Source organism: Kitasatospora misakiensis (assembly GCF_042656005.1).
GTDB classification, from domain to species: domain Bacteria; phylum Actinomycetota; class Actinomycetes; order Streptomycetales; family Streptomycetaceae; genus Kitasatospora; species Kitasatospora misakiensis.
This window is the reverse complement of record NZ_JBHSOF010000018.1, coordinates 57,055-109,274: the sequence shown is the minus strand read 5'-3', so window position 1 is coordinate 109,274 and position 52,220 is coordinate 57,055. Positions and strand designations below refer to the sequence as shown.

At 72.3% G+C, this 52,220-nt stretch carries 60 protein-coding genes and 2 pseudogenes (2 of these 62 only partly in view); 30 read left to right on the top strand and 32 right to left on the bottom strand.

The window, feature by feature from the left end; genetic code table 11:
• Nucleotides 1-145, top strand: partial view of a ribosomal protein L7/L12 gene (locus tag ACFP3U_RS16430; protein WP_380226263.1) — the 3' portion only. 362 nt of this gene lie to the left of the window's left edge; 145 of the gene's 507 nt are visible here — the last part of the coding sequence; its start codon lies off the left edge, out of view; its stop codon occupies nt 143-145.
• A gap of 177 nt (nt 146-322) precedes the next feature.
• Here the strand turns inward: ACFP3U_RS16430 and ACFP3U_RS16425 are convergent, their stop codons facing one another.
• The gene (locus ACFP3U_RS16425) at nt 323-754 is read right to left on the bottom strand and encodes a DUF5958 family protein (protein WP_380226262.1); all 432 of its coding nucleotides are present in this window, start codon (nt 752-754) and stop codon (nt 323-325) included.
• Between the two features lie 335 nt (nt 755-1,089).
• Here ACFP3U_RS16425 and ACFP3U_RS16420 point away from each other — a divergent pair, with 335 nt between their 5' ends.
• On the top strand, nt 1,090-1,812 hold the full coding sequence (locus ACFP3U_RS16420; RefSeq protein WP_380226261.1) for a GNAT family N-acetyltransferase: 723 nt from the start codon (nt 1,090-1,092) through the stop codon (nt 1,810-1,812).
• 202 nt (nt 1,813-2,014) lie between these two features.
• Here the strand turns inward: ACFP3U_RS16420 and ACFP3U_RS16415 are convergent, their stop codons facing one another.
• From ACFP3U_RS16415 to ACFP3U_RS16405, 3 genes are all read right to left on the bottom strand, one after another.
• The gene (locus ACFP3U_RS16415; RefSeq protein WP_380226260.1) at nt 2,015-2,197 is read right to left on the bottom strand and encodes a hypothetical protein; all 183 of its coding nucleotides are present in this window, start codon (nt 2,195-2,197) and stop codon (nt 2,015-2,017) included.
• A complete protein-coding gene (locus tag ACFP3U_RS16410) occupies nt 2,191-2,355 on the bottom strand; it encodes a hypothetical protein (protein WP_380226259.1) in 165 nt (54 codons plus the stop codon). Before ACFP3U_RS16410 ends, ACFP3U_RS16415 begins: the two co-directional genes overlap by 7 nt.
• A 73-nt stretch (nt 2,356-2,428) precedes the next feature.
• Complete coding sequence (locus ACFP3U_RS16405; RefSeq protein ID WP_380226257.1) at nt 2,429-3,097, bottom strand: hypothetical protein; 669 nt, start codon at nt 3,095-3,097, stop codon at nt 2,429-2,431.
• A gap of 248 nt (nt 3,098-3,345) precedes the next feature.
• Here ACFP3U_RS16405 and ACFP3U_RS16400 point away from each other — a divergent pair, with 248 nt between their 5' ends.
• Nucleotides 3,346-3,567 (top strand): hypothetical protein, encoded by a 222-nt coding sequence (locus ACFP3U_RS16400; protein ID WP_380226256.1) that lies wholly within the window; start codon nt 3,346-3,348, stop codon nt 3,565-3,567.
• Here ACFP3U_RS16400 and ACFP3U_RS16395 read toward each other — a convergent pair.
• Complete coding sequence (locus ACFP3U_RS16395; RefSeq protein WP_380226255.1) at nt 3,550-3,687, bottom strand: hypothetical protein; 138 nt, start codon at nt 3,685-3,687, stop codon at nt 3,550-3,552. The two genes, ACFP3U_RS16400 and ACFP3U_RS16395, sit on opposite strands and share 18 nt — an antisense overlap.
• A gap of 102 nt (nt 3,688-3,789) precedes the next feature.
• On the opposite strand from ACFP3U_RS16395, the gene ACFP3U_RS16390 reads away from it, so the two are divergent.
• On the top strand, nt 3,790-4,209 hold the full coding sequence (locus tag ACFP3U_RS16390) for a hypothetical protein (protein WP_380226254.1): 420 nt from the start codon (nt 3,790-3,792) through the stop codon (nt 4,207-4,209).
• 1,133 nt (nt 4,210-5,342) lie between these two features.
• Here the strand turns inward: ACFP3U_RS16390 and ACFP3U_RS16385 are convergent.
• Nucleotides 5,343-5,702, bottom strand: a complete 360-nt coding sequence (locus tag ACFP3U_RS16385; RefSeq protein ID WP_380226253.1) for a MerR family transcriptional regulator — start codon at nt 5,700-5,702, stop codon at nt 5,343-5,345.
• A 58-nt stretch (nt 5,703-5,760) separates the two neighbouring features.
• Between ACFP3U_RS16385 and ACFP3U_RS16380 the strand changes: the two genes are divergently transcribed.
• Nucleotides 5,761-6,078 (top strand): putative quinol monooxygenase, encoded by a 318-nt coding sequence (locus ACFP3U_RS16380; protein ID WP_380226252.1) that lies wholly within the window; start codon nt 5,761-5,763, stop codon nt 6,076-6,078.
• Nucleotides 6,079-6,301: 223 nt separating this feature from the next.
• Nucleotides 6,302-7,570 carry a TolB family protein gene (locus tag ACFP3U_RS16375; RefSeq protein WP_380226251.1) on the top strand — a complete coding sequence of 423 codons (1,269 nt, stop codon included), beginning with the start codon at nt 6,302-6,304 and terminating at the stop codon, nt 7,568-7,570.
• A gap of 25 nt (nt 7,571-7,595) precedes the next feature.
• Here the strand turns inward: ACFP3U_RS16375 and ACFP3U_RS16370 are convergent, their stop codons facing one another.
• Complete coding sequence (locus tag ACFP3U_RS16370) at nt 7,596-7,949, bottom strand: hypothetical protein (protein ID WP_380226250.1); 354 nt, start codon at nt 7,947-7,949, stop codon at nt 7,596-7,598.
• A 313-nt stretch (nt 7,950-8,262) separates the two neighbouring features.
• On the opposite strand from ACFP3U_RS16370, the gene ACFP3U_RS16365 reads away from it, so the two are divergent.
• Complete coding sequence (locus ACFP3U_RS16365) at nt 8,263-8,913, top strand: tetratricopeptide repeat protein (protein ID WP_380226249.1); 651 nt, start codon at nt 8,263-8,265, stop codon at nt 8,911-8,913.
• A gap of 12 nt (nt 8,914-8,925) precedes the next feature.
• On the opposite strand, the gene ACFP3U_RS16360 is transcribed toward ACFP3U_RS16365, so the two are convergent.
• A complete protein-coding gene (locus ACFP3U_RS16360; protein WP_380226248.1) occupies nt 8,926-13,161 on the bottom strand; it encodes a CHAT domain-containing protein in 4,236 nt (1,411 codons plus the stop codon).
• A gap of 153 nt (nt 13,162-13,314) precedes the next feature.
• On the opposite strand from ACFP3U_RS16360, the gene ACFP3U_RS16355 reads away from it, so the two are divergent.
• Both ACFP3U_RS16355 and ACFP3U_RS16350 read left to right on the top strand, forming a co-directional pair.
• Nucleotides 13,315-13,833 carry a hypothetical protein gene (locus tag ACFP3U_RS16355; RefSeq protein WP_380226247.1) on the top strand — a complete coding sequence of 173 codons (519 nt, stop codon included), beginning with the start codon at nt 13,315-13,317 and terminating at the stop codon, nt 13,831-13,833.
• Nucleotides 13,823-14,359: a 2'-5' RNA ligase family protein gene (locus ACFP3U_RS16350; RefSeq protein ID WP_380226246.1), complete on the top strand. Its 537-nt coding sequence runs from the start codon at nt 13,823-13,825 to the stop codon at nt 14,357-14,359. The genes ACFP3U_RS16355 and ACFP3U_RS16350 overlap by 11 nt, the downstream gene beginning before the upstream one ends.
• 72 nt (nt 14,360-14,431) lie before the next feature.
• Here ACFP3U_RS16350 and ACFP3U_RS16345 read toward each other — a convergent pair whose 3' ends face one another.
• Genes ACFP3U_RS16345 through ACFP3U_RS16335 form a run of 3 tightly spaced genes read right to left on the bottom strand, consistent with a single transcriptional unit; the run spans nt 14,432 to nt 18,758 of the window.
• Nucleotides 14,432-15,007 (bottom strand): DUF6262 family protein, encoded by a 576-nt coding sequence (locus tag ACFP3U_RS16345; protein ID WP_380226245.1) that lies wholly within the window; start codon nt 15,005-15,007, stop codon nt 14,432-14,434.
• On the bottom strand, nt 15,004-17,601 hold the full coding sequence (locus ACFP3U_RS16340) for a tyrosine-type recombinase/integrase (RefSeq protein WP_380226244.1): 2,598 nt from the start codon (nt 17,599-17,601) through the stop codon (nt 15,004-15,006). Before ACFP3U_RS16340 ends, ACFP3U_RS16345 begins: the two co-directional genes overlap by 4 nt.
• Nucleotides 17,598-18,758, bottom strand: coding sequence for a site-specific integrase (locus ACFP3U_RS16335; RefSeq protein ID WP_380226243.1), 1,161 nt, complete (start codon nt 18,756-18,758; stop codon nt 17,598-17,600). Before ACFP3U_RS16335 ends, ACFP3U_RS16340 begins: the two co-directional genes overlap by 4 nt.
• Nucleotides 18,759-18,920: 162 nt before the next feature.
• On the opposite strand from ACFP3U_RS16335, the pseudogene ACFP3U_RS16330 reads away from it, so the two are divergent.
• Nucleotides 18,921-19,106: pseudogene (locus tag ACFP3U_RS16330) on the top strand (hypothetical protein); the annotation flags it as partial.
• 66 nt (nt 19,107-19,172) lie between these two features.
• On the opposite strand, the gene ACFP3U_RS16325 reads toward ACFP3U_RS16330, so the two are convergent.
• The gene (locus ACFP3U_RS16325) at nt 19,173-20,015 is read right to left on the bottom strand and encodes a protein kinase domain-containing protein (RefSeq protein ID WP_380226242.1); all 843 of its coding nucleotides are present in this window, start codon (nt 20,013-20,015) and stop codon (nt 19,173-19,175) included.
• An 852-nt stretch (nt 20,016-20,867) separates the two neighbouring features.
• On the opposite strand from ACFP3U_RS16325, the gene ACFP3U_RS16320 reads away from it, so the two are divergent.
• A complete protein-coding gene (locus ACFP3U_RS16320; RefSeq protein WP_380226281.1) occupies nt 20,868-21,242 on the top strand; it encodes a hypothetical protein in 375 nt (124 codons plus the stop codon).
• 165 nt (nt 21,243-21,407) lie between these two features.
• On the opposite strand, the gene ACFP3U_RS16315 is transcribed toward ACFP3U_RS16320, so the two are convergent.
• Complete coding sequence (locus tag ACFP3U_RS16315; protein ID WP_380226241.1) at nt 21,408-21,854, bottom strand: hypothetical protein; 447 nt, start codon at nt 21,852-21,854, stop codon at nt 21,408-21,410.
• A 181-nt stretch (nt 21,855-22,035) separates the two neighbouring features.
• Between ACFP3U_RS16315 and ACFP3U_RS16310 the strand changes: the two genes are divergently transcribed.
• The 4 genes from ACFP3U_RS16310 (at nt 22,036) to ACFP3U_RS16295 (ending at nt 25,364) form a co-directional block, all read left to right on the top strand.
• Nucleotides 22,036-22,188, top strand: coding sequence for a hypothetical protein (locus tag ACFP3U_RS16310; RefSeq protein ID WP_380226240.1), 153 nt, complete (start codon nt 22,036-22,038; stop codon nt 22,186-22,188).
• A gap of 128 nt (nt 22,189-22,316) precedes the next feature.
• Entirely contained in the window at nt 22,317-23,528 is a 1,212-nt protein-coding gene (locus ACFP3U_RS16305) for a serine hydrolase domain-containing protein (RefSeq protein WP_380226239.1), read from the top strand.
• Nucleotides 23,529-23,608: 80 nt separating this feature from the next.
• The gene (locus ACFP3U_RS16300) at nt 23,609-24,586 is read left to right on the top strand and encodes an alpha/beta hydrolase (RefSeq protein WP_380226238.1); all 978 of its coding nucleotides are present in this window, start codon (nt 23,609-23,611) and stop codon (nt 24,584-24,586) included.
• A gap of 40 nt (nt 24,587-24,626) precedes the next feature.
• The gene (locus tag ACFP3U_RS16295) at nt 24,627-25,364 is read left to right on the top strand and encodes a VOC family protein (protein WP_380226237.1); all 738 of its coding nucleotides are present in this window, start codon (nt 24,627-24,629) and stop codon (nt 25,362-25,364) included.
• A gap of 47 nt (nt 25,365-25,411) precedes the next feature.
• Here ACFP3U_RS16295 and ACFP3U_RS16290 read toward each other — a convergent pair whose 3' ends face one another.
• Nucleotides 25,412-25,753: an ArsR/SmtB family transcription factor gene (locus ACFP3U_RS16290; RefSeq protein ID WP_380226280.1), complete on the bottom strand. Its 342-nt coding sequence runs from the start codon at nt 25,751-25,753 to the stop codon at nt 25,412-25,414.
• A gap of 100 nt (nt 25,754-25,853) precedes the next feature.
• Between ACFP3U_RS16290 and ACFP3U_RS16285 the strand changes: the two genes are divergently transcribed.
• Nucleotides 25,854-26,264 carry a tautomerase family protein gene (locus ACFP3U_RS16285; RefSeq protein WP_380226236.1) on the top strand — a complete coding sequence of 137 codons (411 nt, stop codon included), beginning with the start codon at nt 25,854-25,856 and terminating at the stop codon, nt 26,262-26,264.
• A gap of 47 nt (nt 26,265-26,311) precedes the next feature.
• Here ACFP3U_RS16285 and ACFP3U_RS16280 read toward each other — a convergent pair whose 3' ends face one another.
• Nucleotides 26,312-27,379, bottom strand: coding sequence for a polyprenyl synthetase family protein (locus tag ACFP3U_RS16280; RefSeq protein ID WP_380226279.1), 1,068 nt, complete (start codon nt 27,377-27,379; stop codon nt 26,312-26,314).
• A gap of 167 nt (nt 27,380-27,546) precedes the next feature.
• Nucleotides 27,547-27,987, bottom strand: a complete 441-nt coding sequence (locus ACFP3U_RS16275) for a nuclear transport factor 2 family protein (RefSeq protein WP_380226235.1) — start codon at nt 27,985-27,987, stop codon at nt 27,547-27,549.
• Between the two features lie 155 nt (nt 27,988-28,142).
• On the opposite strand from ACFP3U_RS16275, the gene ACFP3U_RS16270 reads away from it, so the two are divergent.
• On the top strand, nt 28,143-28,715 hold the full coding sequence (locus tag ACFP3U_RS16270; RefSeq protein WP_380226234.1) for a TetR/AcrR family transcriptional regulator: 573 nt from the start codon (nt 28,143-28,145) through the stop codon (nt 28,713-28,715).
• Between the two features lie 24 nt (nt 28,716-28,739).
• Here the strand turns inward: ACFP3U_RS16270 and ACFP3U_RS16265 are convergent, their stop codons facing one another.
• From ACFP3U_RS16265 to ACFP3U_RS16245, 5 genes are read right to left on the bottom strand one after another with little or no spacing between them, the layout of a single operon-like run.
• On the bottom strand, nt 28,740-31,970 hold the full coding sequence (locus ACFP3U_RS16265) for a protein kinase domain-containing protein (protein ID WP_380226233.1): 3,231 nt from the start codon (nt 31,968-31,970) through the stop codon (nt 28,740-28,742).
• Between the two features lie 29 nt (nt 31,971-31,999).
• On the bottom strand, nt 32,000-32,641 hold the full coding sequence (locus ACFP3U_RS16260) for an FHA domain-containing protein (protein ID WP_380226232.1): 642 nt from the start codon (nt 32,639-32,641) through the stop codon (nt 32,000-32,002).
• Nucleotides 32,629-33,357, bottom strand: a complete 729-nt coding sequence (locus ACFP3U_RS16255) for a 4Fe-4S cluster-binding domain-containing protein (protein ID WP_380226231.1) — start codon at nt 33,355-33,357, stop codon at nt 32,629-32,631. The genes ACFP3U_RS16260 and ACFP3U_RS16255 overlap by 13 nt, the downstream gene beginning before the upstream one ends.
• Nucleotides 33,345-35,546, bottom strand: coding sequence for an AAA family ATPase (locus tag ACFP3U_RS16250; protein WP_380226230.1), 2,202 nt, complete (start codon nt 35,544-35,546; stop codon nt 33,345-33,347). The genes ACFP3U_RS16255 and ACFP3U_RS16250 overlap by 13 nt, the downstream gene beginning before the upstream one ends.
• Entirely contained in the window at nt 35,536-36,975 is a 1,440-nt protein-coding gene (locus ACFP3U_RS16245) for a hypothetical protein (RefSeq protein ID WP_380226229.1), read from the bottom strand. Before ACFP3U_RS16245 ends, ACFP3U_RS16250 begins: the two co-directional genes overlap by 11 nt.
• Nucleotides 36,976-37,281: 306 nt before the next feature.
• On the opposite strand from ACFP3U_RS16245, the gene ACFP3U_RS16240 reads away from it, so the two are divergent.
• From ACFP3U_RS16240 to ACFP3U_RS16230, 3 genes are read left to right on the top strand one after another with little or no spacing between them, the layout of a single operon-like run.
• The gene (locus tag ACFP3U_RS16240; protein WP_380226228.1) at nt 37,282-37,974 is read left to right on the top strand and encodes a DUF3168 domain-containing protein; all 693 of its coding nucleotides are present in this window, start codon (nt 37,282-37,284) and stop codon (nt 37,972-37,974) included.
• Between the two features lie 4 nt (nt 37,975-37,978).
• Nucleotides 37,979-38,644, top strand: a complete 666-nt coding sequence (locus tag ACFP3U_RS16235; RefSeq protein ID WP_380226227.1) for an RES family NAD+ phosphorylase — start codon at nt 37,979-37,981, stop codon at nt 38,642-38,644.
• 51 nt (nt 38,645-38,695) lie between these two features.
• Nucleotides 38,696-38,989 (top strand): hypothetical protein, encoded by a 294-nt coding sequence (locus ACFP3U_RS16230; protein WP_380226226.1) that lies wholly within the window; start codon nt 38,696-38,698, stop codon nt 38,987-38,989.
• Nucleotides 38,990-38,997: 8 nt separating this feature from the next.
• Here ACFP3U_RS16230 and ACFP3U_RS16225 read toward each other — a convergent pair whose 3' ends face one another.
• The 4 genes from ACFP3U_RS16225 to ACFP3U_RS16210 all read right to left on the bottom strand — a co-directional run bounded on the left by ACFP3U_RS16225 (nt 38,998) and on the right by ACFP3U_RS16210 (nt 40,938).
• Nucleotides 38,998-39,798 (bottom strand): siderophore-interacting protein, encoded by an 801-nt coding sequence (locus ACFP3U_RS16225; RefSeq protein ID WP_380226225.1) that lies wholly within the window; start codon nt 39,796-39,798, stop codon nt 38,998-39,000.
• A gap of 138 nt (nt 39,799-39,936) precedes the next feature.
• A complete protein-coding gene (locus ACFP3U_RS16220; protein ID WP_380226224.1) occupies nt 39,937-40,434 on the bottom strand; it encodes an NUDIX domain-containing protein in 498 nt (165 codons plus the stop codon).
• Nucleotides 40,435-40,441: 7 nt separating this feature from the next.
• A complete protein-coding gene (locus tag ACFP3U_RS16215; protein WP_380226223.1) occupies nt 40,442-40,732 on the bottom strand; it encodes a hypothetical protein in 291 nt (96 codons plus the stop codon).
• Entirely contained in the window at nt 40,732-40,938 is a 207-nt protein-coding gene (locus ACFP3U_RS16210) for a hypothetical protein (protein WP_380226222.1), read from the bottom strand. Before ACFP3U_RS16210 ends, ACFP3U_RS16215 begins: the two co-directional genes overlap by 1 nt.
• A gap of 115 nt (nt 40,939-41,053) precedes the next feature.
• On the opposite strand from ACFP3U_RS16210, the gene ACFP3U_RS16205 reads away from it, so the two are divergent.
• The 4 genes from ACFP3U_RS16205 (at nt 41,054) to ACFP3U_RS16190 (ending at nt 42,639) form a co-directional block, all read left to right on the top strand.
• A complete protein-coding gene (locus ACFP3U_RS16205; protein ID WP_380226221.1) occupies nt 41,054-41,893 on the top strand; it encodes a helix-turn-helix domain-containing protein in 840 nt (279 codons plus the stop codon).
• The gene (locus ACFP3U_RS16200) at nt 41,878-42,084 is read left to right on the top strand and encodes a DUF397 domain-containing protein (protein WP_380226220.1); all 207 of its coding nucleotides are present in this window, start codon (nt 41,878-41,880) and stop codon (nt 42,082-42,084) included. The genes ACFP3U_RS16205 and ACFP3U_RS16200 overlap by 16 nt, the downstream gene beginning before the upstream one ends.
• A 73-nt stretch (nt 42,085-42,157) precedes the next feature.
• Nucleotides 42,158-42,364: a DUF397 domain-containing protein gene (locus ACFP3U_RS16195; protein ID WP_380226219.1), complete on the top strand. Its 207-nt coding sequence runs from the start codon at nt 42,158-42,160 to the stop codon at nt 42,362-42,364.
• Nucleotides 42,365-42,432: 68 nt separating this feature from the next.
• Entirely contained in the window at nt 42,433-42,639 is a 207-nt protein-coding gene (locus ACFP3U_RS16190; protein WP_380226218.1) for a DUF397 domain-containing protein, read from the top strand.
• A 67-nt stretch (nt 42,640-42,706) separates the two neighbouring features.
• Here the strand turns inward: ACFP3U_RS16190 and ACFP3U_RS16185 are convergent, their stop codons facing one another.
• Nucleotides 42,707-43,822: an erythromycin esterase family protein gene (locus ACFP3U_RS16185; RefSeq protein WP_380226217.1), complete on the bottom strand. Its 1,116-nt coding sequence runs from the start codon at nt 43,820-43,822 to the stop codon at nt 42,707-42,709.
• Nucleotides 43,823-43,900: 78 nt separating this feature from the next.
• On the opposite strand from ACFP3U_RS16185, the gene ACFP3U_RS16180 reads away from it, so the two are divergent.
• On the top strand, nt 43,901-44,647 hold the full coding sequence (locus ACFP3U_RS16180; RefSeq protein WP_380226216.1) for a TioE family transcriptional regulator: 747 nt from the start codon (nt 43,901-43,903) through the stop codon (nt 44,645-44,647).
• On the opposite strand, the pseudogene ACFP3U_RS16175 reads toward ACFP3U_RS16180, so the two are convergent.
• Nucleotides 44,647-44,862, bottom strand: a pseudogene (locus tag ACFP3U_RS16175) (MFS transporter); the annotation flags it as partial. The gene ACFP3U_RS16180 and the pseudogene ACFP3U_RS16175 overlap by 1 nt on opposite strands.
• Before the next feature lie 188 nt (nt 44,863-45,050).
• Between ACFP3U_RS16175 and ACFP3U_RS16170 the strand changes: the two are divergent.
• Nucleotides 45,051-45,827: an ATP-grasp domain-containing protein gene (locus ACFP3U_RS16170; RefSeq protein WP_380226215.1), complete on the top strand. Its 777-nt coding sequence runs from the start codon at nt 45,051-45,053 to the stop codon at nt 45,825-45,827.
• Nucleotides 45,828-45,865: 38 nt separating this feature from the next.
• On the opposite strand, the gene ACFP3U_RS16165 is transcribed toward ACFP3U_RS16170, so the two are convergent.
• Nucleotides 45,866-46,408, bottom strand: a complete 543-nt coding sequence (locus ACFP3U_RS16165) for an MOSC domain-containing protein (RefSeq protein WP_380226278.1) — start codon at nt 46,406-46,408, stop codon at nt 45,866-45,868.
• Nucleotides 46,409-46,619: 211 nt separating this feature from the next.
• Here ACFP3U_RS16165 and ACFP3U_RS16160 point away from each other — a divergent pair, with 211 nt between their 5' ends.
• Nucleotides 46,620-47,462, top strand: coding sequence for an alpha/beta fold hydrolase (locus ACFP3U_RS16160; RefSeq protein WP_380226214.1), 843 nt, complete (start codon nt 46,620-46,622; stop codon nt 47,460-47,462).
• Nucleotides 47,463-47,526: 64 nt separating this feature from the next.
• Here ACFP3U_RS16160 and ACFP3U_RS16155 read toward each other — a convergent pair whose 3' ends face one another.
• Nucleotides 47,527-48,057 (bottom strand): MarR family winged helix-turn-helix transcriptional regulator, encoded by a 531-nt coding sequence (locus ACFP3U_RS16155; RefSeq protein ID WP_380226213.1) that lies wholly within the window; start codon nt 48,055-48,057, stop codon nt 47,527-47,529.
• A 97-nt stretch (nt 48,058-48,154) separates the two neighbouring features.
• On the opposite strand from ACFP3U_RS16155, the gene ACFP3U_RS16150 reads away from it, so the two are divergent.
• Nucleotides 48,155-49,066 carry an NAD-dependent epimerase/dehydratase family protein gene (locus tag ACFP3U_RS16150; protein WP_380226212.1) on the top strand — a complete coding sequence of 304 codons (912 nt, stop codon included), beginning with the start codon at nt 48,155-48,157 and terminating at the stop codon, nt 49,064-49,066.
• Nucleotides 49,067-49,146: 80 nt separating this feature from the next.
• On the opposite strand, the gene ACFP3U_RS16145 is transcribed toward ACFP3U_RS16150, so the two are convergent.
• On the bottom strand, nt 49,147-49,686 hold the full coding sequence (locus ACFP3U_RS16145; RefSeq protein ID WP_380226211.1) for a GNAT family N-acetyltransferase: 540 nt from the start codon (nt 49,684-49,686) through the stop codon (nt 49,147-49,149).
• 271 nt (nt 49,687-49,957) lie between these two features.
• On the opposite strand from ACFP3U_RS16145, the gene ACFP3U_RS16140 reads away from it, so the two are divergent.
• The gene (locus tag ACFP3U_RS16140; RefSeq protein WP_380226210.1) at nt 49,958-50,362 is read left to right on the top strand and encodes a hypothetical protein; all 405 of its coding nucleotides are present in this window, start codon (nt 49,958-49,960) and stop codon (nt 50,360-50,362) included.
• A 37-nt stretch (nt 50,363-50,399) separates the two neighbouring features.
• On the top strand, nt 50,400-50,834 hold the full coding sequence (locus ACFP3U_RS16135) for a pyridoxamine 5'-phosphate oxidase family protein (protein WP_380226209.1): 435 nt from the start codon (nt 50,400-50,402) through the stop codon (nt 50,832-50,834).
• Between the two features lie 111 nt (nt 50,835-50,945).
• Here ACFP3U_RS16135 and ACFP3U_RS16130 read toward each other — a convergent pair whose 3' ends face one another.
• Together ACFP3U_RS16130 and ACFP3U_RS16125 are read right to left on the bottom strand one after the other, a co-directional pair.
• The gene (locus tag ACFP3U_RS16130; protein ID WP_380226208.1) at nt 50,946-51,653 is read right to left on the bottom strand and encodes an NmrA family NAD(P)-binding protein; all 708 of its coding nucleotides are present in this window, start codon (nt 51,651-51,653) and stop codon (nt 50,946-50,948) included.
• Nucleotides 51,654-51,891: 238 nt separating this feature from the next.
• Nucleotides 51,892-52,220, bottom strand: partial view of a dynamin family protein gene (locus ACFP3U_RS16125; RefSeq protein WP_380226207.1) — the 3' portion only. Its footprint extends 1,480 nt past the window's final position; 329 of the gene's 1,809 nt are visible here — the last part of the coding sequence; its start codon lies off the right edge, out of view; the stop codon is at nt 51,892-51,894.

The window sequence follows — 52,220 nt, the reverse complement described above, 5'->3', positions numbered from 1 at the left end:
CCGCGCTGTCCTGCTTTGCGGATGGTGCGACCGCCGCATTCCCAGCGGGGCCTTCGGAGTGGACCCGGGTCCGTGCGAATCCCCGTACTGGCCCACTGAGAGCTGCCGGGCAGGTTCTCCACCGACGGATCAGACCAGAGAATGATCAACTTGAACTGTCCGCATAAAACTCCGCCATCGTATTCTGCCTGCTCACCCTGGCCGCGTTCGCCTACGGCAACGGGCGGCTGGGACCGAGATGCGTCGGTGGAGTCGGCCGAACAGCCAGTCCGCACCACCGCCCCCCTCGACCGCGGAAAAGCACTCAGCTCCCGACGTCTCCCTACGACCTCTCGCCCGGGGCGGGCAGGTTGTGCCACCCGTGCCCGCAGATTCCCTTGCAGTACGTCTGCCTGCGCCGGGTGTCAGCGACGGAAAAGGCCGAGACGAGGACACGGAACGCGTTGACATGCTCCTCGGCGGGGAGGACCGCGAACCCGTAGCGAGGCGGATCCATACAGATCATCACGGAAGCATTGGCCGTGGACTTCACGCCGGACCGAGCCACTCCCGCCCTCCCGTCCGCGGCCGTGATGTGCGCCTGCATCGCGTAGCCGGCGACTTCCTGTAGGACAGCCTTCCGCTCCACCTGGGAAAGGAGTGAGAACCAGGCTGTCCCGTTCTCCAACGTGCGGAGTCCTTGGGCGACTTCGTTGACGACCCGTTCTGTGGCGCCCCTCATGCCGCACCAGTCCTCACTGCTGATCCCCAACATCTCCTGACCCTCTCATACTCTTCCGGATCGACATGCTCGGCCTCCCCGCGCCCCGGGAGCGACCCCTGTACGCGGATCTCCGCACCTTCGGCTGCGCCTCAGAACACCGCGTACGCGGTCTCCGCCACCACGAGCGGGGCCCCGGCCGGCCCCTTGATCCAGGGGATGCGACCCATGTGCGGTTCTCACCAGGCCGACCACGAGCCGAGGCGGCCAGACTCGGGCCCTTCGGCGTAGGCCTCCTCGGCGCCGCTGTCGTCTGATCAACTGGGTGACGGCCTCGTTGGCTTTATTCCGCAGGTCCGTCGGACACTCGGGCTGGCAGGATCGGTTCCATGTCGATAGATCCCTTGCTGGCCAGAGCCCGTGGGCTGTGGGAGGAACTCGCTTCGGTGCCCGTGTCGTTCGCGCCGTCGGGAGGTGTGAGCGTGGTGGTGTCGACCGAGTCGAGGATGTGCCCCTCGGGTTGGGTGGGCGTGGTAGTGCTGGGCGATTCGGCGATCGTGACCACGCCCAGCGAGGACACCGCCAAGACGGTGCGCGACGCGCTGGCCGACCTTCCGGTAGGGGCCCTCGCCGACGCTCCTTCGGTTCGTGGAGTGCTGCCGGTGGCCCGGATCCTCGGCCCCGCGGCGCTGGCCTATGTGTCCGACGACGGGTTCCGGCCGGTGGCGGCTCGCGGGCTGACGGTGGAACAGGTGCCGGGAGGACATCCTGATCTGCGGAAGCTGGAGAACGTGGCGGGTGCGGACGACTCGGACGAGTCCGGGCTGGGCGAGATCACCTCACCCGCGTTCGTGATTCGTGAGGGTGGCGAGGTCGTCGCCGCTGCCGGATATCGGTCCTGGCCCAGCCGGACCGCCCACGTCAGCGTGCTGACCTCCCCTCAGCGGCGGGGACGGGGCCTTGCCCGGACGGCGGGCTCCGAGGCGGTGGCGCACGCACTCGCGGCCGGGTTGCTCCCGCAGTGGCGGGCTCGGGTGCCCGCATCCCGGCGGGTCGCGCTCGCGCTGGGCTTCCGCGAGCTGGGCGCCCAGCTCAGCGTGGAGCTCGCATAGGAAGCGGGTCGGAGCCCGGCCCGAGGGCGCCCTTGGCCGGAAGCACCTGGGCGGGTGCCGCAACCAACGACACCCGCCCCGCCGCGGCATGCCGGCGTATCAGGTCAGCACGACCTCTTCGGGGCCGTGACGGTCCTGCTCCCCGCACCCGCGGGGCTGATCCCGGCGTTCCCTTCTCGATCTTCTCTGCACCAAGGTCGGGTCAGGACAGTTCAACGAAACGGTGCACGCGGAAGGAGGTGAGATCGTCGGGCTCGATGCTTGCCGAGTCCACCCGGTAACGGCCGGCGCAGAGTTCGAGGACAGTGCTTTCCGCGAGTGTTCCGACCTCGGTGCCGAAGTAGGCGGCGTCGAACATGACCAGCTCGCCGGTGGCATTCAGCACGGGCGCTTCCTCCACTCGGCGGTGGAAATTCCGGCAACGAGTTCCAGCACCCCGCAGGCCCAGTCGTAGTCCCCGTCCGTTCCCGACCAGAGCGACAGAGCATCGCGTGGAACCACGATGAACGGGCCGTCCTCCGTCTCCAGCCACGTCAACGACACGCCGCCTCCAGCTCCAAGATCTCTCCGGCCGCGCCAGCGTACGCGCCGACTCGCTCCCCGCACGTCTTGGCGGTCAGAGCTCCGATGTGTCCGGGGCACTGCAGCCCAGCCTGCGAGCATGCTCGGCGACGACATCGAAGTCCGCGGAGGAGGAAAGCGACGCCACCGTTCGACGGGTGAGCGGGAAGCCTTCCAGGACCGCCACCACCGCGTCACGGTCGACCGCGCGCTCGAAGTAGTCCTCGGCGAAGCTCACGTACGCGTCCGGGCGTCCGTCAACGAGCAGGCCGAACAGCCGGTCGGCACCGTCCGACTCGTCAGGGGCGAACTCCACCGGCCCGCATCGCCACTCGGTCGAGCCGTTCTCACGCCACGCGCACACCGTAGCGTCGAAGAACCCGTCGAACTGGAACTCCGGTGTCTCCGCGTAGTGAGCGAGCGAGGCGGGCAAACCGTCGAGCAGGCCGGGCCAGTGCGCGCGGTCCTCCTCCCGCCACGGACTGGCGTCACTCTCGTGATCGAACCCGTAGAGGAACACCCCGGCCGGATCGAACACGATCGCGTACTGGTCACCGGAGCCGTTGTCCATGAACGCCAGATCCACACCTTCGCGCCAGTCACGCACGAACGAATGAGTGGGAGCGTGGGCATCGAGGATGCCGTCGAGCAGCGCAACCGCCCGGCAGCGAGCGAGCAGCGCGGCGGGGTCGGGCAGCAAGGACACCAGTTCGCGAACGGTCATGGCGCACATTCAACAGCGCACCACCGACATCCCCTCGACCGCGGCAAAACCCTCAGCTCCCGACGTCTCAACAGGCTGGCGCGGATCGCGATGTCCGACAGGCTGGTTCACGAATCGCAAAGCCGTGAGATCGGCCGCAGAGGGCGGCCGAACTCGGGCAAGCTGAGGACCTGTCCGGGGCCCGACCACGTCAGCGCCGCCCCACAATCGACTTCGGCCGGGCAGGGGCGGGTCTTACGATCAAGCCCATGACGAGCACGCCGGAGTACTGGACCATTCACCACTTCTCGCAGGCCAACCCTGCAGGTCCGGGCTGCGACAGCATGCCGGCACTCCTGCGGAGGCTGGCCGATTCGATCGAAGCGTTGGGCCCGGTTGAAATCCAGGATGTTGTCATCGAGTCAGAGATGACCGAGCACGGACCTTGGCGGTCGGGGACGGTCTACTTCCACCTACCTGAAGACGACTGAGCAACGGATGCTGGGCGGCAGCACGGCGTCGTAGGCCAGCGCGGCTTCGACCTCGGCGAGCGGGGCGGGCCGCGCGAGCGCGTCGGCCCGGTACGCGTTGATCGCATGCCGGACGGTCAATAGGTCAGACGCGGGGACGGGCCTGGAGGAGACGGTGACATCATGCCCTCCGACTGCCGCGTTCGCCGCAACGAGGTTCATGCCGGAGGACGGGCGTGCATCGTGGTCGAGTACGACAGCCCCGATCCGCTCGGAGACGTCAACCGGGCCTGGTTCGCCCAGGCGACCCGCTTCGGACTATTCGGAGACACCGGTGAGTTCCTGCTCTGGGTGGATATCCACGACGAGCCCTACGGCGGCGATCTGCGCTGGGCCCGAGTACGGCTCGGGCCGAACTGGAACATCGCGGGCGACAGGCCCACGACGATCAACGGGCCCACCAGGGACGGACTCATCACCATGTCCGTTCATGGTGATGTCATCGTCGAAGGATCGACGGGGCAGCACAACATGGAGGTGCTCGCGGTCCCGAACCCGCACAAGGCGAGCGCCATCCGGCACTACGTCGAGTTCATGCTCCGGGACGGCGAACTCTCCGGCGTCGAAGCGGAGAACGTAAGAAACTGGCTCGGCCGGGAATAGCACCGCCCCGAAACCACCGGCCCGCCGGATCGCCCGGCGGGCCGGCGCCAGTTGTTCAGCCAGTTCGGTGTCTCGTAACCCAGCCACGAGACGACCGCCAAGCCATCGCCGTCGGCTTCGTCCTCAGCTGCCTTCTGCAGGCGCCGGATGTGCTCCATCTGTCCCGGCACTCCGGTGAGTGGCCCGGCCGTTGTGCGCATCGGGGCCGATTCCCAGGAGGAACACCTGGTACTTCTCGGGGTTGCCGTCGGACGCCTGGCAGTTTCCTTCTGATTTCCTCCAGGCTGTTGATCCTCGCCTCGTACTCGTCTTCCTCAATGCCGAAGTCGCCGCCGGGCTTTCCAGTTCGATGATGGAAGACGTGCAGTGGCTCCGGCTGTTCAGGCGCACTTCCTGCCGCAAGACGCACTTCACCCCCCACTCCGTAGCTGACCGGTGACGTTCGGCAAGAACGTAGCCGGCCCCACTGACAACCGATCCCAAAACAGCCGACTGCGCCGGCCGTTGGCCCTCGCACCACTCCGGCTCGCAGCAGCGTCAACGGATCGGAAACCCTCCGTCATCGGCACGGCCCTCGCAAGCGCGATAGTCAGCCGGAGGACCCGGACTCCTCCGGTTGGCTAAGGTGGGCTGTGTTCCTAGATTGCTTGCAGGGGTGACCCGATATGCCCGGATCTACGGAAGTTGCAGAAACCCAGCCCCTCGCCGGATAGACCCACAGCTCATTGAGTCTGCTCCCCGCACCCGCGGGGGTGATCCCATGAGTACGTGAGCAAGGGGGAGCCAGTGACCCTGCTCCCCGCACCCGCGGGGGTGATCCCATGCAGCAATACTCGCCCGCCGTCCCGGGCCTCTGCTCCCCGCACCCGCGGGGGTGATCCCTCGTCCAGCAGCAAGCCCACTTGACCCATGCCCTGCTCCCCGTACCCGCGGGGGTGCTCCCCGGCGCGAGCGGGCGATCCGCGAGGCGCTGCGCTGCTCCCCGCACCTGCGGGGCAATCCACCCGGGTGTCCGGGCGTCTTCCGCCACGACGTTCAGAGGGCTTCCCCCCGCGCGTCGTTCCGCCATACCCGCCGACCCGCCTCCGGGTCGGCGGGTCGACGCTGTGTCCGCCCGGATGCCGGCGGCGGGCTTAGGCGAGGGCGGGGGCGTGGGTCTGGGTGGCGGTGATGAGGCGGGACAGGGAGGTGCGGGTTTCCGAGAGGGCGGAGATGCGGTCGTCCAGGCCCTGGAGGTGGGTCTGGAGGGTTTCCAGTTGGCATTCGGCGAGTGTGCCGTCCTGGCGGACGCACGGCAGGAGGTCGCGGATGACCCGGGTCGGGAGTCCGGCCTCCAGGAGGGCGCGGATGCGGCGGACCACGGCGGGGGTGTCGTCGTCGTAGCGGCGGTGGCCGCTGTCGAGGCGGTGGGAGGCCAGGAGGCCCTGTTCCTCGTAATAGCGCAGGAGCCGGACGGAGGTGTCCGTCGCGGCGGCGAGCTCGCCGATCTTCATGTGGCGCTCCTCACAGCCTCTTGAATCTCACATTGATGTGAGATCTTAACCTGAGGTCATGACGAACACTCATCACCCCATCGCCCTCTACGGTTTCCTCCGCCCCAGGCCGCAGCACGCGGACGAGGTCCGGCGTACCCTCTCCTCCTTCGTGGAACCCACCCGGCAGGAGCCCGGCAACCTGCAGTACCACCTCCACGAGCAGGAGGACGGCCGCTTCTTCCTGTACGAGGTGTGGCGCTCGCAGGAGGACCTGGACCGGCACAACGCGACGCCCCCGCTGCGCGCGTTCCTGGAGAACCTGTCGACCTTTCTGGAGGCGGCCCCCGAGGGCTACTTCAACACCATGATCAGCCCGTATCCCGAGGCCGTGTGACGGACCCGGTGGGTCGGGCCGGGTGGGCGGGATGGAGCGGATGCTCGCGCGCATCCCGGCAGACCGAGGACGGCGGGATGTGTCGTCAAAGGCTCCCCCGGGCCATTGACGGCATCCCGCCCGAGCCGGTTGGCTCGACCCCGAGCCGGCCGCCGGGGGGCGGGCCGCGCGGCGACGGCGAGGGCCGGGCGCGCGGCGAGGGCGCGACGCAGGGAGACACCTCATGAGCAGCACCACCGCACGCACCACCGCACGTACCGCCGGGGCCGCCGCCCTGCTGGTCGCCGGCCTCCTGGCCGGTACAGCCGGCACCGCCGACGCCGCACCCGCCCGGGCCGCCGGCACCGCCAGGGTCAGCACCGGCGTGAACGGCGCCCAGCCCGACGGCGCGTCCTGGGCCAACGGCCTGAGCGCCGACGGCCGGTACGCCGTCCTCGGCTCCGACGCCACCAACCTGGTGCCCGGCGACACCAACGGCGCGACCGACGTGTTCGTCCGCGACCTCCACACCGGCCGCACCGAACGGGTCAGCCTCACCGCCGCCGGCGCCCAGGCCGACGGCTCCTCGTACGACGGCTCGATCAGCGCCGACGGCCGCTACGTCGTCTTCACCTCCACCGCCGCGCTGGTACCCGGCGACACCAACACCGCCGAGGACATCTACCTCCGCGACCGCTGGACCGGCCACACCGAACGCCTCACCATCGGGGACCCGAAGCGCGAACAGCCCGCCCGTGACTCCTACCTGGCGTCGATCAGCTGGGACGGCCGGTACGTCGCCTTCGCGTCCAGCCGGACGGACCTGGTGCCCGGCGAGGTCAACCCGCTCGCCAACGTCTACCTGCTCGACCGGTGGAGCGGCACCACCCGGCTGGTCACCCGGGGCGTCGACGGCGCGCCCGCCGACCGCCCGTCCGCCGCGCCGGTGATCAGCGGCGACGGCAGCAAGGTCGGCTTCACCTCCAAGGCCACCAACCTGCTCCCGGCCGGGGAAATCGGCACGGCCGCCTCCCCCACCGACGACCACGTGTCCGGACGGCCCGCCCGCCCCGGCTCCTCCCCCGCCGGGGGCGCCACCGGGGCCCGCGCGGAGCTCACCAAGCCGCGCCACTACCCGTTCTACGTCCACGACGTCGCCACCGGACGGCTCACGGGCGGCAGCATCGACGAGACCGGCGAACTGCTCGGCGCCTCCACCGGCGCGTTCAGCCCCGACGGCCGCTACGCGCTGTTCGCCGTGCCCGTGCCGAACACCCCCGACAGCACCGGCTGGGAGCGCCACTTCGAGGTCCTCGTGCGCGACCTGCGGCAGGGCACCGTCCGCCGTCTCCCGGCCGGCCTGCCGGGCACCGTGACGACCGGCTCCTCCTACAGCGCCGTGATGGCGGCCGGCAACCGCTGGGTCTACTTCACCTCCGAGGCCGAGAACCTCGTCCCCGGCGACACCAACACCGCCACCGACGCCTTCACCCGCCGCCTCCCCCTCTTCTGACCCTCACCCACGCCGCTGCCCCGCGTCAGTGGAGCGGAGCTGCGTAGAACTGAGGAGCCGGCTGAGCGGGGGCGGTGAGGGCCCCGGCCACGATCAGGGCGAGGCCGATCAGGTGGAACGGGACCGTGATCGCCGAGAGCAGGGTCATCGCCATCAACGGCTCCAGGCCCGAGAACACGGTGTCGAGGCCGAAGGCCGACCCCAGGACGAAGACGAGCGGCCCCGGGGCCGTCACCAGGCAACCGATCATCGCCAGCCGGGCGTTGCGCCCCCGCCGCCGGATGAAGGTACCCGCCACCACGGCCCCGATCAACGGCACGAGCACCGAGACGGCGGTGATGAACAGGTTGATGAAGCCGACGGTCCGGTAGTCGGTCATGGGACTCCAAGCGTGCACGGGGACGGGCTGTACCGGGACACCCCCGATCACGCGCCGACCGGCACCCGCGGTTCCCGCACCCGAGTTCCGACGGCGGTCGTCAGGGGTCCGTCCGGCGTGTCGGGGTTGGGCAGTTGTGGAAGTCGCCCGGCAGTCCCACGGCGTTCAGAACCGGTTCCGTGCCGTCGAGGATCTCGAAGACGAAGCTCGCCCGGCTGGGCAGGGCCGTGAGCGCGGACTGGTCGCCGCAGGCTCGGCCTGCGGGCCGTCCAGGGGGCGGCGCGGGCAGGGCCGGAGCGCCTAGGATCGGTGCATGACCAGGGACATACGCATCGAGCAGGCGGAACTCCGGTACGAGACGGCCGTGTTCGGCGGGGACGGTAGTGGGTTGGCGGGGGCGGAGCGGGGGTTGGACGGGGTTGAGGCGGAGCTCGCGTTGGCGCGGGGGCGGGTGTTGCACGCGCGGTTTCTCGCGGAGCGGGTTGAGGATCCGCGGGAGTTGGAGGTGTTCGAGCGGGCCGCGGTGCTGTACCGGGGGCTCGGGGACGGGCGGGGGGAGGGTGAGGCGCTGTTCTGGGTCGGGGCGTTCCACCAGGTCGTCCGGGGCGACGCGGCCGCCGCGCTGCCCGCGCTGGAGCGCGCGCTCGACCTCGCCACCCGTGCCGGGGACCTGCTCACCATGAGTTACGCGCTGCGGCACCTCGGCATCGCCGCCCACATCGCCGGGGAACTGGCGGAGGCGCGCGAGCGGTTGGAGGAGTCCACCCGGTTGCGGTGGGAGCTCGGTTTCCTGCCCGGGGTGGCGGCCAACCTGGTCGGCCTCGCCCACCTCGCCGCCCAGCAGGACCGGCGGGCGGACGCCGCCGCGCTGCTCGCCGAGGCGACCGGGCTGGCGGAGACGGCCGAGGCGCACGGCATCCTGGGCCAGGTCGCCGAGGCCCGTAAGGAACTCGCCCTTCCGTAGGGTCGGGTCCGGTCAGCTGCCCTGGTAGGCGAAGGCCGCCCAGACGTCGAGGGCGTCCGGGGAGCGGCGGGCCAGCGAGACGAGTTCGGGCGGTGCGCCGGGCGGCAGGGCGCGGTCGGGGTCGAGGGCCCACAGTTGGGTGCGGCGCAGCGCCTCGGCGGGCGGGTCGCCGGCGGCGAGGCGGCCGTGGAAGACGTACATCAGGACGCACACCATCTCGTCCACCACCTCCCAGCGGGAGCCGACCGTGCCCGTCGCCCCGGCGGCGAGGAAGGCGCTGGAGAGGGTGAGCGCCTCGTCGAGGTCGCCGCCGGTGTGGTCGCTGACGCAGGCGTCGAGGACGACCAGACCGCCCGGGGAGCCCGGTGGGCGGCCGAGGGCCTGGCGGAGGATGTCGCCGACCGGCAGTCGGCCGTGCCGGTCCCCGGCGGCCGGGTCGGGGGCGAGGGCGAGGTAGGCGTCGAGCGGCGACTGCCCGGACGGCAGCGCGTGGCAGGCCAGGTGGAGGACGGACGCCCCGGCCCGGCCGGGCGCGGGCAGGGCGGCCAGCACCTCGGCCGGGGTGCCCGCCCCCACCGCGTCCTCGACGTAGCCGAGCAGGGTGCCGTGCGGGTAGTGGTCGGCGTGCAGGTACTCGGCCTCGACCTCGGCGTACATCAGCTCCCGGGTCGGGTCGCCGACGATCACCGGCCGTTCGGCGAGCGGCAGTCGGGGCCGCCGGACCACCTCGCAGAACTGCCGGGCGGAGGCCGCGTACGAGATCACCGCCCGTTCCACGGCCCGGACCGGCCGTCCGCCGTCGCGCAGCCCGCTGCTGAGCAGCCCCGCGTGCCAGGGCACGCCGCCGAACGCGCCGAACGGCACCAGCACCAGCCGGGGCGGCCGGCCGGGCGGCCGGTGGCCGGCGGCCGCGCGCAGGGCCGGGTGGCGCAGCAGCGGGCGCATCACGTGGGTGCCGGCCCAGTCGCAGAGTTCGGCGAGGGTGGCCTGCCAGCGGCGCCGGGCGGCGACCCGCTCCGGGTGACGGGGCGGCAGGTCGTCGTCGAGGGTCGCCTGGCGGTCGCGGTGGGCCTGGCGGTAGGCGTCCAGCGGGCCGAGCCCGTTGGTGCTGACCAGGGTGAGCGGCAGCAGGTCGACGGCGCCGCCGTGCTCGTCGCCGGTGATCAGCAGCGCCCCGCCGCAGCGTCCGCCGGAGGGCGGCAGCAGGTAGACCAGGGCGTCGGCGTCGGCCGCGTGCAGGCTCCGGGCGATCTCCTCGACCGACGGCATGGACATCAGCGCCGTGCCGGTCGGGGAGGCGGCGAGGGCGGTGAGCGCGCGGCGGCGCAGGTCGTCGGGCATGGGGATGTCGGCGCCGTCGGGCAGGGAGGCGAGCAGGGTGCCGGGCATGCCGAGCAGGGCGTCGAAGTCGACGGGGCCGACGACGGGGCCGCGCTCGGCGCCGTCCGTGGGACCGTCCGCGGTTCCGTCGCCGGTGAGCCAGGCGTCGGCGAGGTTCTGGTGCCCGGCGAGCCGCAGCAGGTCGGGGACGTCGGTGGTGGCGGTGGAGGCGTGCAGCACCAGGCCGCGGCCCAGCTCCAGCGCCTCGACGACGGACCGCAGGTACGGCTCATCGGTGGTGACGGGGGAGCCGGCGGCCGCCTCCTGTGCCGCGTGGTCCCGGTCGGCGAGGCACCAGTCGGCGATCCGCAGCGCCTCGGACGCGGCGTCCCGGGCCAGCAGCAGGGCCGGTCCGGCCGACGCCTGGAGCAGGGTCGCGGCGGCGAGTTCGCGCAGCCCGGCCAGCCCGATCTCCCGGCCGAGCCGCCGGTCCTCCGGCCCGAGCCGCTCCCGGTGGGCGGCGGCGATGATCCCGCTCACCTTCGCGAGCACCCGGGTCGGCGTCCCGTGCCGCATCCACGCGCGGACGGCCCCGGCGGCGGCCAGTGCCTCGGCGACGTCGGCGGGCCGGCGCGCGTGGCGGTAGCGCTCCAGCAGCAGGGCCGCCCGCATCACCATGCCGCGGGACCCCTCCAGGGTGGTGGCGTCGGTCTCGGCGAGGAAGTCGTCGAGGTAGCGGAGGGCGCCCGCCGCGTGGTGCTCGTTGAACGGCCGCTGCACGGCGAGCAGGACGAGCGCGCCGGCGGCCCGCATGGTCAGGATTCCCTTGTGCAGGTGCCCGGCCGGCGTCCGGTCCGCCGCGTCCGTCATCAGGCCGACGGCCTCCACCAGCCGTTCCGCCGACGAGGACGTGTACACGGTGTGGATGAACATCGCCGCCCCGAGGTCGCCCTGCGCCAACAGCCGCAGCGGGTCGTCCTCGGGCACCGCCGCGACCAGCGGCTCCAGTTCGGCCACCGCCCGGCCCATCCACGCGGTGTCCTGGGCCGCCTGGGCCGTCTGGAACTCCAGCATCAGCCGGATCCGTTCGAGCATCGGCCGCTGCCGGCCGAGCAGCCGCCCAGCGCCCGGGTACTCGCTGGAGGTTGGGCTGGAGGTTTCGCTGGAGTTTTCGCTGGCGGTGAGGAAGGTCAGCACCTCGCCGGCGTAGCGGCGGGAGAGCTCCAGGTCCTGGTGGTCGCCGCCGAGGAGGTGGCGCTGGTAGAGGCTGACGGACAGGTTCTCCAGGTGGACGACCCGGTTGACGTCGTCCGGCCCGGCCCGGCGGAACGCGGCGCGCTCGTGCCGGATCGCCGCGTCCAGGTCGGCGGCGGAGTTGGTGAGCGCGAACCGTTTGCTCATCACCGCGGCGAGGGAGCCGTCCAGGTGCGCCTCCGCCCAGAGGGTGCCCGAGGGCCGGGTCCGGGCGTCGTCGAGCAGGCCGATCACCCGGTCCAGTTCGGCCCGGTCGGTGGAGAACTCGCTCCGCGCGATGGAGGCGTGGGCGAGCTGCTGGAGGACGTCGCCGCGCTGGATGCCGTGGTCCTCGTCGCGCATGGTGTCGACGGCCCGGGTGAGGTGGTGGACGGCCTCGTCCAGCTGGTACGCCTCCGGATCGTGCTCGCGCAGGGCGTTGACCATGGTCCCGAGCACCGCGTGCGAGGGCGGCCGCACCGGGTCGTCCTCGGCCATCCCGGCGAGGCCCTCGCGCAGCACCTCGACCGACTCCCGGGCCTCGTCGGTGGCGATGTACCGGTCGAGGCGGGCGAGGCCGCCGAGCGTGCTCCCGAGCAGCCAGCGCGCGAGGCCGCCCGCCGGGTGGTCGGGCGGGAGCAGCCGGCGCAGGTCGCGCAGCCGGGCGAGACGGTGGGCGGCGTCCTCGGGGCGGACGGCGTCGCCGCCGCGGGCCGCGTACTGGTCGACCAGGCGGAGGCCGGCGCGCAGCCGGGCGGGCTCGTCCGGCTCGGTAGTGGCGGCGATCCACTCCAGGTGGGCGACGGCCCGGTCGACCGTCCCGGCGTCCCCGCCGCCGTCCTCCGCCGGGCCGAGCAGCAGCCTGACGAGGCGTTCGCGGGCGAGCAGCTCCACCGGTTCGGCGAGGTCGGCCGGCCCCGGCTCGGCGTCCGGGGCGGGCCGGGGCGGTGCGGCGCCCGGCTCGTGCCGGGGCTGCGGGCGGAGCCGGTCGAGGAGGCCCTCCAGGACGGCGTCGGCGGCGGTGCGGTCGGCGGTGGTGGCGTCGCGCTCGTGGCGGTCGGCGAGCGCGCAGCCGAGGGTCGCGAGGACGCCGGGGTCCTGGTCGTCGTACGCGTCCGGCGCCACCGGGGCCGGGCCGCCGACGCCGGTGCCGGTGCCGGTGCCGGTGCCGACGCCGACGCCCAGCGCATGCCAGGGCCCGAGCGGCACCGGGAGAGGGCAGGCGAGGCGCAGCGCCTCGATCGCCCGGTCCAGGTCGTCCGGGCGGGCCGCGGCGTCGGCCGTCGCGCCGTCCTCGTACCGCGCGTGCAGCAGCAGCCCGAGCCGAGCCGCGACCTCCGTCCGTTCCGCCGCGGCCGGGTCGAGCACGGCCGCGGTGAGCGTCAACAGCTCTACGGCGGAGGCCCGTTCGGCCAGCACGGCGGCGCGGATCGCCTCGTCCTCGGCGAACTCCGGCTGCTCGACGCCCTGCCAGTAGCGCACCGAGAGCGTCAGCCCGAGCAGGTACCGCACCTCGGCGAGCGCCCCGGCCGGCGCGTCCGGCCCGGCGTCCTCCAACAGCCCGCGCGCCGCCCCGAACGCGGTCAACGCCCCCGACAGCGCCAGCGCGGCCCGCCGCGGATCCGTCGCCGCGTCGTGCTCGTCCAGCAGCCACCGCCCCCGCCCGACCAGCCCCGCGACCTCGTCCCCCACCACCGGACCTCCCCTCCCCCACGACTCGAAGCCCCGAAGCCCCGCACGGCAGACAATCGCACCGCCCTCCCCGCGTCAAACGCCTCCGCCGGAAATTCGGTGGGCGCAGCGGCGGTTGGCGGGTACGGTGCGGGGACGATTCCTGGAGGTGGGACGATGCGACCCCTGCTGTTGGTGGACGTCGACGGGCCGCTGAATCCGTACGCGGCGAAGCCGTACCGGCGGCCCGAGGGGTATCTGACACACCGGTTGCTGACCCCGCGCTGGGAGGCGGCGGAGCGACGGCGGCTGCGCGCGTACGGGCTGCCCAACAAGCCGGTCAAGCCACTGCGGGTCTGGCTGAACCCCGACCACGGACCGGCACTCGCCACACTGCCGTTCGATCTTGTCTGGGCAACGACCTGGGAGGCGGAAGCAAACGACTTCGTCGCGCCGCTGCTGGGGCTGCCGGAGCTGCCCGTCATCAACTGGCGCGATCCTCGGCCGGAGCCGGCGGACGGGGTGTTCTGGAAGACGCCCGAGATCGTCGCGTGGGCGCATTTACCGACCTTCGTGCTGTCCGGATCGTCTGTGACCTGCATCGGGGCGTCGAGTGGGCGTTCGGGACGGCATGGCCGTGTTAATCGGGTCGCCACCGGTTGGGCCTCGCTGATAGACAGAAGCGATGGTGGATGACGACGCGCGAGGATTCCAGGCAGGACAGTCGGGGCTGATCGTGAGGGTTCCGGAGGCGGAGCCTTTGGTGCGTGCATGGCGTGACCGGCTTGACCCCTCGGCCCGTGCCGGTGTTCCGGCGCATGTCACCGTGCTTTTCCCGTTTCTCGACGCGAGCCGCATTGATGAGGGTGTCTGCGCCGCGATCGGCGAGGTACTTGGTCGGCACGAGTCCTTCGAGGCCCGGTTCGACCATTGCGGCCGGTTCCCTGGAGTGCTGTATCTCGCCCCTGAACCGGACACTGGCTTCAGGCGTCTCACCGAGGCGATCGTGGAGCGGTGGCCGGAAAATCCGCCGTTCGGCGGGCAGTTCGACGATGTTGTGCCGCATCTGACCGTCGCCCAGGGCCAGGACGAGGCTGTCGTGGAGAAGGCCGAGGCCGACCTGCTCACCGGTCTCCCCGTCTTCGCGCAGGTCTCGTCGGTCGACTTGCTGGTCCACGACGGGACACGGTGGCGGCAGAGGGCCTCCTTCCCGCTGGGGTAGCCGCGGTTACGTTGGTCGGTCAGCCGTTGGGGGAAGCGGCCTGGTCGCGGTCCAGGTGGATCGGTTCGGCGGTCATGACAGGTCCCGTTCGATGAGTTGGGCTTCGAGGTCAGCGATGCGTTTCTCGGCGAACCGGAGGTTGGAGCGGGCTCCTTCAAGCCGCTCCTGGAGCTTGCGGTGCTCCTGGGTGAGCTGGTGGACGCGGTGCTTGAGGGTGGTGTTCTCGGTGGTCAGCTGCTGGACGGACTCGCCGGGGACCATCTGGTCGAAGTCGCGGAGTTGTCCCATGAGTTCGCCGATCCGCTGGCGCTGGGCGAAGACCTCTTTCTGGGTGCGGGTCAGCTCGGCCTCGGCGTTCAGGGCTCGCTCCCGCCAGGACGCCTCGATCTGGTCGTGCTGTTCCTGTCCGAGTCGGTCATGCCGACTGCGACTGTCGGCGACAGCGGATTTCACGAGGGTGCGGGCGTCTGCGTTCTCGTAGAGGAACGTGGCGGACACCCCGGCTCGTTCGGCGATGGTCCGGACCGTCAGGCGTCCGCGTTCGCGGCGGAGCTGGCCGATGGCCTTCTCGACCTGGGCGAGCTTGTCCTGGGTCTGCTGTCGGCGGGCTGCGATGGCGGCCCTGGTGGATTCAGGCCCGGAGCTCATGCGGCCTCCCCGGTGTTGTCTTCGCGAGCGAGTTCCTGGGCCCGGAAGGCGGTGCTCCAGACGCGGCCGAAGTAGTCCTGGGGCCGCCGCAGGTCGAGTGCGAGGGCTTCATCGAGGAGGCCGACGGCTTCCAGTGCTCTTTCCAGGCCGGTGATTGCGCGAGCGGTGGGCTCGAAGATCTCGTGCAGGTAGTCGGCGGTTGTGCTGTCCGGGGCCCGCTCGGCAAGCATCCGCCACTGTTCTCGCTTGCGGTGCCAGTAGACGAGGTCGGCGCCGGTCATGACGAACTTGTCGCAGTTGTGGCAGTTGAGTTTCCAAGGGCAGGCATTGCCGTCGACGACGGGCTGGAAGGTGCAGAACCCTCCTTCAGCAGGTGTTGACTTGCGGGTGAGATCGACCAGCATGGCTTCGGCTTCTTCCCTGGTCATCGGCTCGCCGGTGGTCAGCAACGTCCCGGGTTCGGCGGAGCCCGGACCGGCGACCCAGATGGCGTTGAGCGCGTCGTTTAGCCGGGGGTCGGTGTGGGCGAGGTGGACGTAGTGCTCTGCCATGCGCTCGGACACCTGGCCGAGGTAGCGCTTGACGTGCGTGAGGTCCGCGCCGTTGCGCAGGAGCTGCGTGGCCAGAGTGTGCCGCGTCTGATGGGGGACGCAGTGCCCGATGTCAAGGGTGATCACCCACATGCGGAAGAGGCGGTGGAACCATCCGTAGCTCACGCCCTTCAGGCACTCGCGGTTGGCGGTCCGCCGTGGGAAGAGCGCGATCTGTGACCTCTCCTCGGCGCTTGGCTCGCGCCCCTGCCGCTGGACGAACCGGGCGATCGTGGTGGCCTGCCGTCGCTCGATGGTCTGGTAGAGGCGTTCGGGGATGCGGATCGCGGCGTCGAGGTTGCCGACCTTCGTCTGGTCGTGCCAGAACAGCGGGACTCCGTTGTGGCGGCTGATGCAGTTCAAGCGGGCGTTGAGGACTTCCTTGCAACGCCGGCCGGTGAAGACGAGCATCTCCCAGGCATCCCGCAGGCCTCTGTCGCCCGGGTCGCCGGTCGCCAGGCGGGCCAGGTTGTCGGGGTGGGCGAGGGCGCGGGCGACATCGTCGGGGAAGGGACGCCGACGCCCGGATTTGATGCCGCTGGCGGGGAGCGCGACGATGAACGTGCGGTGCAGTCCCGCGCGTTCGGCTTCGCCCGACTCGAGTGCCTCTCGCAGGAGCTGGCGGAGGCCGTTGAGGAGCCCGCCGACGGACATCTTCGTCATCCTGGTCGTCTTCCGGCCGCCTCTTTGGGTGGGAAAGGCCAGCGAGGGCAGTCCATGTTCGGCGCGGTGGCGCTGGTCGGTGAGGAAGTCGATCATGTGGTCCGCATTCAGCAGTGTGGGGTCGTGACCGCCCTCCGGTGCCTGCGCTTCAAGGTAGGCACTCAGTTCCATGCAGCCGCGGCGTCTGGTCTCAAGGGGGTTCCGGCTGCGGGGAGGAGCCTTGACCAGACGGTCCGCCAGAGACTCCCAGAGCAGGTCACGCAGCCAGCGCTGCGAGATGCCGCCGAGGTCGAAGAGGCCGTCGCATTCCTCGATCCGGACTCCGAAGTGTCCCAGATCGATGAAGCCCGCGTCCTTGGTGTCCTGCCGGGTGAAGTAGATCAGGCGCAGGTAGCGCAGCATCGTTTTCACGATCTTGCGTGAGACCTGCCGGCAGCGTCCGAGGTCGAGATCGGCCAGCGAGTCGGCCCCCTGCCGACGGCAGTCCTCCGCGACGTGCTGGAGCCACTGGACAGGCCACGGGTTGCCTTCCACGGGCATCTGCGTGTGCTGGAACATCGACCACTGGATCTCACGCTTCACCAGCGGACGCAGCCGAAGCAGGCTCAGGCAGCCGTTCATCCGCGCGATCGGACCGGTCTCGGCGCACCACCGTCGAAAAGCTGCCTGGTCGGTGTAGGTCACCGGGACGGGCTTGCCGAGGTCGGCCAGCCATCTGCCCCAGTTCTTGGGCAGGTTGGCGCCGCCGGGCTGCCCCTCGCTCTTGTAGCGGTAGCGGTGCCGACTGCACAACCCCAGCGGGCTCACTGCCTGGTCGGGGCAGACATCGACCCGGCACTTGCCGAACGGCACGAACGCGGACTCGGACGCCAACCACCCGTCAAGATCGGCCAGTTGTCCCTGCCGCTGCTGCCGCAGACGGTGCTGATACCAGCGGTCCACGTGCAGCTTGCACAACCCGATCGAGCTGGCCGCGGGAATCCCCGGACAGATCAGACAGTCCGGCGGGTCGTGCCACGACACGGTCGGCAAAGGCCGGGCGTTCTTGAGGAAGGCGTCCAGCCCGCGGCCTTTCCGCTTCAGGTCGCGCCACTCGACATCGTGGTTGAAACAGAAGTCGGCCGTGGCTTCCCGTCCCCGTTGGCACTCCGGAACACCGCAGATCCATCCGTAGACGGGATGGTCTCCGGGGACCTTGATGACGTCCGGGCGGAACAGCGGGTCGAAGGACGGTGCGTCCATCAAGGCAGTGAGGAGCTCCAGCCGGTCCCGCGTGGTGCGTCCGTCCCGCCCGGGAACGATCACCGGCAAGGCCCGCAGTGCCGGTGCAGGGTGCGTCATTCGTCCTCACCCCAGACGGCCTGGAGAGCGGCCGTGAACTCAGGCGAGTGCAGGTCGGGATGGCCATAGACCTCATCGACCATCCTGGCCGACGCCCAGTTCCCGACGGCCTTGGCCACCATCGAGTCGCCGTTCGTGACGTCCAGCACGTCGTTGGTGATCTGGTGGCGAAACGCCTTGGGCGTGATCCTCCCGGCCAACCCGGCCCTTCGGCCGGCTCGCCGCAGCATCCCCCGGGCGGCATCAGCGCTCCAGGGCTCTCCAAGGTTCGGGCCGGCCAGCTGGATCAGCAGCATCCCGTGGCCGGTGGCGTGCTTCGCGTACTCCGTCGTCATGTACTTGAAGTAGCTGCTGATCATGGCGGGGCTGGCGCGGTAGATCTCCCCGCCGGTGACGACCCCGTCAACCACCTTCCAGTCCGGTTTGATCTTCGCGGCGGCCCGGTTCGGGTTGCCCCAGCGATGACAGACATGCAGGTGAGGGCTCTTGCACTCGCCGCAGGCCGCGTTCTCCCGCAGGTGCAGGTCCATCAGGTGCAGCCCAGCCAGCCCGCCCGGCCGCAGGCTCGTGTCCGACAGCCACTGCAGGACCATCTCGTCGCGGGCCGTGTTCATGACGCCCCGCAACTCCTCCTTGGCCCCGTCCGGCAGCATCTTCGGGTGCCGGCGCCGCGGCGGCCGCTTCGGAGCCAACGGGTTGGCCGACATCGATGTCTTCACGTGCCCCAACAGAGCCCGGTCCCGGTCCACCCTCGTCGGCAGCCGAGTGACCGCCAGGGCCTCCCTCAGCTCGTTGTTCACGCCCTTGCTGGCGCACGCGTTGAGGTAGAAGCCCTTGAGGCATGCCGCCGCGACCTGGAGTGCCGAGGCACCGTACGGACGCTGAGGAGGCACCCGCCACGGCTGCCCGTACGGCATCGGCACATGGGCGCCCACCGCCCCCATGTAGCGGTGCAGGTCACGCATCATGATCGTCTCGGTGGTCAGCCCCTCCCGGACCCGCCACCGCAAGTGGTCCACCAACGAGTAGGCGTACGTCTTCTGCGACCCCGACCCCTCGAACGGCCGCAGATACGAATCCGCCTCCGCATCCACCGTGCAGTCCGGCCACACGACCGTGTACGACCTGCCACCACCAGCCCTCTCCAGCACCTGCACCCGCAAGTCCCCGAGGACCACTCGACTACGTGCCACCCCTGCCTCCCCAATCGATCTCCCGCATGTACCGAAGAGAACGGAGACAGTCGGTTAACCGGCACGGGGCGCCGGTGGAGGGCACCCAAACGAGGGACACGAACACTCACAGACCAGTTGGAAAAGGCGCAGGGTCGACCGTTCGCCTGGGTGGACGATCAGATCACGGACGCGGACCGGTCGTGGGTCCGGGCGCACCATAGCGGGGCGGCGCTGCTGCACCGGGTGGATCCCCGGGTGGGGCTGACCGCCGCCGACTTCGCCACCCTGGCGGAGTGGGCGGCGCCATCGCTTCCCGATCCAGGCACCTGACCGACTCCGGCCCGTAGACACGCTGAACCGCCTCGGCGCCGTCGAGGGTCAACTCCCGCAGCTCGATCACGCGTCCACCGCTTCGACAAGGGTCTTCAGCTCGGCGGCCGTCGGCCGGTCGTCCGGGGCGGCCAGCAGGACGTGCCGTAGGCGGGCCTGGAGGGCGGGCCAGGGCATCGCGGTGGACAGCGGGACGGCTCGGTGGGCGATGGCCCTGCGCTTCTCCTCGACCGGAGCGTCCGCGTCGATTCCGGCGGTCTCGTAGTCCAGGGGCCAGGTGCCGGTGACGCAGGTCCACAGGGTGCCGGCGAGGGCGTAGACGTCGGCGGTCTGCGTCGTGTCGACGGGCTGCGAACCGTTGAGGATCCGGGCGGCCAGTTCGGGAGCCGTGAGGTGGATCATCGTGCCGTCGAACCTCCGCCATGGGGTGGTGCCGACCTGCCGCGACCAGGCGAAGTCCAGAAGGCGGACGCCGTTCTCGGTGTGGATGCCGTGCTGAGGCTGGAGGTCTCCGTGCACCCATCCGGCCTCGTGCAGCTCGGCCACCGCGTGGCACAGCCCGACGGCGGCCTCCAGGGCTTCGTTCCGTCCGCCCTCGCCCTTGCGTACCGGGCGGAACACGTCCCAGGTGGACGGTCCGGCCAGCCACGGGGTGACGTACCAGACGCCGCCGTCGAAGCGGCCGACGGTCACGGTGTACTCGGGGAGCTGGTCCAGCACGGAGGCTTCGCGGGCAGTGACCTCGGCGGCCTCGCCGGCGCCGAGCTTGATGCTCACCGCCCCGCGCGGTCCCCCGGCCTTCCACACCGCCGAGCCCCGCCGGTCGCTGATCTCCTTCAGCTCCAGCGGCCCGCAGGCGGCCTCCGCCGCTGTCAGTGCCGCTGCGGCCTCGGGAGGGAACTCGCCCATTCTCGTACTGCCTTCCACTCGCAAGGGATGTGCTCGAAGACGTCCCGGCCGTCGTCGGCCGCCACGGACAGCGCCGTGGCGAGGTCGGGAGTTGCCTCCAGGAACTTCGGGTCCAGCGGCCGGACACCCGCCGCACCGGAAGGAACGAGAACGGCGGCGGCGGGATGCTCTGCCCGCGCCGGCCGGTCTCGACCGCCCCCTGGGCGAACTTCCCGAACATCACGCCGACCGGGGCGTACAGGTTCTTCAGCACCCAGTGCGGCCAGGCCATCAGCTCACCATGGTCCGCTCCGTCACAGTGCCCGACCAGCACCACGTTCTCGCACGCGAGGACACCGTACGGCCTTCCCATCAGCGGCCTGCCCCATTCCGCGGCCTGCACCCCGGCGTGGAACAACTCGGCTTCCACGGCGTACCGGTGGCTGCCCGGGGCGATCTCGTCGCGCACTCGATCACGCGAGCGAAGTGCACAGCCTTTCCGGGCAGTTGCACAACGGGGGGTGGCTTCGGTTCGACGGCTCCCGTCTCGCCGAGGAGCGCGGGACCTGCTATCTCGCGCTCGGTCGCCCGGATCTGGCAGAGCAGGCATTGACAACCGCACTCTCGCAGCAGCTCTCACCGCGCCGTCGAGGGGCAGTTCTTGCCGAGCTGGCAGCCCTGGGTGCCGAACGCCGCGATCTCGACCGGACGCTTCACTACACTCGCGCTGCTTTGGAGCTGGCGGACCAGACCGGCTCGGGCTACATCGGCAGGAAGCTTGGGGGCGTCAGCAGCCGCCTCGTCCCACTGATGGCCGACGGCCGAGCTTCAGCACTGCACCAGCAAATCTCGGCGCTCGAAAAACGCCGTCTGATGAAGGAGTGCCCCGTGTCGTCTGACGGACGAATCTTCCGCGAAGCATGGATCGCTGGAGTGTTGAAGCACTACCCCGGCGAACCAAAGGCCGGCTACGTCGCCCCGTGGGACGACACTCCCCAGTGGGAGCGCGATTGCGCCGCCGCCGTCTTCGGTCAGGTCCGCGATTTCATCAGCGTGAGCAACGGGAACACCTCCAAGCTCACCCGCGAACAGAAGGGGCGCTTCGTCGCCACCTGCTGGATCGCCCAGATCCACAAGCACATCGAGAACCCCAAGCCGGGCTACGTCGCGGACTGGAGCGACCTGCCGCTCTGGCAGCAGGAGACCGATGCGGACATCTTCGAGGCGATCGAGCAGAGCCACTCCTGAGCGCGATGCTCCCTACCGAAGGGGGCCACCGCGGCACGTCGCAAGACCCGGGCCGCCGACCCCGTTGCAGGTTGCCTGATCCGAGGCCGAGTGGAACATGGGTGGCGGCCGACCCATCTGTCGACCGCCACCCGATATTGGCAGCCTGACTACGGCTGCCCGACCCTAGTCCTCGTCGATCGGGCGCACGAACTCCAACGTCCAGGTCTCCTGGAATTCGGGCTTGGGCTCGGTGAGCCCGATCTGCGCCCCGCGGTGGCCGGCGCGCATGGCGAGGCCCTTCTCCGAGATGATCTTGACGCCTCCCAGAACGGCCTCGAAGGTGAACTTCGCCGAATCGGCGCGAGGGACGTTGTTGACGAACAGTTTGTCCTCGGCGATCACGAGCGCGGCAGCATCGTGGGCGGCGAGCCGGACGACGTAGGGCGCTCCCGGGGCCGGCTCGACGGGCTCAATGACCCACTCCTGCTCGATCGGGAGGGGGTTCATTCGGTCGGTGATGACGGGCGCACCGTGCTTGACGGCGAACTCGGTTGCCGTCACCAGCGAGCCCGGCCCGATGATGTGGGCGTGGATCTTGTAGATGCCGGGCCTGACCGGGATCGGAGGCATAGAGATTCTCTTTCCGCTGAATATTGCTTGAGACCTGCGTTTCGCACGCCAACCTCACCATGAGCCCCCGAGTTGGCACACGATACTATTTCGCCAAGCTCGCCATGGCGTGAAGTATTCGATTCAAATTTCGAAACCCCGGGCAGCCCGGATCGGAATCAGGGCATGTGTTCTAGACATATTGGAGGTTTCGATTACGGCCGCCCTGGAGTTCGCCGACCTGAAGGCCGAGGCCGGGCGCAAGCATGCGGGCAAGGGCCTGAAGCTCGTCGCCAAGGATGGCAAGAAGGTGCGGCCGCGTCGGATCGAGGCCCTGCCGGGCGAGATCCGGTGAGGGTAGGGCCGATTGGATGGATCGGTGGTGGTTTGTGGTGGTTCGTGGGGGTGGACGGGGTAGTTGGCGGGGGCTCGTAGCCAACGATCGGCGGGGTAGTGCGCCGAACCGTAGAGAGGCCCTGGACCATGAGAAGACGTTCGCCGTTCCACCGCTCGATGCCGGCCCGCGTGCTCCTCGCGGCGGCGCTCGCCGTCGCCGGGCTGGTGCCACTGACGGCCGGTGGTGCCGTCCCGGTCGCTTACGCGCCGGCGGCCACCGGTGACGACGAGGCCGAGGCGCGGCAGTTGAGTCCGGAGTTGCAGGCGAGGCTGGACGAGGCGGTGCAGCGGGTGATGCGGGAGGCGGGTATTCCCGGTGTGCAGGTCGGGCTGTGGCTGCCGGGGCGGGGCCACTACGTGCGGGCGTTCGGGGTGGCCGACAAGGAGAGCGGCGCGCCGATGACCGACCGGCTGAACATGCGGATCGGCAGTGAGACCAAGACCTTCACCGCCACCGCCGTGCTGCAGCTGGTGGACGAGGGCCTGGTCGGGCTCGACGAGCCGATCGCGCGGTACCTGGACGGCGTCCCGTGCGGCGAGGTCATCACCGTGCGGCAGTTGCTGGAGATGCGCAGCGGCCTGTTCCCGTACAGCGCGGACGAGGACTTCGCCCACACCTTCCTGAGCGACCCGGACCACGTCTTCACGCCCCAGGAACTGCTCGCGTACGGCTACCGGCACGACAACGTGTTCCCGCCGGGCGCGCGGTACCAGTACTCGAACACCAACTACATCCTGCTGGGCCTGCTGGTCGAGAAGCTGAGCGGGCAGAGCATCGAGAGCTTCGTCCAGGACCGGATCACCGGGCCGAGCGGCCTGCGGCACACCCTCTTCCCGCAGGGCACCGGGCTCCCGTCGCCGTACGCCCACGGCTACACCGACCAGACGCTCTCCGGTGGGATCGCCGACTCCACCCACTGGGATCCGTCCTGGGCCTGGTCGGCGGGCGCGCTCGTCTCCGACCTGCGCGACCTGAGGCACTGGGCCAAGGACCTCGCCACCGGCACCCTCCTGTCGCCCGGGACCCAGGCGCAGCGCCTCACGATGCTGCCCACCGGGATCCCGGGCGCGAACTACGGGCTGGGGATCTTCGACATCGGCGGGTGGATCGGCCACAACGGCTCGCTGCCCGGCTACGAGAGCCTGACCGTCTATCTGCCGGAGGAGTGCGCGACCCTGGTGCTGCTGCTCAACTCCGACATCATCGCGCAGGGCTCCGAGCCGAGCACGCTGCTCGGCCGCGCGATCACCGGCATCGTGACGCCCGATCACGTCTACGACATCCCGCCCGGCAAGTAGCCTCGGGGACGGGAGACGGGAACGCCGGCTGGGGGTGCGTGGTGCGGGGTGAGAGCGGTACGGGGGCGGTTCCGCCGCCGGTGGACGCGGAGCTGCGGGCCGCGCTGGCGGCCGCGGGGGCGACGGCGCGGGAGCCGGTCACGCCGGAGGGCCTGGCCGCCTGGCAGGCGCGGGACGTCGCGGCGCGGCCCCGGCCCGGGTTGGCGCGGTTGCGGGACGGCGGCCGGTTCGAGGTGGCGGAGCTGCGGGTGCCGGGGCTCGGGGACGGGCCGGCGGTGCGGCTGGTGAGCGCGCGGCCCGCCGGGGCCGGCGGGGGGCCGCTGCCGCTGCTCTACTACCTGCACGGCGGCGGCATGGTCACCGGCAACGCGTGGTCCGTACTGCCGCGGCTGCTGCGCGAGTTGGCCGAGCCGCTGGGGCTGGCCGTGGTCTCGGTGGAGTACCGGCTGGCCCCGGGGTCGCCGTACCCGGCGGCCGTGGAGGACGGGTACGCCGGGCTCGTCGGGGTGGCGGAGCGCGCGGCGGAGCTCGGTGTGGACGCCGGGCGGATCGTCCTCGGGGGCAAGAGCGCGGGCGGCGGCCTCGCCGCGGCGTTGGCCCTGCTGACCCGGGACCGGGGCGGCCCGGTCCCGGCCGGCCAACTGCTGCTGAGCCCGATGCTGGACGACCGCGACCGCACCTTCTCCACCCGTCAGCTGGCCGGTCACGACACCTGGGACCGGACGTCGAACGCGACCGCCTGGCGGGCCCTGCTGGGTGAGCGGTACGGCGCCGCCGACCTGCCGCCGTACGCGGCGCCCGCGCGGGCCACCGACCTGTCGGGGCTGCCGCCCGCCTATGTCGAGGTGGGTTCGGCCGAGACCTTCCGGGACGAGGCGGTGGCGTACGCGGACGCGATCTGGCGGGCCGGGGGCGCGGCCGAACTGCACGTCTGGCCGGGCGCGTTCCACGGCTTCGACACCTTCGCGCCGGGCGCCGCCGTCAGCCGGGACGCCCGGGAGGCCCGGGTCCGCTGGCTGCGTCGGCTCCTCGTCGACTCACCTGCTGAAGATCATTAATTACGGCGGCCCAGGTCACAGTGCGTCTAGGATCTGCCGCATGGCAACACGACTCGTGCAGATCAACATGAAGGCGCTCGACGACTCCGCGCTCGGCCGGTTCTGGTCGGAGGCGCTCGGTTGGGGTGTCGACAGCGAGGGACCGGGTGTGACGAACCTCGAACCCGTGGGCTTCACCTACCCCGACCCCGCGTTCGTCTACATCGACATCATCGCCCGCCCCGAGCCCAAGACGGTGAAGAACCGGGTGCACGTTGATCTGGCCACCACCTCGACCGCCCATCAGGCGGAGTTGGTCGCGCGCCTGAAGGACCTCGGCGCGACGCTCGCCGACGTGGGTCAGGGCGACGTCCCCTGGACGGTCATGGCCGATCCGGAGGGCAACGAGTTCTGCGTCCTGGAGCCCCGTCCGATCTACCAGGGCACCGGGCCGGTCGCCGCGGTGGTGGTCGACTGCACCGACCCGCGGGCGATGGCCCGGTTCTGGAGCGAGGCGATGGACTGGACGCTGCACGAGGTCGCCGACGACCACGCCTCCCTGCGCTCCGCCCAGGGCGTCGGCCCCTACCTGGAGTTCGTGCGCACCCCCGACACCAAGAGCGGGTGGAACCGCGTCCACCTCGACGTCGCCCCCTACAAGGGTGACGACCCGGCGGCGGAGGAAGCCCGACTGCGCGCCCTGGGCGCCACCGACCCCGGTATCGACCAGTCCTCGATCTCCTGGCGGATCCTCGCCGACCCGGAGGGCAACGAGTTCTGCCTCCTCAGCCCTCGCTAGTACGGGTCAGCCCCGGCAGCCCGACACCCCGACACCCCGACGCGAACCTACGCGGAACTGCGCCGGTCCGTCGCGGGCTCGGCCAGGATCAGATCGAGGAGCCCGGGGAACCGCCGGTCGAATTCGGGGCGGCGGAGCCGGTTGAGCCGGCGTGGTCCCTCGTCGCGCTGCTCGACGAGGCCGGCGGCGCGCAGCACGGCGAAGTGGTGGCTGCGCGTCGCCTTGGTCACCGGAAGGTCGAACGTGCCGCAGGCGCGGGTCCAGTCAGGGGTGCCGGCCAACTCCCTGAGAATGGCGCGCCGCACAGGGTCGCCGACGGCGTCGAGCGCGTCCTGGAGCGACACCTCGGTCGGATGGGCGTGGGTGAGGCTGCGGGTGCGGGCGGACATGGATCGATCCTCTGCAGAGTGTTCGACGATCGCCATACACTGATATGGTCGATGTTCGTCGAACACTGTAGCCCGGGCCTTCCGGAAAGCGAGCGTTCCCATGCCTCTGGTCCGCATCGACCTGTCCGCCACCCGGCCGCCCGCCGTCCGACGCGCCATCGCCGACGGCGTGCACCAGGCCCTCGTCGACGCCATCGGCATCCCGGCCGGTGACCGCTTCCAGATCGTCACCCCGCACGATCCCGAAGAGCTGATCTTCGACCCGAACTACCTCGACGTGGCCCGCCGAGACGTCGTCTACGTCCAGATCACCCTGGTGGCGGGTCGGCCTCGGGAGCTCAAGCTCGACCTGTACCGGCAGATCACCACCAACCTGACCAACGTCGGCGTGCGGCCCGAGGACGTGTTCGTCACGCTCGTCGAGAACGCCCTCGACAACTGGTCGGTGGGCAACGGCAGGGCGCAACTGGTCGACCTGGGTGCCGTGGCGGGAGCCCGCGTCGAGCCGTGATTCGTCGCACCCGGGCGAACCTGCTCCCGGGCGGGTGAGCGGTCCGCTCAGCCGCCCGGGAGCAGGTTCGCCAGGGGCAGGCCCGCGAAGAAGGCGACCGCCTCCGCGCGCCAGTGCGGGCGCCAGCCCTCGGCTTCGGCGCGGGCCGCCTCGGCGCAGCGGCGCATGTCGGAGCGGAGCTTCGCGTCCACGCCCAGCAGCCGGGCCAGCTCGCGAAGCTGCTCGACCCGGTCGGCGGGGAGGTGCGGATCGCCGAGGGCGGACTCCACCACGGCCCGCTGCGCCTCGTCCGCGGCGGCGAGCAGGGCGCTCACGGCGTAGCTGCGGCGGCCCGCGCGGAGGTCGGCGCCGGTGGACTTGCCGGTGGCGTCCTCGTCGCCGAACAGGTCGAGGTAGTCGTCGCGCAGCTGGCCGCCGATGCCGACCAGGGTCGCGTACCGGCGCAGCCGTGCGTCGTGGGCGGCCACGTCCTCGCCGGCGGCCAGCAGGCCCAGTCGCAGCGGGGCGAGTACGGAGTAGCGGGTGGACTTGTACTCGCAGACGGTGTGCAGGAACTCCTCGTCCGGGAGCGGCCGGAAGTCGCGTTCGAGGTCGACGATCTGGCCGGTGACCGTCTCGGCGCCGGCGTTCAGCTGCACCTCCAGCATCGCCTGGCGCAGCTCGGCGGGGACGTCGGCCTCCAGCAGGACGCGCATCGAGAGGAAGGCCGCGAGGTCCCCGGCCAGGACGGCCAGGCCGAGCGCGGTGCGGTCGGCCGCCGGGAACTCCCGACGGTAGGCGTAGTAGGTGGAGGGGCCGCCGCGGCGTACGGGGGCGTCGTCGATGATGTCGTCGTGGACGAGCCCGTGCGTCTGGAGCAGTTCGATGCTCAGCGCGGCCTCCGCGAGGCCGGGTACCGGGTCGGTGGTCACCAGTCGGGCGGCCTCGTACAGCAGGGCGACGCGCAGGCGCTTGCCGCCGCGCAGCGAGAGGTCCCGGAGCAGTTCCAGGCAGCGCGGGGTGAAGCGGCTGAGCGGCGGCGTGTCGAGGCGCTCCGGCAGGGTGGCGAAGTAGGCCTCGAAGCGGAGGTCGAACCGGCGGCGGTGTTCGGCGGCTCGTTCGCGGGCGGCTGCCATGATCGTCTCGTTCACGGGGCCTACCCTCGCATCCGCCCGGGCCCGCCCGCGCCGCCGGGGTCGGGGCGGCGCGGGCGGGGCGGGTCGGGCGGCGTGTGCTTGGGAGCGGCTTGTCTACAGCGCGTCAACAACGTGCCAACGGCCCGCCGCGGCGACCGTGGCCCGTCCTACGCCGCTTCCAGGGCCTCGACCAGCTGCGGCAGGGTGCCGGTGAGGGCGGCGAGGGCCACGTGGTCGTGGAAGTCCCGGCTGTGGACGATGAGCCCGTCGCGTACCCGCAGCACCTGGATGTTGGCCGTCGTACGGGTCCGTCCGGTGGCGCGGTGGCGCACCCGGTAGTCCCACTCGGCGACGATCACCTCGGGGTCGTCGGTGGCGCGGACCACCACGTTCTCGTGGCTGAGTTCCAGCGGGAAGTGCTCGGCGACCTGGGCGAACCGCTCGGCGAGGACCTTCCGGCCCTCGAAGCGGCCCGGGCCGCCGTGGTCGAACACCGTCTCCACCACGGTGTCCTCGGCGTAGAGGTCGACGATCTCGGTGAAGCGCCCGGCCGTGATGCCTCCGAGCAGCGCATGGAAGGTCTCGCGCGGTGACCGCGTTTCGGACATGATCAACCCCCAGGGTGATGAACCGGACGATTCGCCGCCACAACCGGACCGGCGACTCCGATTACGACGATACGGACTGGGTAGTCCGGTTGTCCAGGGGTTGCCGCACGGCGGTTCACGGTGGTTCCACCCTCGAACGAAAGGGAGTTGAGAGGATGACCGGCGCACAGGAGCGGCCGCTCCGGGCGGACGCGGCCCGCAATCGGGCCAAGGTGCTGGACGCCGCCACCGAGGTGTTCACCACCCGCGGCATCGGCGTGCCGACCGAGGAGATCGCCCGCGCCGCCGGCGTCGGCGTCGGCACGCTGTTCCGGCACTTCCCGACCAAGGAGGCCCTGCTGGAGGCGGTGATGGTGCGCCGGCTGGAGACGATCGCGGAGCGGACGGCCGAACTGGCCGCCGGGGCCGAACCCGCCGAGGCCTTCTACGGCTGCTTCCGGCTGATCGTCGAACAGTCCGCCGGCAAGAACGAGTTCGCCCGGGCCCTCGCCGCGGCCGGCGTCGACGTGCAGTCCTCGTTGCAGGCCCCGTCCGCCGTCATCCGCACCCGGCTGACCGGGCTGCTGGACCGCGCCCAGCGGGCCGGGGCCGTCCGCCCGGACCTGACCGTGCCCGAGCTGATCGCCCTGCTCGTCGGCACCGGCGCCACCCTGGAGCAGCTCGGCCCCGACCCGGCGGCCCGGGAGCGCGTCCTCGACGTGCTGTTCACCGGGCTGCGCCCGCGCTGAACCGCCCGGAGAGCCGCTGCCCGCCTACTGGTCGCCGATGCGGCGGGAGGTCCAGGTGGCGAGGTAGCAGGCCAGCGGGAGCATGACGAGCAGGGCGGCCCAGAAGGCGGCGTGGCCCCAGGGGTCGGCGAGGCTGCGGAACATCGGGGCGAGGACCGGGATGCGGAGGGCCTCCAGGGGGCCGAGGGGCGGGGGCCAGGCGCCGAGGGCGACGGTGCCGAGGGCGAAGCCGACCAGCAGCCGGCGAGCCGCCCGGGGGACGGCGGAGGCGGCGAGGAAGGTGAGGAAGGCCAGCAGGAGGAGGTAGTCGGCCTGGTAGGCGGCGCCGACCTGGCCGGTGCCCCAGGACTCCGGGGTGGGGTGGTGGTCGCGGTCGACCACGGCGATCCTGACCTCGACCGAGGCCCAGAGGAGGAGGGTCAGCGCGACCGTCCCGCCGAGCCAGAAGACCAGCCGGTCCCGGTAGCCTGCACTGCCCGCGCGCCAGCGCCGGTCCGCGCCGGCGGCGCCGGTGCGGGCGCGGCGGCGGGCGGAGAGGCGGCGGCGGTCGCCGACCGCGCGTTGGGCGGCCTCGTGGGCCGGGGTGAGCAGCCAGCGCACCGAGCGGCCGTTGAGGAGCAGCGCCAGGACGACGGCCGCCGCGGCGCCGATGCCGGACCAACTCGCCAGCCCGCCCTCGAACATGACCACCCGGTCGATCACCGGCTGCGGCGGCTTCAGCACCGTCATCGGCGGTCCGAGGTGCAGATAGCCGATGGTGAAGGAGGCGGCGACGGCGAGGAACAGCATCCGCCGCCCGATCCGGGCCGGGAACGCGACCACCGCGGCGGCGGCCACCAGGGCCGCGCCGAGCTGGCCGGCGGTGCCGCGCGCGGCGGCCTCCCCGGCCGTCCGGAGCGGTCCGTCGAACGCCCCGCCGGGCGCGACTTCCGCACCCACCCCGGCGTCGACGGAGATCCGCCAGACCGCGCCCGCCCAGAGGGTGATGGCGAGGGAGAGGAACAGCAGCACGCCCGCGACCGCGCGCCGGGGCAGCGAGCTGCGTGCGCCGCTCCACCAGGCGCGCAGGTCGGCCTTCCACGCCCCGCGGTTCCGGCCGGTCCGCGCGCCGCCCGCCCGTACGCTCCGCACCTGGAGCACGGCCGCCGCGGCGAGCACGCCCCGGCCGTCGGCCGTCGCCGGGTCGGCGGCGAGTGCCCGGCGGCGCAGGTCCGACCAGCTGCGGCGGAACCGTTCCCGCCCGCCGCCGCGCACCCGGGCCGCCACCGCGCCCGCCCCGTCGGCGACGACGGTCACCGTCGCGTGGACCGGCGCGGGCAGGCCGCCCAGCGGGCCTGGCAGGGCGGAGAGCCGCCGGACGACGGCGCGCCGCTGCCCGTCCGGCTGGAGGGTGAGCAACAGCACCCAGCGGCGGGCGGCCTTGCGTTCGGCGGCGGTGAGGCGGCCGTCGCCGTTCCCGCCGCCACGGCCGCCGAGGGTGCGGGCCTCGCGCTCGACCGTGTTCAGCACGGCCGTCAGCTCGGTGAGCCCGAGCAGTCGGGCGCAGGCCCGCTCCGGGCAGGCCGGGTGACCGCAGTGGAAGCGGGCGGCCAGCGCGGGCAGCCCGGCCGTGACCAGCTCGTCGACGAAGGTCAGCACGTCCGGCTGATCGGCCGGCTCGGCCGACCGGGCCAGCTCGGCCAGCCCGGCCGCGTCCACCCGCCGGTCCCGCACGTGGGGGACGGCGTCCGGGGTGAACGCCGCGCCGAGCGCCAGCACGGCCCGGGAGGCCGCCGCCGACTTCTCGCCGGAGGTGCCGCGTTCGACCTCCTTGAGGTAGTGCAGGTCGAGGACGGTGTCCTTGACCTCGTCGCGCAGCCAGTCGCGCAGCCGCCGCGCGCCGCCGCTGACCAGCCAGGCCGCCGCGTCCGCGGACCGCTTGAGCATCGCCCCGGCGAGGGCCGCCGGATCGTGGAAGTCCTCACCCCGGAAGGCGATCGGACGGTGCGTGGGCCCCGGGGGCGGGGTGGGTTCGGGCGGCGGCGGGACGGCCCGGCTGCGGACCACCTCCGGGCTCTCGCCGTTCAGCCAGGCACGGACCTGCGGCGCCGTCCACCGGTCGGCCGGGTCCTTGGTGAAGAGGCCCTGGAGCAGCAGCCGGTGGCGCTCGTCGGCGACGGCGGCGAGGTCCACCTCGTCGTCGATCACCAGCCGGAACTGCAGCGCCTCGTCGCTCACCAGCTCGCCGTCCGCGCGCCGGTAGCGGCTCTCGCCGCTGAACACCTCGTAGAGGATGGTGCCGAGCGCCCACCACGGCCCGGCCTGGTGGTTGTGGCCGGCGAGCTGTTCCGGCGCCATGTAGGCGACAGTGACCTGCATGTCGGCGGAGAACCGGCGGCTCGCGGTGAGCTTGGCGACGCCGCCGAAGTCGGCCACCACGAACTCGGTGGCGGAGCCGCCGTTCCGGCCGCCCTTGCGGACCAGGATGTTGGCGGGTTTGAAGTCGACCGGGTTGCGCACGATCGTGGTCTGCCAGAAGGCCAGCAGGTCGACCAGCTCGCGGATGATCCGATCGGTCTCGCCGGGCCGGTCGAGGCGGCGCCGCGCGCGCAGCCCGGCGACGTGCTCGGCCAGGGTGACGGGGAGGTACTCCATCGCCATCCAGTCGCAGAGCACGCCCGCGTGCTCCACCTGACCGTGGTCGAGGATCTCGGGGACGTGGCGGCGGAACGCGGGGTCGCCGGCGAGGTGGGCGAGGAGTTCGGTGTCGGCCCGCACGCCCGGGTTGCCGACCTTCACCGCCGCGTCGCCGCCGCCGTCGGTGCGGCGGACGCGCCAGACGGTGCCCTCGCTGCCGGAGCCGACCCGGCCTTGGGGGTGGTAGCGGTCGGTGAGGGCGGTGGGGAAGCCGGCGGTGGGGTCGGGGGAGGGGGTGTCGGGGCCCTGGACGCGGGTGCGCGGGCCTGGGACGGTGGCGCCGGTGCTGGCTGGGGTGGGTGTGGGGCCCGGCGCGGGCTTCTGGACGCGGGTGCGCGGGCTCGTCGTGTCGGCGGGGGCGGGAGTGCCGTTCGCGCCGCTCTTCGGGGCGCGTTGCACGCGGGTGCGCGGGCTTTCGGCGGGAGTGCCGTCCTGCTTCGGGTCGGGCTTCGGGGGCCGTGCCCGGTTCTGCCCCTGCCCTTGTCCCTTCGCCGGGTTCTGGTTCTGGCCCTGCCCCTTGGCCGGACCGCGCCCCTGCTTGCGGGTGGGCGGACTCGGCTCCGGCGGTGTGTCGGCCATCCTGCCGTTCTCCTCCTCGCGGCCCCGGCTCACCGGGGAGCACCGAACTCGTCGATCTCGACCACCTGGACGTCGACGTCCATCGCGAACCGCAGCCGCTGCCCCGGCCCGATCCGGGTGGGCGCCTCGATCCGGCGGCCGTCGACGAAGGTGCCGTTGGTCGATCCCAGGTCCTCGACGTACAGCGCGCCGTCGATCCAGCGCAGCCGGGCGTGGTGCCGGGAGAGCTGGTCGAGGCCGGCCAGGCCGGGGATCGCGGCGCAGTCGGGCTCGTCGCGGCCGATGGCCAGTCCGCCGCCCCCGCGCTGGTGTTCGGCGCGGACGGGCAGCAGGGCCCCGGCGACCACCAGCGCCAGCCGGACCGCCGGCTGCCGGGCCGGTCGCGCCTGCGGCGCGGGCCGCTCAGGTCGGCCGGGGTACTGCGCCGGTCGGGGCGGTCGGGGCGGTTGGGTGGGGCGTGCCGGGCGGGTCAGGGCCTCCGGGTCGGTGGCCGGGCCGACCGGCGGTGCCGCCGCCCCGGCCGGTACCGCGTCCTCGACCGGTACCGCGTCCTCGGCCGGGTCGTAGCGCTCCAGTTGCTGGAACATGTGCACCTGGCAGTACCCCCGGGTGGCGGAGGTCGGGCACTCCCCCGGCGCTCCCACCGGGCAGCGGTAGATCACGGACGCCACGAGGTCTCCCGAAGGGTCACGCCGCGTCGGACCAGGTCGCGTTCGATCCGGCCCAGGTCGCCGGGGCGCGGCACCCCGATCACCCGGACCTCGCCCTCGCTCACCCGCACCTGGAGTTCGGGCCGCTCGGGCCGGTGCTCCAGGTACGGCGCGTACCGCTCGCGGCCGAGCTCCGTACGGGTGATCAGGCGCTGGTTGGCCGAGCCGCGCCAGGCGAGCCGGGTCGGCTGTCCGGCCCGGTAGCGGCCGGTGATCACCGCGTCGGCGCCGTCCAGCGCGGCGGCGGTGGCCGGGTCGGCGGCCAGTTCCTCCGGCTCCCAGCCGGTGTACACCAGCAGGTCGGCCTCCCGGCCGGCCCGGCGGCGCTCGGTGTCGGCGGCGGCGAGCAGCGCGGCCAGGGCGGCGGGCTGCTCCAGCGGTTCGCCGCCGCTGACGGTGAGCCCGTCGAGGCCGTCGGCGAGCGCGGCGCGCCACATCGCGGCGAACCGCTCGACGGTCAACTCCCGTCCGCCGGTGGCCTCCCAGGTGTGCCGGGACATGCAGCCGGGGCAGGCCAGGGTGCACCCCTGGAACCAGACGCCGAGCCGCCGGCCGGGCCCGAGGGAGGTCACCGGCCGGTAGACCTGCCCGACCCGGGCAGCCGCCGGGGCAGTGATGCCAGCAACCGGAGCGGCCGGGGTGACGCGGTCGGCGCCGTCCGTGCTCAGCCCGCCCACCGCTCGACCTCCAGCCGGTAGCCCTCGCCGTCCCCGTCGCCCTCGATCGCGAGGACCTGGAGGCGTTCGCCACGGCGGGGCGGGGTCCGGAAGACCTCCTTGGCGAGCGGGTTGACCAGCGCCGACTCGACGGCGGTCAGCACACCGCGGCCGCCGTGGTCGAGCCGCCGGGTCGCCTCGACCCGCAGCACCTCCCACGCGTCGTCGGCGAGGGTCAGCTCGGCGCCGTGGGTCTCCAGGACGCGGCCCGCGACGGAGGCGATGGCCTTGTCGAGGATCTGCGGCACCCACTTCTCCTGCATGAAGTCCATGGGGATGAAGTTGTCGCCGAAGCGGTTGCGCAGTTCGGGCCGCTTGATCGTGTCGTTGAAGAAGAGGTCGAAGGCGCCGCGCAGGGCCTGACGGACCATCACCGGATCGTCGTGCCTGCTGAGTTGGCGCTGACCGGCGCGGGGCGAGCCCCCGGTGGAGCCGGCCCGGTCGTCCGCTGATCCGTCCGTCCCCTCCACGGTGTCGGCCGGGGTGCCGGGGCCGCCGCCCGGTGCTCCGCCGAGCGCGCTGACGGCGATGCCGAGGTTCGAGGTGAAGATCAGCACGCACTCGGTGAAGTAGACGGTGGCGCCGCGCCCGTCGGTGAGCCGGCCGTCCTCCAGGATCTGGAGGAAGAGGTCGAACAGTCGCGGGTTGGCCTTGTCGATCTCGTCGAAGAGCAGCACACTCATCGGGTTGGCCCGGACGGCGTTGGTGAGTTCGCCGCCCGCGTCGTGGCCGACGAAGCCCGGCGGGGCGCCGATCAGACGGTCCCGGGCGTGCTCCTCGGCGAACTCGCTCATGTCGAAGCGGATCGGCCGGGCGTCCTTGCCGAGGATCATCTCCGCGACGCCCTTGGCGAGTTCGGTTTTGCCGACCCCGGTCGGGCCGGAGAGGAAGAGCGTGCCGCGCGGCCGGCTGGGCGAGCTGGATGCCTGGGCGCCGTTCAGCCCGGCCGCCGAGCGCATGAAGATCTCCAGGGTGCGGCGCACGGCGTGCGGCTGCCCGATCACCTTGCCGTTGAGGAACTCCTCACCGGAGGCGATGCGTTCGCGCAGCTCGGCGGTGGCCCAGGGGTTGTCGAGCACGCCGATCCGGTAGAGCCGGGCCGCCTCGTCGAGCCGCTGCACCGGCAGGTTCCGGTCCAGGGCCATCCGGCCGATCGCCATGACCTCCGAACTGCCCATGCCGTGCGAGGAGTCGGCGAGTGCCTTGGCCGCCGTCGCGGTCTCGGCCTCGGTGAGGGCCGGTCCACCCGTCGCCGCCTGGTAGCGGGAGAGCCCGCCGACCACGTGCCGGGCGGCGGCGAGCCGCTGGTCGTGCGGCGGCTGCGGCACGTTGATCACCCGCACGGCGCGGCTGCCGACCGCGAACTCGCGCGGCAGGTCCTCCTGCCGTTCCACCACCCAGAACACCGTGTTGTACGGCGTGACCGCGCTGGCGCCCTGCACCGGCCGGGCCGTGTGCCCGAGTTCCTCGACGGCCGCGAACAGCCGGGCGGCCTCGCCGGCGACCGGCGCCTGCGGCGAACCGAGCCGGCCGGCGTACGGGACGACCAGGCCGATCGGCGGGCCGGGGTGGTGGACGACGCCCACCATCGCGTCGCGCAGGCGGTCCAGCATCTCCGGCTCGTCGTCGTCATCGCCGTCGGGTCGGCCGGAGCCGCCTGCGCCGCCGGGGCCGCCGGGGCCGCCGGGGCCGTTCGGATCCGAACTCCCCTGGTTCCGGCGCCACTTCTCGTCCCGTTCGGCGAACTCCCGGATCACCTGCGGGACTTCGTCGAGGCTCGCGCTCAACCGCAGCAGGGCGATCCGCTCGTTCACCTGGTCGAGGAAGGCGAGCGCGCCGTAGCCGCGGGCGGTGCAGATCGACTCGATCACCCCGCCGAGGGTGTACGGCGCCAGGGTCGCACTGCTGCCGGCCGCGTGGTCGTCGGGCAGCAGGTACTGGTCGCGGACGTTCCCGGTGAGCAGCACCTGCGGGTAGACGGTGAGCGCCATGTCCAGTTCGCGGATCCAACTGGGCGTGACGGGGCGGGGGTCGAGACCGCTCTCGGAGCCATCGGTCCCGGTGCCGCCGCCGGGGTCGGTGCCCGGGCCGGGCGGCGTCGCGTCCTTGCGCAGGCCGGCCGGTCCGTCCCCCTGCTGGTCAGCGCTCACGGTGACGCTCCTGCGGCTTGCGGGCGGCGGCGGCCTGGTCAGCGGCGCGCTTGTTCCGGCGGCGGCGCGGCGTGGCGGCGGACGGCGGCTGCGGCCACGACCCGCCGGGGACGAGCCCGGCCGCCAGCGCGCCGGGTGCCATCGCGGACGTCCGCTCCAGCCGGACGCCCTGCTGCCGGACGCCCTCCTCGATGGCGGGCAACTGCTCCTCGCAGAACCACTGCTGGACGCTCTCGTCCTGCTCCTCGTCCTGCCACGCGTCCCCGGTCCCGGCGTCGTCCCGGCGGACCACCGCCGTGGAGAGGGTGGCCCGGTCCGGCGCCAGCACCAGCCGCAGCCCGTACCCGGCGGCCGGCGGCTCCTCGCCGGACGCCGCCCCCGCCCCGGGCTCCGCGGACCGACCCGGATCCGGGTCGCCGAACGGCACCACCACCTCGCCCTCGGCGGCGAGCAGGTCCTCGAAGTCCTCGCCGACCAGGTAGTCCCGCTCGCGCAGCACCTCGGCGAGCGCCGCCGCCACCGGCACCCGGTTCCGGCGGGCGTCGGCCCGGGCGACGGCCTCCTCCACGGCGGGCCGCAGATAGGCAGGGTCCTCGGCGGCGGCGAGGTCGGCGAGCAGCCGGTCGCGCTCGGCCGGCTCCGCATCCCGGGCCAGTTCGGCCAGGGCGGCGCGCAGTTCGGCCCGTTCCTCGTCGCGGGCGCGGCGCTGCACCGAGTGCTGGACGAGCGCGGCGAGGTCGGTGAGCGTCGTCCGCACGTCGGAGACGGTGCCGGCCGCCTTCAGCGAGCGCACCAGGCCCGCCACCCGTTCGAGGTCGGCCGGGTCGCAGCGGGGCACGTCACGGTCGAGGATGGCCTGCGCCTCGCCGAGCGCGGCGGAGCGGACCCGCTCGGTCCGCTCGGCCTGTTCGGCCTGTTCGGCCTGCGCGCGTTCGGCGGCCTCGGCGGCCGCGGCCGCGGTGGTGGCGGCGTTGGCGGCAGCGGTGGCGGCAGCGTTGGCCGCGCTTCGGCGCGCGTCCGCCCGGGTCGGACGCGGACGTTCCGGTTCGACCACCGCCTCCGGCAGCACGGCCGACCACACGTCCTGCACGGCCTCCGCCAACTCCCGGGCGGCCCGCGCGTTCGCCGCCTGCGCCCGCTCGATCGCTTGCGCCAGCTCGGCCTCGTCCGCCCCGGCCCCGACGGTCACCGTCTCCACCGTGACCCGGGCCGTCCGGTACGCGCGCCGCAACTGCCCGGCCTCGCCGCGCAACCCCTGGGCCTGCTCGTTCAACTCCCCCAGCCGGGCCCGCAGCTCCGCCCGCCGCTCCTCGGCCCGCCGCAGGTTCTCGGCCCGCTGGGCCTCGGCGGCCAGTCGGGCGCGCAACTGCCGGCGGCGCTCGGCCTCCCGGTCGACATAGGACCACCCGTATCCCGCGGAACTGCTCACCGGCCGCCTTCCGAAGCGCGAGTCATGACCTGCGGCGCGCACCGGCCGGGAGTTCGGCACCGGTCCGGTTGCACCCCGCTTATACCCCGCGCGCGCCATCGAGGCCGGTGCGGGTCGTGTACGAGACGTCTCGACCGCGCGCGAACCGGCACCGCCCCCGAGGTGCTGCTGATCCCCCATCATGCCGCAGATCACCCGAGGGTGTTCCGCCTTTGCGAATCCGGGTTCACCGCCCGCGGCGCGCCCCGACACGCTACATTGACGCACGACCGGCAGGCACGGGACGCGAGGGGAGGGCGAGGGGCGATGGCGCTGACCGAGGTCCTCGACGTCCTGCGCGAGCACTGGGACGAGGTCCAGGAGCACCTGGACGACGACGCCCGGGCCGCCGTCCTGGCCCTGCTCGACGCGCCGTCCGCCGATCCGGAACGGACCGCCCGGAAGATCGCCCGCCTGGTGCTGGCCGCCGTGCCGGACGGACACCCGGTGCGTGCCGCGCTGGAGGACTCCGTCCGCTACTCGCAGGCCGTGCACGCCGAACTGATCAACCGTGAGGCCGTGCTGCGGGCGCTCGCCCTGTTCCGCGGATCACCGGTCCGCCCGGAGCCGGCCCAGGCCGCCTCGCCCGCCTCGCCCGCCTCGCCCGTACTCACGCCCCCCGAGGACGCCGACGACTGGCTGCTCGCCGCGGACTCCGTCAGCGCCGCCGACTACCGGGCCGGCGGGCACGACCCCGCCGATCCCGACCTCATCCGGCTGACCGACCGCCAGGGCACCGTCCGCCTCCCGTCGTTCCAGTTCGACGGCACCTCCGGCCGGCCGCTGCCCGTCGTGGTGGCCGTCAACCGCCTGCTCGACGCCGACGACGACCCGTGGGGCGTGGCCGACTGGTGGCTGGGCGCCAACGCCTGGCTGGACGCCGTCCCCGCCCGCCTGCTGGGCACCCCCGGCGAGCACACCCTGCTCGCCGCCGCCCGCGCCGAGATCGCGGAGTGGTGACCGCATGCCCGACGTGAAGGTCCCCGCCCCGACCGTGCGCGCCACCCCGCACCTCGACGTCCTGCCCGCCGGCACCGTCCTGCACCGCGTCCACCTCGCCGCCTACCCGGCCACCTCGTTCAACCCGAACCCGTCCGACACCCACTACGAGGGCGGCCGGTTCTGCTCCTACGAGGGCGACGGCAGCCACCTGCCGTACCTGTACGCCGGCTTCTCGGAGCGCACGGCGGTGATGGAGACGCTGGTCCGCGGCATCCCGTTCGACGAACGCGGCTGGCGGCGGATCCGGCGCGCCTCGGTACGCGGCCGGGTGCTGTCCCGGATCGAGACCACCTGCGACATCCCGCTCGTCGGCCTGATGACGCTCGACCAGCTCGCGGCCGTCCACCAGGACGAGTGGCTGATCCACTCCACTCCCGACGCCTACCCGCGCACCCGCCGCTGGGCCGCCTGGATCCGCGGCCAGGCCCCCGAGGCACTCGGCCTGAGGTGGCCGTCCAAGCGCGACCTGGGCGGCAGCGCCTGCATCCTCTACGAGCACGACGCCGCCACCCCCCTGGTCAAACCGGCCGGCCCCGCCCCCGTCCCCCTCGACACCCCCGAGGGCGCCGCCCTCCTCAACCACCTCCTCGCCCAGGCCCGCACCCGCATCGACCTCCCGCGCCGGTAGTGCCAGTAGGCTTTCCCGTTTCGGTGGCTGGCCCATCACGTCCGTGAAGGCGTGGTCGCGCTGTTGCCGAAGGGGCTCGACGTCGACGGTTGCGCGAAGACCCAGCTCACGTGTGCACCCGGCAGAACGCAGTCCGGACAGTACTGGCAGGCCCTCGGGGAAGCGTGGCGCATCGAGATCACGGGCAAGTCCGCGACGGCGCCCGACGTTCGGTGGATGACCGAGCGACCGCACTACCTGGACATGCGAGACGTCTTCGCGCGTCCCGAGTGGACGGACGGACGGTTCATCGTCCGGAACCGGCTCGGAAAGATCACTTACGAACTCTCGCAACGGGCTGCTTGACCCGGAGGTCAGCCTTCATCCGGCTCCGTCGGCTCGTCGGCGCGCTGGTCCTCGGTCGCGCCGAGGCGCCAGTAGCCCATGAAGCAGACGGCGCGCCGGTGGTAGCCGCGTTCGGCGACCAGGTGGCGGCGCAGCGCGCGAACGTCCGCCGCCTCGCCCGCGATCCAGGCGTACGGCGTGCCGGAGGGCAGGTCGGCGGCGCGGACGGCGTCGGGGAGGGTGGGGGTGCCCGGTCGGCCGCGGTGCAGCCAGGTGATCGTGGTGCCGGGCCGGTCGGCGGGCAGGTAGCCGTGTTCGGCCGGGCCCTCGACCTCGGCGAACACCCGGACCGGCAGCCCGGCGGGCAGTCCGGCGAGGATCGCGGCGACGGCGGGCAGCGTGGACTCGTCCCCGGCCAGCAGCACCCAGTCCGCCCCGTCGGGCAGTTGGAACTCGACGCCGCCGGCCTCCTCGACCGCCGGTCCGCAGACGATCACCCGGTCGCCGGGCACCGCCCTCTCCGCCCATCGGGAGCCGGGGCCGTGGTCGCCGTTGACGACGATGTCGATGTCGACCTCGTCGGGGTCGCGGCGCTGCGCGCGCACGGTGTAGGTGCGCAGCACCGGGCGGACGGCGGGGTCCATCGTCCGCCAGTGCTGGTACCAGCCGAACTCGTCCTCGCCCGCGGGCATCAGCGGTTCGGCCTGCCCGGGGAGGGGCAGCAGGAGTTTCACCCGCTGGTCGAGCCCGCCGCTGACGAACCCGGCGAGGCTGGGACCGCCGAGGGTGACCCGGGCCATGTTCGGGGTGATCCGGGCGGCCCGGACCACCTGGAGCGGGAAGAGCTGGAAGCGCGCGGGGGCGGTGGTGCTGGTCAGGGCCGTCTCCTCTCACCTGAGGTTAGGTAAGGCTAACCTACCTGATGAGGTGTTCGCCCTCGCATGGCCCCTGGGATTCGAGGGGCGGGCCTACGCGGGCACCCGTTGACCGTGAGTGAGGAGCGGGAGGCCGCGACCGAGGGCGGCCAACGCCTGCTGGACGCGGGCGTTCTGCGCGGGGCTCAGCAGAGCCGCGAACTCGCGGGGATCGGCCATCCGCGCGCCATGGAGGTTGCTGCGGCGCCGGGGCGGGACGGCGATGCGGGCCGCGTCGCGGTCGGCGAGGATGCCGCCGTCGAAGACGAGGGTGAGACGTTCGAGATAGCGGTCGGCGGGCGTGAAGTCGACGGCGAGCAGCTGCGCGACCGGGCGGTGGAGACCGGTCTGGGCGTGCAGGATCCGGGCCGCGGCGCGGTGCGGCGGCTCGTTGGTGCGGCAGGCGCCGCCGGGGAGCATGTGGCCGTCCAGGAAGTCCGGGTCGACGAGGAGGACACGGCCGGCGGTGTCGCGCAGCAGGACCTGCACGCCGAGCCGGCAGACGGGGGGCTTGGCGAGCAGCCGCGGATCGCGCACGGGGAGGGTTCGCACGGTGGGGTCACTTCCGGGATTCGGGTTCATCGGCGCGGTCGGGGTTGGGGTCGGCCGACTTTTGCTCGCGCTCGTGACACAGCCCCGCCCGCAGGAGATCGGTGATGCGCACGATCTGCGCGGCACGCGCGGAACCAAGGTCGATGAGGTAGCAGCCGGTGCGGCGGCCGTACTCCCAGTCGACCCCGACGGAGGGCAGGTTGGCACCGGCGAGGGCAAGGACGGCGAGCAGGTCCTCGACGGCGTACGCCGCCTCCCGCCGCTGCTCGGCGATGGCCCGGTCGAGGACGGCCCCCATCACGCCGCCTTCCGACGCGGCTCGAAGGCCCGCCACGCGGCTTCGGCGGCGCTGAAGGAGGAGAACCCGGCGAGCACACCGGAGTTGTCGAGCAGCCACTCCCCCGCGGACTCGTTGCGCACCCGGTAGCAGCGGGCCACCGGGTCCCACCGGACGCCATAGCCGTGCAGCTTGGCGGGGAGCTGGATTCGGGCAGGTCTCGTCATCGGAACCCTCCGCAGTCGGAATTTCACGTTCTGTGCCCATGGTGGCGCGGGCGGAGCTAGCATCGGAAGCGCCGTACGACTTGACCCGGTTCGCAGGGAACATTGGGGAACCACCATGAACAAGAAGGAACTTGACCCCACATCAAGTCCCTGGGCGCCCTTCGGCGTACAACTCCGCAGGTCACGCGAGGCCCGCGGACTCACCCAGGCCCAGCTGGCGAGGCTGATCGGATGCGACCCGTCCCACGTCTCGCTCGTCGAACTTTCCCACCGCCCGCCCAGCATGAATTTCGCCATGAAGGCGGACGAGGTGCTGGAGACCGGCGGCACGCTGATGCTGATGTACTGGCAGCACAAGCACACGGCGCTCGTGCCAGGCTTCCCGGAGTACGCCAACTACGAGGCGAAGGCGGCGGAGATCCGGATGTTCGAGATCGGCGTCATTCCGGGACTGCTCCAGACTCGTGAGTACGCCACCGCGCTCGAAGCCGGGCACGTCCGGCAGGGCGGCGCAACCCAGGCTCAGGCAGAGGAACGTGTCAGCTTCCTGCTGACGCGACAGCAGTGTCTCGACCGTACTCCGCCACCGCTCGTCCATGCCGTTCTCGACGAGAGCTGCCTACGGAGAATCATCGGGGGTCGGGACCTGATGGTCGCCCAGTTCCTTCTCCTGGAAGAGCTGGCACAGCGGCCGAACATCGCAATCCAGGTCGCCCCGTTCAGCTTGGGCGAGAACGTGCCCTTCATGCGCATGGTCTTCCTCCTTACCATGCCGGATCGGAAAGTACTCGGTTATTCCGAGAACGAACACCGTGGGTTCCTAGATCGCGATGCAGACGCCGTCCTTCCGGTGGTCAGGGGCTACGATCGGCTCCAGATCGAGGCCATGAACCAGGCCGACTCGCTGGCGATGATTCGCTCTGCAAGGAGGGACCTTGAATGGATGTCAACCTGACTGAGGCCGACTGGCGGAAGAGCTCCTACAGTGGCGGCGGGGGCGCGTGCATCGAGGTCGCCGACGGCTTCCCCGGCGTCATGCCCGTCCGCGACTCCAAGGACCCGAACGGGCCCGCCCTCCTCTTCTCCGCCGACTCCTGGCAGACCTTCGTCGCCGCAGTCCGCGACGGCGAGTTCGACGGCCGCTGACGTGGGGTACCGCCTGGAGTAGGAAGTCAGATCCGTCGACTTCCCACTCCAGGCGCGAACGAAAGGCCCTCGCATGGAACTCAAGCTCACTGACGGCAACTGGCGGAAGAGCAGCTACAGCGGCGGCGGCGGCCAGTGCATCGAGGTCGCCGACGGCTACCCCGGCGTCATGCCCGTCCGCGACTCCAAGGACCCCAACGGCCCCACGCTCCTCTTCACCAACGCCTCCTGGCAGACCTTCATTGCCGCAGTCCGCGACGGCGAGTTCGACCACCGCTGAACGAACTCCTGGAGTGGGAAGTCGGATCCGTCGACTTCCCACTCCAGGTGCGGACGAAGGGCCCTCCCGTGGAACTCAACCTCGCTGACAGCAAGTGGCGGAAGAGCAGCTACAGCGGCGATGCCGGCCAGTGCATCGAGGTCGCCGACGGCTACCCCGGCGTCATGCCCGTCCGCGACTCCAAGGACCCCGACGGGCCCACGCTCCTCTTCACCGCCGACTCCTGGCAGTCGTTCGTCTCCGCTGTCCGCGACGGCGGGTTTGACGGGCGCTGACCGAACTCCCGGAGTGGGAAGTCGGAATCGCCGACTTCCCACTCCGGTCGTCCGGACACACCTGGGTTCAGCGGAGCGACTGGGCGTCGTTGATGTACAGGAGGGCGTCGGCGCCTGCCACGGTTGCCGCGTCCAGGGGGAAGTAGCCCGGGGGGAGTTCCGGGTCGGGGTCGGCGGTGGTGGTGCGGGGTGGCTCCGTCGGCGGGGTGAGGGACCAGGACGGGGCGTCCTGCGCGGGCTGCCGGGGGCCGAGGCTTCCGGCGACGAAGAAGTACTCCTCGCCGCCGACCAGGGCGGCCACGATTCGTCCGGCGCCGTTCCAGGTCACGTCCGTCTCTCCCATTCGCCAGTGGGCCGGGTTTCGTTGCAGGTGGGCGTTGTGGGCGAAGACGAGCGTCCCGCCGCGCCGCGCTTCCACGGACCGGATGTCGAACAGGTTCTGGGCCATGATCGCGTCACGCGTGGCGAGCAGCCCCGCGAGCCGTTCGGGCAGGGGCATCGGCCGCGCCGCCTGCCGGTGGTAGCGCAGCAGCCCGATCCCCGCCGTGAGGTGCGTGCGCGCCCGTTCCCACTCCTCCCGCGAGGAGTTCTCGATCAGTTCCGGGGCGCGGGCGTGCAGTTGCCCCAGCAGGTCGTCCGCGACGGCCCGGAGCCGGTCGGCGTCGGCCGTCGCGCCCGGTGACTCGGCCGCGTCCATCACCGCCTCCGTCCGGCTCCACCGGTCGTCGTCCCCGGCAGTCCCCGCCACGTCGAAGTCGAGGTCAAGGCCGAGTCCCAGGTAGTCGCGGGCGTGTTCGAGGTACGGGCGTGGGCTGGGGGCGGAGGTGTTCTCCGTCGGGGCGTCGAAGCCGTGGAACGCCAGGCGCTCCGCGGCCGGGCGGGTCCGGTTGTACTCGCGCATCCAGGTGACCAGGCGTCGGTTCGGCTCCTGCGCCCCGAAGCCGTGCGAGAAGCCCTCGCCCAGCACCCGGTCCAGCGATCCAATCCCGTCCCGGACGTAGGCGTCGACGGCCAGTGCGGCTACCCGGTCGGTCTCCAGGGCGATCGACCGGAAGCCCCGGTCGACCAGTTGGGTGAACAGTTCGTTGCGGACCCGTCCGAAGGCCGGCTCCTGGTGCGTCGGCTCGCCGAAGGCCACCAGGCCGCACGACGCGGGCACGAGGTCTCGAATGTCCTGTGTCATGAGCCTCAATCGTATCCTTGATACGCCCGTTGAGACTTTTGCCGTCTCGGCCCGGGAAATCCGCTGTAAAGTCTCAAAGTGCCATCCGAACTGACTTCTGCCCCCGCGAAGAGACTGCGCCCGGTCGACCTCGGACGCGAGCACGGTCTCTCCGCGCAGGCCGTCCGCAACTACGAGCAGGACGGCTTCCTCCCGCCCGCCGAGCGGACGCCCACCGGGTACCGGATCTACACCGAGCTGCACGCCGCGGCGCTGCGCACCTTCCTCGCGCACGTCCGGGCGTACGGGCATCAGACCGCGGGGGCGGTCATGAACGCCGTCCACGCGGGGCGGATCGACGACGCCCTGACCGCACTGGACCGCGGCCACGCGCAGTTGCTCCGTGACCGGGAGACCCTCGACTCCGTGCGCGGCGCGGTCGAGCACCTGACGGCTGCCGACGACCCCGACCCCTTCCCCGGCCCCTTCCCCCTGAGCATCGGCGAGCTCGCGCACCGCCTCCGGCTCACCCCGGCCACCCTGCGCACCTGGGAGGCCGCCGGCATCCTGCTCCCCGCCCGCGACCGCGCGACCGGCCACCGCGCCTTCCACGCGGTCGACGTCCGCGACGCCGAACTCGCCCACCTGCTCCGGCGCGGCGGCTACCGGCTGCCGCACATCGCAGCCGTCGTCCAACAGATCCGCTCCGCCGGCGGTACGAGCGCGCTCGCCGCCGCGCTCGCCGACTGGCAGGAGCGGCTCACCGCCCGGGGCCGGGCCATGCTCTCCGCCGCCGCACACCTGGACGCCTACCTGACGGCGACGGCCGACGCCTCCGCCAGGTAGGGGGCGAACGGCGCGCCCACCAGGGCCGCAACGCCGATGGGAAGGTTGACCAGGAGCACCGAGCGCCGGCCCAGGCCGAAGAAGTCGCCCTCGATCAGGAAGCCCCCGAGCACCGGGCCGATGATGCCACCCAGACCGAGGACGGGCCCGAGGACGGCGAAAACCTTGGTGAGTTCGGGTCCCGGGAATGTCTCCCGCGGCAGGCCGAGACCTTCGGCGCGCTCGCCAGCCGCCTCGTTGCCGCGACGTCCCCCTACCCGCCGCAACTACTGGAGCGGTTCGAGCAGTTCATCACCGAACCGAACTCCACCATGGACGCCCACCTCGCCAACACCCCCGGGGACCGGCGGCGCTAGGGAAATCGCTGGCCGTGGTCGGCTCCGGTGCGCCAGCATGGCGTGCCATGACGCCGCTCCTGCTGCTTGCGCCCCGGATCAACGAGACCGGTCTGCATCTCCTCACCCGCGCCCGGCGGCGCGGGATGCGGGCGCACACCGCCGTCCGCTGGGACGTCCCGGCGGAGCTGGCCGGGTTGCGGCCGGCGCACCTGTACGGCGGGCCGCTGTTCGCCGATGTGGCCGCCGGGCGGCTGGGTGTCGCGCCGCTGGAGCCGTCCGCCGACTGGCTCGCCGGGCTGCCCGGGGAACTGTTGGCCCGTCAGGTGGAGTGCACCACGCTGGCCGAGGCGCGTCGGCTGCGCCGGCCGGCCTTCCTCAAGCCGGCCGCCGACAAGCTATTCGCGGCCAGGATCTACCCCGACGGCAGCGGGCTGCCCGGCCCGGACGCCCTGGACGACGACTCCCCGGTGCTGATCAGCGACGTGGTCGCGTTCGCCCGGGAGTACCGCCTGTTCGTGCTGGACGGGGCGGTGCGGGCGGCGAGCCGGTACGCCGTCGACGGCAGGCTCGCGGTGTCGCCGGAGGTGCCGCCGGACGTGCTCGCGTTCGCGGCGGACGTCCTCGCCACCGGCGGTCTGCCGAGCGCCGTGGTCGTCGACGTCGGGCGGCTCGTCGACGGCACCTGGGCGGTGGTCGAGGCCAACCCGGCCTGGGCGAGCGGCGGTTACGCCTGTGACCTTGAGGCGGTGCTGGACGTGGTGCTCCGCGCCGCCGGTCCGGCCGAGGCGCTCGCACCCGGGGACGTCGGGTTCGCGCGGCCGGCGCCCGAGGTCGTCCGGTAGCGGGCGTTGCCGCGCCGTCCGCCCAGAAACGTTGTCGCTCAGACGCGTTCGAGCGGGCGGTGCGGGCCCGCCGGCAGTTCGGCCTCGATCGCGTCGCCGGGCCGGATCACGCCGCCCGACCGGACCACGCCCATGATCCCGGCCTTGCGTATGAGCTGGCCCGCCTCGTCGCGCCCCACCACCTGCTTGAGCAGGCCGTCCTGGAAGGTGTCGATCTGCACGCACGGGTTGCGCAGGCCGGTGACCTCCACCACCGCCTCGGCGCCGATCCGCAGCAGCGTGCCGGTCGGCAGGCCGAGCAGGTCGATCCCGCGCGTGGTGACGTTCTCGCCCAGCTCGCCGGGCGCCACCGCGAACCCGCGCTCCGCCACCTCCGCGAACAACTCCTCGTGGATGAGGTGCACTTGCCGAAGGTTCGGCTGCGTCGGGTCCTGCGCCACCCGCGAGCGGTGCTTGACCGTCACCCCCGCGTGCACGTCACCCGCCACGCCGAGGCCGGCGAGCAGGGTGATGCTCTCGCGGTTCGGCTTGGTGAAGGAGTACTCCCCGTTGCTGCTGACCGCCGCGACCGTTCCACTCATCGTGCGCAACCCCCTGCTCCGCGTCATGAACTCCTCCTACCCTAACCCCGGTCACCGACAGAGCACCGATGGGGAGAGTCCGCGAGCGCACCCACGCACGGGCCGGCACACCCTTCTCACCGATCGGACGAGCTTCCCGTTCCCGGTGGTGGCGCGTACTGTGCACGGGCCATGTGATCGTTTGAACTGGGGGGACAGAATGGCTGTTCATATGACAGCACCGGATGTGACGGTCAGAACGGTGCGCTCCGCCGACAGCACCACCATCGGCTACCGCAGTGTCGGATCCGGCCCGGGGCTCCTGCTGGTGCCCGGAGCGTTCGCGCTCGCGGCCGACTTCGACGCGCTGGCAGGGGAGTTGGCGGACCGCTTCACCGTGCACGTCGTCGAACGGCGCGGGCGCGGTGCCAGCGGCCCGCAGGGTGACGCGTACGGCGCGGGGGCCGAGTGCGCGGACATCGAGGCCGTCCGTGCGGCCACGGGAGCGCGGTTCGTGTTCGGCCACAGTTTCGGAGGGTTCCTGACCCTGGAGGCGGCGCTGGCCGGTTCCGCCTTCGAGCGCATCGCCGTCTATGAGCCCGGCGTGTCCATCGACGGCTCCATCCCCGTCGACTGGGCCGACCGGTGCCGCGGCCAACTCGACGCCGGGAAGCCGGCCGAGGCCTTCCTGACCTTCGTTCGTGGCGTCAACCCCGAGACCAGCGGCAAGGCGCCGCGCTGGCTGCTGCGACTGATCCTGCCCCTCGCCCTCAAGAAGCCCGAGCGGTTGCAGAAGCACGCCCTGCTGCCCGCCGCGATACGCGAGCACGCCGAAATCGCCGCCCGGGACAACACCTTCCGCGAGTACGGGCGGCTCACCCAGCCCGTCCTGCTCATGGCGGGCAAGGAGGTCCGGAGCACCGGGGCGGGGCGGGCGGCCCCGCGTATCCACGAGATCCTGCCCGGCTCCGAGCTGAAGCTCTTCCCCAAGCTGGACCACTTCGGTCCCGAGACGGCTCCCGCCGCCATCGCCGCGGCGGTGGCGGACTTCCTTCTGGCGGCACCTGCCGCGTAGGGGTCGGCCGGCCTGTCCGGTGGACCGCTCACCGGACAGGCCGGGCGCCCCGGTCAGACACGCCCTAGCGTCGGGTGGGGTCCTCGGTGTGGTCGCCGAGGGTGAGGAGGAGGCGGCGCAGCAGGTCGGTGAGGAGGGTGCGTTCGGTGGAGGTGAGGCCGGTGAGCTGGTCCTCTTCGCCGATGAGGTGGTGTTCGACGAGGCGGTTGGTCAGTTCGCGGCCGGTGTCGGTGAGGGAGATGAGGACGCGGCGGCGGTGGGCGGGGTCGACGGTGCGGTGGACGAGGTCCTTCTCGACGAGGTGGTCGATGCGGTTGGTGAGCGCGGCGGAGCTGACCATGGCGGCGGTGCTGAGTTCGCCGGCGGTGAGGACGTGGGGCGGGCCGGAGCGCAGCAGGGTGGCGAGGACGTCGAACTCCCAGGGCTCGACGCCGTGGGCGGCGAGGTTCTCCTTGATGCCGCGCTCCAGGAGGCGTGAGGCGCGGGAGAGGCGGCCGATGACGGCCATGGGGGAGGTGTCGAGGTCGGGGCGGACCGCGTGCCACTGGGCGGTGATGCGGTCGACGCCGTCGTGCTGCGGTTGCTGTTCCGTCATGGCCCGAGCCTAACATTTCGATGTGGAAGTGTTTGACATCGCCGATCGAGGCTATATATAGTTTCGACATCGAAATGTTCGACATAGGGGGAACACCATGAAGGTCCTGCTCACCGGCGCCACCGGCTACATCGGCTCCGCCGTCACCGACCACCTCCACGCCGCCGGCCACCAGGTCGTCGCGCTCACCCGCTCCGCCGAGCCGCAGCCCGGCCGCGGCTGGGACGCCCAGCTCGTCGGCGACACCGCCGACCCGGCCTCGCTGGCCGGCGCGGTGACCTCCGACATCGAGGCCGTGATCCACCTCGCTCCCCCGAGCGGGGACGCCGAGGTCGACACCGCCGTCATCGAGGCGCTCGCCGCCCCGCTGCGCGGCACCGGCCGGCCGCTCGTCTACACCAGCGGCGTCTGGGTGCTGGGCGCCACCGGCGAGGCCCAGGAGGTCGGCGAGGACGCCCCGACCAATCCGATCGACATCGTCGGCTACCGCCCGCGCATCGAGCAGGCGGTGCTGGCCGAGGCCGCCGAGGGCGTGCGCGCGGTCGTCGTGCGGCCCGGCATCGTCTACGGGCGCGGCGGCGGCATCCCCGCCATCCTGGTCGACCGGGCCCGCACGCAGGGGACGCCCGAGTACTACGGCGAGGAGGGCGTGCGCTGGCCGACCGTCCACGTCGACGACCTGGCCGAGCTGTTCGTGGCCGCCGTCGAGCGGGCCGAGGCCGGCACCGTCTGGCACGGCGTCGGCGAGTCGGCCGTCCCCGTCCGCGAGCTCGCCCGGGCCGCCGGCCGCGCCGCCGGCGTCTCCACCGCCCCGCACGCCGTCCCCGCCGAGCAGGTCGCCGAGGTCTTCGGCCCGCTCTTCGCGGACGCCCTCGCCCTCGACCAGAGCGTCAGCGGCGGCGCCGCCCGCACCGCCCTCGACTGGAAGCCCAACCACCCCGGCGTGATAGCCGAGCTGGAGTCCGGCTCGTACCGGCCCGCCGCCGAGAACACCACCGTGGCCGACTGACCCCCACACCCCACCCGGCCGGCCCGGGGGCACACCGCCCCCGGTCGGCGGGGGGCGCCGGGCGAGTTCGCGCGGTGGGGTCAGGCCTCGGTGGGGCGGGGCAGGCGGAAGAGGACGTTGGGGCGGAGGGGGCCCTCGGGGGCATCGAGGTCGTCGAAGTCTCCGGCCGGGTCGCGGGTCATGCCGAGGCGGGTCATCACCGCCTGGGAGCGGAGGTTGGTCGCCGTGGTGACGGCGAGGATCTCGGGGAGCTCCAGGGTGTCGAAGCCGAAGGCGAGGACGGCCCGGGCGGCCTCGGTGGCGTAGCCGTGGCCCCAGGCGGACCGGGCGAGGCGCCAGCCGATCTCCACGCCGGTGAACGGCGCCTCGTAGTCGATGTCGTCCAGGCCGGCGAATCCGATGAACTCCCCCGTGGCCCGGACCTCGACGGCCCACCAGCCGTAGCCGCGGCGCTCGAAGGCGGCCTCGAAGCGCGCCACGGATTCGTCGCTCCGCTCCCGGGTGAGCGGTTCGCCCAGGTGCTGCCGGACCTCGGGGTCGGCGTTCATCGCCGCCCAGGGTGCGAGGTCGGAGTCGCGCCAGCGGCGGAGGAGGAGACGGTCGGTGTGCAGATCGGTCATGGGGCCACCCAACGTGATCTTCGTCGGTCTGGCAACCGGCTTTCCGCCCCGCTACACCCGCACGGCGGGACGAGGCTGGCCGCCGGGCGCGGGGCGCACGGTGGGACGGGGGTCCGCGTCGGGGCCGGGGCGTGGCCGTCCGGGCCGGGGCCGGGAGGATCCGGCGCAACGGGGACGGGGTGGGCCCACGGCGGGACCACCCGTGCGGGTAGCCGAGAGAGACCTCGTGGAAGGGCAGGCCGTCGGCGCGGACGGTTCGAGGGATGTGGAGGTGGCCGTGCACGACGGCGGCGGTGTGGAAGCGGCGATGCCGGTCGGCGGTGTGCTCGGAGCCGCACCAGAGGGCGAACTCGGGGTGGCGCAGCAGGCACGTCGGCTCGCGCCGGAGCGGGACGTGGTTGACCGGGACGGTGGGCAGGGCGGCAGCGAGGGCGGCGTCCCTGGTGGCGGTGCCGCGCGGGCGGAAGGTGTGGTCGTAGAGGAGGAGGAAGAGCGGGGAGGCGGCGACCGGGCCGCCCGCGCCGAGCTTGGCGCCGTTCTCCTTGATGGCCTTCGGCGAGTAGAAGCCCAGGTAGGCAGTGCCGGCGGCCCGTTCGAGCCCCGTTCGACGCCGCCGTGGGGCAGGCGTCGTGCCGACTTCCTGTTGCACATGTCCCGCGTTGCGAGAGCGGATTGACCGTGATCCGCCCGACCGGCTGGCTAAGCTGCCGGTCATGCGTCCGATGACCCAAGAGGAACGCGAAGCCTTCCTCGCAGAGCCGTATGTCGGAGTCCTGAGCGTCGCAGCCGAGCCGGAACGTGCCCCGCTGACCACCCCGATCTGGTACGAGTACCAGCCGGGCGGGCTCGTCAAGGTGATCACGGGCCCCGGCGCGCGCAAGGCCCGGCTGATCGAGGAGGCGGGCCGGTTCGCGTTGTGCGCGCAGGTGGCCGAGGTCGAGGACTATCGGTACGTGTCGGTGGAAGGTCCGGTGACCGAGATCAGGCCGACCTCGAAGCAGGAGCGCTTCGAGATGGCCGCGCGCTACATGGGCGATGCCGCCGCCGGCTACGTGGACGCGACGGAGGAGTCCTCGGCCGACAATGTCGCGATCCACATGCGGCCCGAACGGTGGAACACCTTCGACTTCCGGAGGGTGCTCGGCTAGCCGGTCCTAGCCGGTCGCCGAACGTGCTCCTGTGCGTCCTGTGCATGCACGGCCTCCGGTCCGTCCCGGCGGACGATCGCCGTCGGGACGGACCGGGAGCGGGGAGGCCGGTCAGCGGAAGTCCGCCGGATGGTCCGCGGTCCACTGCGCATACGGGCGTGCCGGGTGGCCGGTCAGCTTCTCGACGGTGTCGTTCACCGGTGCCGGCTTGCCGGCCGTGGCCGCCATCAAGTCCAGCAAAGCACCCACGAAGTCGGCGTCCATGAACTGGCTGAGCTGCTGCCGCACCGCCTGCTCGGCCACCTCCTCGAAGCGCAGCTCGCGGCCCAAGGCCCGACCGAGCACCTCGACCTGCTCGGTCTGGGTGAGTGACTGCGGTCCGGTCAGCTCGTAGACCCGGTTGCGGTGTTCGGCGGCGCCGAGCACCGCTGCGGCCGCCTCGGCGACGTCGCGCTCGTGCACCACCGAGGCGGCTGCCGCGGCGTGGGGCCCGCGGACGGTGTCGCCGCTCTGCAACTGCATCGCCCAGGCCAGCGAGTTGATCGCCGGGAAGAACAGCCGCAGGAACGTCCAGTCGACGCCCGTTGCCCTGATCTCCTGCTCCACCCGCGCGTGGTAGGCGGCGATCACATCAGGCTGCGGGTCCGCGCCGTCGACGACGGCGCCCGAGGACAGGAACACGATCTGCCGCACCCCTGCCTGCCGCGCCCGGTCCAGCAGTGGTCGTGCGTCCATGCCGTAGGGCAGTACCAGGAACAACTCGGTGACGCCGTCCAGTGCGGGCCCGAGCGTCTCCGGCCGGGCCAGGTCGCCGCGCACCACCTCCACGCCCTCGGGCAGGCCGGCCCGCTCGGGGTACGCGACAGGGCCCGGACCTGCCGTCCGGCGCCGGCCAGCGCCTCCACGGTCTGCCGCCCGAAGTGCGCGGTCGCGCCGATCACGAGAATCATGACGGATCCCTCCACATCACCGTTTCGATCAGTGCCTTCGGAAGGACAGTAGAGGTCATCTAGGACAGGTCCTGTCCTAGATGACCGAGTCCTGGAGGGCCGGCGGGTCAGAGGGCGGCGGCGAGGCGTTCGTAGCTGCGGCGCAGGACCTGGCAGGCGCGGCGGGCGGGGCCGGCGAAGGTGGGGTCGATGGTCATCGCCGACCAGTGGGCCAGCCGGTCCAGTGCGACGCGGCGCAGCTCGGCGCGGGCCGTGCCCGGCGGGAGGCCGAGGCGGGCGGCCGGCGTGGCGCCGAACTCGCCCGCCACCCGGCGGAGTTCGAGTAGCTCGGGCTCGGTGAACCCGGCCAGCCGGCCGTCGTAGCAGTCGCGCAGGACGGTCAGCTCGCGGAAGGCGTGCTGCTGGACTTCCAGGTCGACGAAGCGGCCCACCGCGC

Excerpts from the sequence above, each read along its gene's own strand:
- ACFP3U_RS16155 (WP_380226213.1), bottom strand. The coding sequence starts at position 48,057 with ATGACGGAACAGCAACCGCAGCACGACGGCGTCGACCGCATCACCGCC.
- ACFP3U_RS16195 (WP_380226219.1), top strand. The coding sequence starts at position 42,158 with ATGGAACTCAAGCTCACTGACGGCAACTGGCGGAAGAGCAGCTACAGC.
- ACFP3U_RS16350 (WP_380226246.1), top strand. The coding sequence starts at position 13,823 with ATGGTGGATGACGACGCGCGAGGATTCCAGGCAGGACAGTCGGGGCTG.
- ACFP3U_RS16305 (WP_380226239.1), top strand. The coding sequence starts at position 22,317 with ATGAGAAGACGTTCGCCGTTCCACCGCTCGATGCCGGCCCGCGTGCTC.
- ACFP3U_RS16370 (WP_380226250.1), bottom strand. The coding sequence starts at position 7,949 with ATGACCGACTACCGGACCGTCGGCTTCATCAACCTGTTCATCACCGCC.
- ACFP3U_RS16135 (WP_380226209.1), top strand. The coding sequence starts at position 50,400 with ATGCGTCCGATGACCCAAGAGGAACGCGAAGCCTTCCTCGCAGAGCCG.
- ACFP3U_RS16275 (WP_380226235.1), bottom strand. The coding sequence starts at position 27,987 with ATGTCCGAAACGCGGTCACCGCGCGAGACCTTCCATGCGCTGCTCGGA.
- ACFP3U_RS16380 (WP_380226252.1), top strand. The coding sequence starts at position 5,761 with ATGACGAACACTCATCACCCCATCGCCCTCTACGGTTTCCTCCGCCCC.
- ACFP3U_RS16425 (WP_380226262.1), bottom strand. The coding sequence starts at position 754 with ATGTTGGGGATCAGCAGTGAGGACTGGTGCGGCATGAGGGGCGCCACA.
- ACFP3U_RS16345 (WP_380226245.1), bottom strand. The coding sequence starts at position 15,007 with ATGAGCTCCGGGCCTGAATCCACCAGGGCCGCCATCGCAGCCCGCCGA.
- ACFP3U_RS16375 (WP_380226251.1), top strand. The coding sequence starts at position 6,302 with ATGAGCAGCACCACCGCACGCACCACCGCACGTACCGCCGGGGCCGCC.
- ACFP3U_RS16150 (WP_380226212.1), top strand. The coding sequence starts at position 48,155 with ATGAAGGTCCTGCTCACCGGCGCCACCGGCTACATCGGCTCCGCCGTC.
- ACFP3U_RS16325 (WP_380226242.1), bottom strand. The coding sequence starts at position 20,015 with ATGGGCGAGTTCCCTCCCGAGGCCGCAGCGGCACTGACAGCGGCGGAG.
- ACFP3U_RS16145 (WP_380226211.1), bottom strand. The coding sequence starts at position 49,686 with ATGACCGATCTGCACACCGACCGTCTCCTCCTCCGCCGCTGGCGCGAC.
- ACFP3U_RS16200 (WP_380226220.1), top strand. The coding sequence starts at position 41,878 with ATGGATGTCAACCTGACTGAGGCCGACTGGCGGAAGAGCTCCTACAGT.
- ACFP3U_RS16240 (WP_380226228.1), top strand. The coding sequence starts at position 37,282 with ATGGCGCTGACCGAGGTCCTCGACGTCCTGCGCGAGCACTGGGACGAG.
- ACFP3U_RS16355 (WP_380226247.1), top strand. The coding sequence starts at position 13,315 with ATGCGACCCCTGCTGTTGGTGGACGTCGACGGGCCGCTGAATCCGTAC.
- ACFP3U_RS16210 (WP_380226222.1), bottom strand. The coding sequence starts at position 40,938 with ATGACGAGACCTGCCCGAATCCAGCTCCCCGCCAAGCTGCACGGCTAT.
- ACFP3U_RS16265 (WP_380226233.1), bottom strand. The coding sequence starts at position 31,970 with ATGGCCGACACACCGCCGGAGCCGAGTCCGCCCACCCGCAAGCAGGGG.
- ACFP3U_RS16420 (WP_380226261.1), top strand. The coding sequence starts at position 1,090 with ATGTCGATAGATCCCTTGCTGGCCAGAGCCCGTGGGCTGTGGGAGGAA.
- ACFP3U_RS16320 (WP_380226281.1), top strand. The coding sequence starts at position 20,868 with ATGAAGGAGTGCCCCGTGTCGTCTGACGGACGAATCTTCCGCGAAGCA.
- ACFP3U_RS16290 (WP_380226280.1), bottom strand. The coding sequence starts at position 25,753 with ATGTCCGCCCGCACCCGCAGCCTCACCCACGCCCATCCGACCGAGGTG.
- ACFP3U_RS16285 (WP_380226236.1), top strand. The coding sequence starts at position 25,854 with ATGCCTCTGGTCCGCATCGACCTGTCCGCCACCCGGCCGCCCGCCGTC.
- ACFP3U_RS16165 (WP_380226278.1), bottom strand. The coding sequence starts at position 46,408 with ATGAGTGGAACGGTCGCGGCGGTCAGCAGCAACGGGGAGTACTCCTTC.
- ACFP3U_RS16160 (WP_380226214.1), top strand. The coding sequence starts at position 46,620 with ATGACAGCACCGGATGTGACGGTCAGAACGGTGCGCTCCGCCGACAGC.
- ACFP3U_RS16170 (WP_380226215.1), top strand. The coding sequence starts at position 45,051 with ATGACGCCGCTCCTGCTGCTTGCGCCCCGGATCAACGAGACCGGTCTG.
- ACFP3U_RS16280 (WP_380226279.1), bottom strand. The coding sequence starts at position 27,379 with ATGGCAGCCGCCCGCGAACGAGCCGCCGAACACCGCCGCCGGTTCGAC.
- ACFP3U_RS16270 (WP_380226234.1), top strand. The coding sequence starts at position 28,143 with ATGACCGGCGCACAGGAGCGGCCGCTCCGGGCGGACGCGGCCCGCAAT.
- ACFP3U_RS16340 (WP_380226244.1), bottom strand. The coding sequence starts at position 17,601 with ATGACGCACCCTGCACCGGCACTGCGGGCCTTGCCGGTGATCGTTCCC.
- ACFP3U_RS16400 (WP_380226256.1), top strand. The coding sequence starts at position 3,346 with ATGACGAGCACGCCGGAGTACTGGACCATTCACCACTTCTCGCAGGCC.
- ACFP3U_RS16235 (WP_380226227.1), top strand. The coding sequence starts at position 37,979 with ATGCCCGACGTGAAGGTCCCCGCCCCGACCGTGCGCGCCACCCCGCAC.
- ACFP3U_RS16215 (WP_380226223.1), bottom strand. The coding sequence starts at position 40,732 with ATGGGGGCCGTCCTCGACCGGGCCATCGCCGAGCAGCGGCGGGAGGCG.
- ACFP3U_RS16405 (WP_380226257.1), bottom strand. The coding sequence starts at position 3,097 with ATGACCGTTCGCGAACTGGTGTCCTTGCTGCCCGACCCCGCCGCGCTG.
- ACFP3U_RS16185 (WP_380226217.1), bottom strand. The coding sequence starts at position 43,822 with ATGACACAGGACATTCGAGACCTCGTGCCCGCGTCGTGCGGCCTGGTG.
- ACFP3U_RS16315 (WP_380226241.1), bottom strand. The coding sequence starts at position 21,854 with ATGCCTCCGATCCCGGTCAGGCCCGGCATCTACAAGATCCACGCCCAC.
- ACFP3U_RS16295 (WP_380226237.1), top strand. The coding sequence starts at position 24,627 with ATGGCAACACGACTCGTGCAGATCAACATGAAGGCGCTCGACGACTCC.
- ACFP3U_RS16385 (WP_380226253.1), bottom strand. The coding sequence starts at position 5,702 with ATGAAGATCGGCGAGCTCGCCGCCGCGACGGACACCTCCGTCCGGCTC.
- ACFP3U_RS16205 (WP_380226221.1), top strand. The coding sequence starts at position 41,054 with ATGAACAAGAAGGAACTTGACCCCACATCAAGTCCCTGGGCGCCCTTC.
- ACFP3U_RS16365 (WP_380226249.1), top strand. The coding sequence starts at position 8,263 with ATGACCAGGGACATACGCATCGAGCAGGCGGAACTCCGGTACGAGACG.